The organism is Actinacidiphila bryophytorum (genome assembly GCF_016916835.1).
GTDB lineage: Bacteria > Actinomycetota > Actinomycetes > Streptomycetales > Streptomycetaceae > Actinacidiphila > Actinacidiphila bryophytorum.
The window spans coordinates 1-57671 of the sequence record NZ_JAFFIX010000033.1; the positions used below are offsets into that span (position 1 = coordinate 1).

Here is a 57671-nt window from a genome sequence, read left to right on the forward strand (position 1 = left end):
CCAGCCGGCCGGCAAGCCCGCAAGCCTGCCGGCCCGCTCAGCGGTCGGCGCCCACCGTGGTCGGAGCGTCGTATCCGGGGACCTTTGCCGCGCGGCCGAGGTCGATGTCGAGGGCTTCACGGCGGATGCGCTGGTCGACGTACAGCAGGGAGACGGCGCCCGCGCTGATAGGCAGGGTCAGGGTCGAGCTGATGACGCCCCCGACGGCCACGATGATGATCGTGGTCCAGCTGCTGTCGGCGCTCGCGGAGAACAGGCCGCTCGCGTCGTCACCGCTGACCGCGTCGGCGATCATGGCGAAGGGGAGCTGGATGACGACCGACGCCACGGCCGCGATGAGCAGCATCAGCAGCTGCACTCCCAGGACTCGCCACCACGACCCGTTGACGAGCTTCACCGAGCGCTTCAGCGCCGCCTTGACGCCCTGCTTCTCCAGCATGAGGGCCGGGGCGGTGAGGCTCCACAGGTTCCACTGCCAGATCGAGAAGACGACTCCGCAGATGAGGCCGAGCGAAGCGATCGACGCGCCCGCGGACTGTCCGCCTGCCAGGGCGATCAGCAGACCGGGGACCGCGGGCACCGCCAGGATCGCGCAGAGGGCGAGCGGCACCAGCAGGGCCAGGCCGACGAGTTGGCCCAGCCGCGGGCGGACGTCCTGCCACACGGACCGTACGGTGGTCGGCCGGCCGAGGACGGCGCGGCTGATGACGACGGTCAGCAGACCGGCGGTGAGGATCACGCCGACCATGCTCGTGAGGATGAGCAGCAGCGATCCCGCGACTGCACCGCTGAACGCGTGCAGGATGTCGTGGACGCTCGGGTCGGAGTTGCGGTTCAGGTCGTCGATCCGGGTGTCGTCGATGAGGAAGCCGCTGATCACCGCGTTGACACTCTCGGTCAGCAGGCCCACCACGAAGGCCAGCAGCATCGCGGCCCGCCAGTGCCGGCGCAGGGTGGAGACGGCGCCCTGGAGGATCTCTCCCACGTCCAGGGGACGCAGTGGGATCACTCCTGGCTGCGGGGCGGGCGGCTTGGTGGCGTAGGGCGGCTGAGGGCCGCCGTGGTGAGCCACCGCGGGACCCCAGCGCGGGCCGCCGTTCTGCGGTGCGGCGGGGGGCGTCGGCGGAGCCCACTGCTGCCCTACGCCCGCCGGCCGTCCCGTGCCCTGCGGTGTCGGCGCTGCGGGCGGGGCCTGCTCCTGCGGCGGGGCGGCGGGCGAGGCCGCGGGCTCCGAAGGCTTGGCGGCGGCGCGCGGGTCGAGGCCGGACGGCGTGTGCTGCCACGGCGCGGCCGGGGGCTGCTGCTGCGACCAGACGCCGCTCACCGGCGCATCCTGCGTGTTGTCGGCGGTGTTGTCGGCGGTGTCGCCGGGCGCACCGCCGGTCGTGCCGTCAGCTGGGTCGTCCGCTGCCGCAGGGGCTGCGGGGGGCGTGTCTTCGGGGCTGTCGCCGCCGTCCGGCTCCTGGGAGCCGGAGGATCCGGGCGAGGCCCAGCCCGGAGTGTTGGTCATCGGAGGCTGCCCTTTCGTATGTCCTGTCGGTACTCATCGCCATCGTGTCACGGGCTGCCGCACGTCGGGCCTGGCAGGGCAGACTGGTCGGATGGGTGATCACCTCGCGAAATCGGGTCATGGAACGGCTCCTGCGCTGCGCTGGGAGGACCCGCCGGACGGTCCTGTCCTCGTGCTGCTCGACCAGACACGGCTGCCCCAGGAGGAGGTGGAGCTGGTCTGCACCGACGTGCCCGCGCTCGTCCAGGCGATACGCACACTGGCGGTCCGCGGGGCACCGCTGCTCGGTCTCGCGGGGGCGTACGGGATCGCGCTGGCGGCGGCTCGCGGCTACGACGTGGACGACGCGGCCGCGGTGCTGGCGCATGCGCGGCCGACGGCGGTGAACCTCGGGTACGGGGTGCGGCGGGCGCTGGCGGCCTTCCGCGCCGCCGGTCCGGGGCAGGGGGCGGCGGCCGCGCTCGCCGAGGCCCGCCGCCTGCACGCCGAGGACGCGGCGGCGAGTACGGCGATGGCGGAGCACGGGGCGCGGCTGCTGGCGGAGCTGGCGCCTGGCGGCGGCTACCGGATCCTGACGCACTGCAACACCGGCGCTCTGGTGTCGGGCGGCGAGGGGACGGCGCTGGGCGTGGTCCTGGCTGCGCACCGTGCGGGTGAGCTGCGGCGGCTGTGGGTTGACGAGACCCGTCCGCTGCTGCAGGGCGCGCGGTTGACCGCGTGGGAGGCGGCGCGGGCAGGTATGCCGTACACGCTGCTCGCCGACAATGCCGCGGGGTCCCTCTTCACCGCGGGCGAGGTGGACGCGGTGCTGATCGGGGCGGACCGGATCGCGGCCGACGGGTCGACGGCGAACAAGGTGGGCAGCTATCCGCTGGCGGTGCTCGCCCGCTACCACCAGGTGCCTTTCGTGGTGGTGGCGCCGACGACGACGGTCGATCAGGCGACTCCCACCGGTGCGGCGATCGAGGTGGAGCAGCGGCCGGGGAGCGAGGTGACGGATCTGGCGCCGTCACCTCTGGGCACGCAGGCCTATAATCCGGCATTCGACGTCACACCGCCGGAACTGATCACCGCGATCGTCACGGAGAACGGTGTGGTGTCGCCCGTGACTGCCGAGAGCCTTGCGGCGGTGTGCGCACAGAACGACGTTCGGTGACGCTCCGTGGAGCGTTGCCGGGCTTGCCGTCACAAGTTATCCACAGGCTGCAACTGGGGGGCAGCGCAACCGCGTACAACCAGGGACAATAGTCGCATAGCGTGACCTTGATCACGAAAGGTCACCAGTATCGATATGCAAATGGGATGATGGTCGGTATGAAGGGACGTGTCCTGGTCGTCGACGACGACACTGCGCTGTCAGAGATGCTCGGCATCGTGCTGCGCGGAGAAGGTTTCGAGCCGTCGTTCTGCGCCGACGGCGACAAGGCGCTTGCCGCTTTCCGTGAGGCCAAGCCCGATCTGGTGCTGCTCGACCTGATGCTGCCCGGACGGGACGGCATCGACGTCTGCCGGCAGATCCGGGCCGAGTCGGGTGTGCCGATCGTGATGCTCACGGCGAAGAGCGACACCGTGGACGTGGTCGTGGGCCTGGAGTCCGGCGCGGACGACTACGTGATCAAGCCGTTCAAGCCCAAGGAGCTCGTGGCGCGGGTGCGGGCACGGCTGCGGCGGGCCGAGGAGCCCACGCCGGAGCAGCTGACCATAGGTGACCTGGTGATCGACGTCGCCGGCCACTCGGTCAAGCGCGACGGCCAGCCGATCGCCCTCACGCCGCTGGAGTTCGACCTGCTGGTCGCGCTCGCCCGCAAGCCGTGGCAGGTGTTCACCCGTGAGGTACTGCTCGAGCAGGTGTGGGGCTACCGGCATGCCGCGGACACCCGGTTGGTGAACGTGCATGTGCAGCGGCTGCGTTCCAAGGTCGAGCAGGACCCCGAGCGCCCGGAGATCGTCGTGACCGTCCGCGGTGTCGGTTACAAGGCGGGACCGGGCTGAGATGTGTGCGTCGTACGAGCGTGAGCGGCTGGAGAGCCGGCTTGCGGACCCGATGCGCGGTCTGCTGCCGGTGATCCGCTCGTGCGTGCGCTGGGCACGGCGTCCGCTGCAGCCGGGAGTCCGGCTGTGGCGGCGCAATCTCCAGCTGCGGGTGGTGGCCTTCACCCTGCTGATGTCGGTGGGCGTGGTGCTGCTGCTCGGCTTCGTCGTCATCGGGCAGGTGCGCAACGGCCTGCTCGACGCGAAGGAGAAGGCCGCGGAGAACCAGGCCACCGGCGGTTTCTCCATCGCGCAGAACCTGGCGGCCCAGGGCAGCCAGGCGCAGGACGCCACGGGCTCAGGGGCGACGCCGCCGGTCGACACGGGCAACTGGCTCAACAACCTGGCCGCCCAGTTCCAGAGCGGCGGCAAGGGCGTGTACTGGATAGCCACGCTCAGCCCCGGCGCCGACGCGGGCGCGGGTCCCGGTGAGGGCAGCACCAACGCCCGCGGTCCGCGCGGCACGAACCACGTGGACCCCGGGACGACCATCCCCAAGTCGCTGAGCGATGCCGTCGAGACGCACACCGGGGCGCTCAAGCAGTACACGATGCTCCGGATGGACGACGGGACGCCGCCGCGGCCCGCCCTCGCGGTCGGCAAGCGGCTGACGGACCCCAACGGCAACGCGTACCAGCTGTACTACCTCTTCCCCTTCGATCAGGAGGAGAAGACCCTCGGCCTGGTCAAGGGCACCCTGGCGACCGCCGGCATCTTCGTGGTGGTGCTGCTGGGAGCCATCGCCTGGCTGGTGACCCGGCAGGTGGTCACGCCCGTGCGGATGGCCGCGGGCATCGCCGAGCGGCTCGCCGCGGGCCGGCTGCAGGAGCGGATGCAGGTCACCGGCGAGGACGACATCGCCAGGCTCGGCGAGTCGTTCAACAAGATGGCGCAGAATCTGCAGGTCAAGATCCAGCAGCTGGAGGACCTGTCGAGGATGCAGCGCCGCTTCGTGTCGGACGTGTCGCACGAGCTGCGGACCCCGCTGACGACGGTGCGGATGGCGGCGGACGTCATCCACGACGGGCGTGCCGACTTCGATCCGGTGACGGCGCGTTCCGCCGAGCTGCTGCAGAACCAGCTGGACCGCTTCGAGTCGCTGCTGTCCGACCTGCTGGAGATCAGCAGGTTCGACGCGGGCGCGGCGGAGCTGTCGGCGGAGCCGATAGACCTGCGCGACGTCGTACGGCAGGTGGTCGACGCCGCCGAGCCGCTGGCCGAGCGCAAGGGCAGCCGGGTGGTGGTCCGCGGCGACGCGCAGCCGGTCATCGCCGAGGCCGACCCGCGCCGGGTCGAGCGGGTGCTGCGCAACCTCGTGGTCAACGCGATCGAGCACGGCGAGGGCCGTGACGTGGTCGTGCGGCTGGCGACGGCCGACGGTGCGGTCGCGGTCGCGGTCAGGGACTACGGTGTCGGGCTCAAACCGGGCGAGGCGACCCGGGTGTTCAACAGGTTCTGGCGGGCCGATCCGGCCAGGGCGCGCACCACGGGCGGCACCGGCCTCGGGCTGTCCATCGCGGTGGAGGACGCGCGGCTGCACGGCGGCTGGCTCCAGGCGTGGGGCGAGCCGGGCGGCGGGTCGCAGTTCCGTATGACGCTGCCGCGCACCGCCGGCGACAGCCTGCGCGGATCGCCGATCGCGCTGGAGCCCGACGACTCGCGTCGCAACCGCGCGCTGCTCACCGGGCGCCCGGCCGCGCCGGCGACGCCGACCGTGCCCGTGCCGCGGGCGGGCGGCACCGCCGAGGCCGTCGCCGCGGGCGGCGGGCACCCCATGGACACCGGGCGGCTGCGGCCGCCGCTGATACCGCCGATGCCCAGCGTCGCCCCTGCCCGTCCGGCGAAGGCCGATCCGGCGGCGCTGCCGGGCAACGGGGCACGCGTGGTGGAGCGCAGGGAATCAGCTCGGGAGGACGACGTCTGATGCGTGTGTTGGGGGGCCGGGCGCTGCGCTCGCTCAGGGGCGGCGCGCTGCCGCTGGGGGCGGCGCTGCTGCTGGCCGGGTGCGCGTCCATGCCGAGCAGCGGCGAGGTCCGCAAGGTCGACAACGGCCAGCAGGCGGACGCGGACGCGCAGGTGCGGGTCTTCGGCATCCCGCCGCACGCGGGCGAGACCCCCGCCGAGATCGTCAGCGGCTTCTTCGAGGCGACCACCAGCGGCGAACCGGACTTCGCCACCGCCAAGAAGTACCTGACCCCGACCTTCAAGAACCAGTGGGATCCACTGGCCAAGATCACCGTGCTGGCCAGCGGTCCGCAGAGCGACGGCGGCACCGACGCCGACACCGGTCCCGGCCCCAAGGGGGGGACGAGCACCGTGGTCGCGGTGTCGGGGATGACGGCGGCGAAGGTGGACGCCAAGCACGCCTACCAGCCCGCCGACGGCACCTTCCACACCTCCGTCCACCTGGTCAAGCAGGGCACTGAATGGCGTATCGACCGGCTGGACGACGGCCTGATCCTGTCGGCGTCCGACTTCCGCCGGATATACCACTCGGTGAACATGTACTACTTCGCCGACCTGGGCCCGGACGCACGGCGGTCCGGCGCCTCGCAGCAGACCCTGGTCGCCGACCCGGTGTATCTGCGCCAGCAGCAGACCGACTCGCTGACCTCGATCGTGTCCGCGCTGCTCGACGGCCCGACGAACTGGCTCGCGCCCGTGGTCGACACCGCGGTGCCGCCCCGCGCCCAGCTCTCCAGCAAGGGCACGGGACCGGGCGTCACGGTCGACGACTCGCAGCACCTGAGGGTGCGGCTGAGCAGCGCGGCCGACCGGCTGGGCCACGAGCAGTGCATGCGGCTGGCGGCGCAGCTCTTCGCGACCGTCCAGGGCCAGGCGTCGGCGAAGCTGGCGTCGGCCGAGGTGCAGCGCGACGACGGCGCCACCATCTGCTCGCTGCCCAGCAGCCAGGCGCTGGCTCCGACGAACCTCGTCGGCACCGGGGCGGGGCGGTACTTCATCGGGGCCGAGCAGCACCAGCTGTACGAGCTGGTGGGTGAGGGCACCTCCGCCAACCCGGTACGGGGGCCGTTCGGCTCCGACAAGGCGGACCTGGCGTCGGTCGCGGTGCGGCGGGACGAGCAGGTGGCCGCGGGCGTCAAGACCGACGGGCGGCACCTGGTCGTCGGCCCGCTGGTGGACGGCGCCACCTGGCAGGTGTCGCAGCTGGCCAGCACCGCGCAGGACCCGAAGAACGGGCTGAGCGCGCCGAGCTGGGACGGCTTGGACGACCTGTGGGTGGCCGACCGCAACCCGGCGGTCTCCCGGCTCTACGTGCTGCACAACGGCGTCGGTACGCCCACCCAGGTGGACGTGCCGATGCTGGACGGGCGGGTCGAGTCGCTGCGTGTCGCGTCCGACGGGGTGCGGATGGTGCTGGTCGTCGACCACGACGGGGTCAAGACGCTGCAGCTCGGCCTGATCCGGCGGGGCGGCACGGCGGACAAGCCGCAGTTCAGCGTGACGGACCTGCGTGATCTGACGCCGACAGGGGAGACGGTCAGCTCGGTGTCCTGGGCGGGGGCCAGCCGGCTGGTGGTGCTCGGCACCGACATCGGCGGCGGTGGGCAGCAGATCCAGTACGTGAGCACCGACGGTTCCGCGGCGCCCGCGCTGGAGAGCATCGGCGAGGCGGTGTCGGTCGCGGCGTCCGAGGATCCGAGCAGGCCGCTGCTGGCCTCCTACAACGGCAGCGTCTACTGGCTGCCCGACGACTCGAACTGGAAGAGGGCCAACCCCAAGGGCGGCAGCCCGGTCTACCCGGGCTGACCGTCCTCCCCGCCGGCCGCGCGGCCGGCGGGGAGGACGGACGGCCTTGTCAGGTGCCTGATCGGAGTTGTCCACAGCCCTCGAACGAGTGACTGGTAGCCGGTGGGCGGCAGCGGTCACAGTGGATGCATGCGGGGCTGGTGGCGGGAGATCGCCGGACTGGTGCTGCCGGTGGACTGCGCGGGCTGCGGGCGTCCGCGTACGGATCTGTGCGAGCGGTGCCGGGGACTGCTGGGCGGGGCGTCCTCGGTGCGGCGGGTGCGTCCGTCACCGGAGCCGGCGGGGCTGCCACCGGTCTACGCGGCGGGACGGTACGGCGACGAGGTGCGGGCCGTGCTGCTGGCACACAAGGAAAGGGGGGCGCTGGGCCTGGCCCGGCCGCTGGGAGACGCCCTTGCGGCGGCTGTAGGGGCGCTTGGCGTCGCCGGGACGGTGCTGCTGGTACCAGTGCCCTCCGCACGGCGGGCAGTGGCCCGGCGGGGCCATGACGCGACCGCACGGATGGCCCGCGCGGCGGCAGCTGTACTGCGCCGGCAGGGCACACCGGCCAGGGCGGTGACGGCGTTGCGCAGGCGCCGCCTGGTCGCCGACCAGGCAGGGCTCGACGCGGCCGGGCGGCTGGCGAACCTGTCGGGCGCCCTGGAGGCGGTGGGCGGTGCCACCGCACTGCTGGCGGCGGCACCGGTGGTCCTGGTCGACGACCTGATGACGACCGGGACGTCACTGAGCGTGGCGGCCTCGGTCGTCACGGTGGCGGGCGGGCGGGTGGCGGGAGCGGCGGTGGTTGCTGGGCCGGATGGCCCGGAGGTCCACTCCGATGCCCGTCTGCGCAGGTGACAACGGAGGGGATTCACCCGAACGGAGTGAGCGCGGCGCTGGGGATGCCGACTTCCGCACTCCGGGACTATGTTCGGGGGAGAGGGAAGGAAACACCGTGGGGTGTTGATCTTCCCAGTGGGGCAGGAGGAGGTGAAAGCCGCAGCTTCGCGGTTCCCGGCGAGGCCCGGGAGGCGGAGCGGCAGCCAACGCAGCGCCGGACGGGTCTGGCACCCGGGCCGGCCTCAGCAAAAGGGATCGCCGCCGGTCAGCCGGTGCGATCCGGGAACGGAGTTCTGCGTGGACATCGTCGTCAAGGGCCGCAAGACCGAGGTGCCCGAGCGGTTCCGGAAGCACGTGGCCGAGAAGCTGGACAAGATCCAGAAGCTCGACGGCAAGGTGATCAGCCTCGACGTCGAGGTGTCCAAGGAGCTCAACCCGCGGCAGGCGGAGCGTTCCGACCGGGTGGAGATCACGCTCAACACCCGTGGCCCTGTGGTCAGGGCGGAAGCAGCGGCCGCCGACCCGTATGCCGCGCTGGACGTGGCGGTGACCAAGCTGGAGGCGCGGCTCCGCAAGGCCGCGAGCAAGCGCCACACCCGCCGGGGGAACGGACGGATCCCGGCCGCCGACGTCGCCTCCGCGGTGCCGGACGCGGCCTACATCAACGCCGAGGGTGAGCCGGTCGGGGACGGCGACCCGTCGGGCGACGGAGTGCCGACCAAGCGGATCGGCCCGCTGGAAGTGCGCGGCGAAGGACCGCTGGTGGTCAGGGAGAAGACCCACGCGGCGGCACCGATGGCGCTCGACCAGGCGCTGTACGAGATGGAGCTGGTCGGGCACGACTTCTACCTCTTCGTGGACGTCGACACCAAGCAGCCCAGCGTGGTCTACCGGCGGCACGGCTACGACTACGGCGTGATCCACCTGAACGCCGACGAGGCGGGCACGCAGGCCCCGGCAGGCGCCGGCGGGGCGCTGCACCGCTGAACGACGGGACCGCCGGACGGCAGGGCCGGCGCTCCTGGTGCCCCGGGCAAGGCCTGGGGCACCAGCACGCCGGGACGTGAAATGCTGGACCGGAAGTGGTGAACTCTGGTCTGAGGGGGAGGATCTGATGCCCGACTTCGCGCACCGGGCTGTCGACGGGAGCGGACCCGGCCCCGACGAAGGACCGGACGACCAGGCCGGGCCGACGCCGGCCGAGCCCATCCGGGTGCTGGTGGTGGACGACCACGCGCTGTTCCGGCGCGGCCTGGAGATCGTGCTCGCCCAGGAGGAGGACATCCAGGTCGTCGGAGAGGCCGGGGACGGCGCCGAGGCGGTGGACAAGGCGGCCGACCTGCTGCCCGACATCGTGCTGATGGATGTGCGGATGCCGCGCCGCGGCGGGATCGAGGCCTGCACCTCCATCAAGGAGGTGGCCCCCAGCGCCAAGATCATCATGCTGACCATAAGCGACGAGGAAGCCGACCTCTACGAGGCGATCAAGGCCGGGGCGACCGGGTATCTGCTCAAGGAGATCTCCACCGACGAGGTGGCCACCGCGATCCGCGCGGTCGCGGACGGGCAGTCGCAGATCAGCCCGTCGATGGCGTCGAAGCTGCTGACCGAGTTCAAGTCGATGATCCAGCGCACCGACGAGCGGCGGCTGCTGCCCGCGCCCAAGCTCACCGACCGGGAGCTCGAAGTGCTCAAGCTGGTGGCCACCGGGCTGAACAACCGGGACATAGCCAAGCAGCTCTTCATCAGCGAGAACACGGTGAAGAACCATGTGCGCAACATCCTGGAGAAGCTGCAGCTGCACTCCAGGATGGAGGCCGTGGTCTACGCGATGCGGGAGAAGATCCTGGAGATCCGCTGAGGCGGCCGGCTGGGTCGGCTGCGTGGAGGCCCGGGAAGCGGGATCCTAGCGGCGGTCGTGGCTGCGCTTGACCGCCGTCACCAGCGGTTCGCGCAGCGTCTCGGGCAGGACCAGCTCCACCCGGGCCTCCACGCACCCGACCCAGCCGGCCGCCTCCGCGATGGCGTCGGCGGCGGGCTGCACGGCCTTCGGCCCGTCCAGCGTCACCTGCCGGGCGACCAGCGTCCTGCCCTCGCGGGCGGGGTCGACCCGGCCCACGAGCCGGCCGCCGGCCAGCAGCGGCATCGCGAAGTAGCCGTGGATGCGCTTGGGCTTGGGGGTGTAGGCCTCCAGGCGGTGGGTGAAGCCGAAGATCCGTTCGGTGCGCGGCCGGTCCCAGATCAGCGAGTCGAAGGGCGACAGCAGCGTCGTACGGTGCCGGCCGCGCGGCTCGCTCGCCAGGGCCTGCGGGTCGGCCCAGGCCGGCTTGCCCCAGCCCTCGACCTCGACCGGGACCAGGCCCGTGTCGGCGATGACCGCGGCGACCTGCTCGCCCTTGAGCCGGTGGTAGTCCGCCAGGTCGGCGCGGGTGGCGACCCCCATGGCGGCGCCGGCCTGGGCGACCAGACGGCGCACGCACTCGGCGTCGTCGATGTCGTCGTGCAGCAGGGTGTCGGGGACGGCGCGCTCGGCCAGGTCGTAGACCCGCTTCCAGCCGCGCCGCCGGGTGCAGACCACCTCACCGGTGTCCAGCAGCCACTCGACGGCGATCTTCGTCTCCGACCAGTCCCACCACGGGCCGCCGTTCTTCGCGCCGCCCAGCTCGGTGGACGTCAGCGGGCCGTCGGCGCGCAGCCGGTCGAGGACGGTGGCGCAGGACCGCTCGGCGTCGGCCAGCACGTGCCAGCGGTGGCCGCGCGCCCGCCTGGCCCGGCGGCGGAAGGCGAAGTGCGGCCACTCCTCGATGGGCAGGATGCAGGCGGCGTGCGACCAGTACTCGAAGGCGTGGTCCCCCGACCAGTACGACTGCTCGACCGCTTCCCTGCCCACCGCGCCCAGCCGGGCGTAGGGGATCAGCTCGTGCGAGCGGGCCAGCACCGAGATGGTGTCCAGTTGCACCGCGCCCAGCGAGCGCAGCACACCGCGGGTGCCGGCCCTGCGGTCGGGGGCGCCGATGAACCCCTGGGCGCGCAGGGCGATCCTGCGGGCCTGGTCGGCGGACAGGGAGAGCTGGGGCGGCGGCAGCGCGGTCATGGCCGCAAGCGTAGGACGCCCCACTGACAATTGGCCCTGACCTGCGAAGACCGTGCCGGGTACGATCGCGGCCGGCCTGATCGCGGCCGCCCGCCGCGATCAGGCCGACGGCTGCCCGGGCTGCTCCGGCCGCTCCGCCCCGTGCGGCTCGGCAGGCCGCTCGTAGGGCAGATACGCCGTCGCCGACGCGCGCCCCCAGTCCGAGGGGAGCAGGGCCGCGCGCCAGGTGTCGCGCCTGGTCCCGTTCTGCACGATCTTCGCGCGCATGGTGCCCTCCATCACGAAGCCGATGCTGAGGGCCACGGCCCGCGAGCCGACGTTGCCCGCCTCCGCGTACCACTCCATGCGCTCCACGCCGAGGGCGGAGAAGGCCCAGTCGCACACCGCCCGGCCGGCCTCCGCGGTGTAGCCGCGGCCGCGCTGCTCCTTGACCGTCCAGTAGCCCAGTTCCGCCTGCCGTTCCGGCGGGGACAGCTGCGCAAGCCTGACCAGGCCCATGGAGCTGACCAGGGCGCCGCTCTCCCGGGTGAAGACGCCGAAGTTGTAGAGGGTGTCGTCGCGCCAGCCCTCGGGTGAGATCCGCTCGACGAAGTCCGCCGCGTGCTCGCGTGTGTACGGAGAGGGCACGCTGGTCCAGCGCGGGATCTCGGGGTCCTGGCAGGCGGCGAGGACCGCGTCGATGTCGGAGGGCTGCAGCGGGCGCAGGAGCAGCCGCGCGGTGGTCAGGGTGACGGGTTCCATCGGCTCGGCGCACCTTCCGCACGGGGAACAGAGGGGGAACAGCGGGGGCGAAAGCCCCAGGGGCCGAGTATTGCGGAGCCGCTGAGGCTGCGGAAAACCGTTTTGCCGCCGCCGGGCCTCCCGGCCCACAGGTCTCCTCGCTTACGATGGCCGTTGCAGCAGGGCCGAGGCAGACAGAAAACCCCGCTGTGCCCCGCGCGGCAACCGCGCCAGGCCCGACCGGCAAGGAGCCAGCCTACGTGTCCGTCATCAACAAGCTCATGCGTGCAGGCGAAGGCAAGATCCTGCGCAAGCTGCACCGCATCGCGGACCAGGTCAATTCCATCGAAGAGGACTTCGAGAGCCTTTCCGATGCCGAGCTGCGGGCGCTCACCGACGAGTACAAAGAGCGGTACGAGAACGGTGAGACCCTCGACGACCTGCTGCCCGAGGCCTTCGCGACGGTCCGCGAGGCGGCCAGGCGCGTCCTGGGGCAGCGGCACTACGACGTCCAGCTGATGGGCGGCGCCGCGCTGCACCTGGGCTATGTGGCCGAGATGCGCACCGGCGAGGGCAAGACGCTGGTCGGCACGCTGCCGGCGTATCTGAACGCACTGTCCGGCAAGGGCGTGCACCTGATCACGGTCAACGACTACCTCGCCGAGCGCGACTCGGAGTGGATGGGCCGGGTGCACAAATTCCTCGGCCTCGAAGTCGGCTGCATCCTGGCCAACATGTCGCCCGCCGAGCGCCGTGTGCAGTACGCGTGCGACATCACGTACGGCACCAACAACGAGTTCGGCTTCGACTACCTGCGCGACAACATGGCCTGGTCGAAGGACGAACTGGTACAGCGCGGCCACAACTTCGCGATCGTCGACGAGGTCGACTCGATCCTGGTGGACGAGGCCCGTACGCCGCTGATCATCTCCGGTCCCGCGGACCAGGCCACCAAGTGGTACAGCGACTTCGCACGGCTGGTGCGCCGGCTCAACCGCGGCGAGGCGGGCAGCCTCGGCAAGGAGGAGACCGGCGACTACGACGTGGACGAGAAGAAGCGCACGGTCGCGATCCACGAGTCGGGCGTCACCAAGGTCGAGGACTGGCTGGGCATCGACAACCTCTACGAGTCGGTGAACACCCCGCTCGTCGGTTATCTGAACAACGCCATCAAGGCCAAGGAGCTGTACAAGAACGACAAGGACTACGTCGTCCTGGACGGCGAAGTCATGATCGTCGACGAGCACACCGGCCGTATCCTCGCCGGCCGCCGCTACAACGAGGGCATGCACCAGGCGATCGAGGCGAAGGAAGGGGTGGACATCAAGGACGAGAACCAGACGCTCGCCACGATCACCCTGCAGAACTTCTTCCGCCTGTACGACAAGCTCTCCGGCATGACCGGTACGGCCATGACCGAGGCCGCGGAATTCCACCAGATCTACAAGCTCGGCGTCGTCCCGATCCCGACGAACAGGCCGCTGGCCCGTATGGACAAGCCGGACCTGATCTACCGCACGGAAGAGGCGAAGTTCGCGGCGGTGGTCGAGGACATCGTCGAGAAGCACGAGAAGGGCCAGCCGGTGCTGGTCGGCACCGTGTCGGTGGAGAAGTCCGAGTACCTGTCGGCGCAGCTGTCCAAGCGCGGTGTGCCGCACGAGGTGCTCAACGCCAAGCAGCACGACCGTGAGGCGTCGATCGTCGCGCAGGCCGGGCGCAAGGGCGCGGTCACCGTCGCGACGAACATGGCGGGTCGCGGCACCGACATCAAGCTCGGCGGCAATCCCGACGACCTCGCGGAGGCGGAGCTGCGCCAGCGCGGCCTGGACCCGCTGGAGCACGTCGAGGAGTGGGCCGCGGCCCTTCCCGCGGCGCTGGAGCGCGCCGAGGAGGCGGTCAAGGCCGAGCACGAGGAGGTCGTCGACCTCGGCGGCCTGTACGTGCTGGGCACCGAGCGGCACGAGTCGCGCCGCATCGACAACCAGCTGCGCGGCCGCAGCGGCCGGCAGGGCGACCCGGGCGAGTCCCGCTTCTACCTGTCGCTGGGCGACGACCTGATGCGGCTGTTCAAGGCGCAGATGGTCGAGCGCGTGATGTCGATGGCCAACGTGCCCGACGACGTGCCGATCGAGAACAAGATGGTCACCCGCGCCATCGCTTCGGCACAGTCGCAGGTCGAGCAGCAGAACTTCGAGATCCGCAAGAACGTCCTGAAGTACGACGAGGTGCTCAACCGGCAGCGCGAGGTCATCTACGGCGAGCGTCGCCGCGTCCTGGAGGGCGAGGACCTGCACGAGCAGGTGCAGCACTTCATGGACGACACCATCGACGCGTACATCGACGCCGAGACCCGCGAGGGCTTCGCCGAGGACTGGGACCTGGACCGGCTGTGGGGCGCGTTCAAGCAGCTCTACCCGGCCAAGGCGACCATCGAGGAGCTGGAGGACGAGGCCGGCGACCGCGCGGGCATCACCGCCGAGTTCATCGCGGAGACCGTCAAGGACGACATCCACGAGCAGTACGCGGAGCGCGAGAAGCAGCTCACCGAGGACATCATGCGCGAGCTGGAGCGGCGCGTGGTGCTGTCGGTGCTGGACCGCAAGTGGCGTGAGCACCTCTACGAGATGGACTACCTCCAGGAGGGCATCGGGCTGCGCGCCATGGCGCAGCGCGACCCGCTGGTGGAGTACCAGCGCGAGGGCTTCGACATGTTCACGGCCATGATGGACGGCATCAAGGAGGAGTCCGTCGGCTACCTGTTCAACCTGGAGGTCCAGGTCGAGCAGCAGGTCGAGGAGGTGCCGGTGATGGCCGACGCCGACGTCCAGGACGCGGTGCCGTCGCTGGTCAAGGACCGCCCCGAGATCCGCGCCAAGGGTCTGGACGCGCCCAAGCGGGCCGACCGGCTGCACTTCTCCGCGCCGTCGGTCGACGGCGAGGGCGGTGTCGTCGAGGGCGACTTCGCCGGCGCCCCGGTGGACTCGGCCGTCGAGGACGAGGAGGTCGGCCAGACGCGCGCCGAGCGCCGCAAGGCCGCCAAGGGCGGACGCCGCCGCAAGAAGTAAGCAGCACAGGAAGCAGCAGCGCCGCCGCCCGTCGCAGGGCGGCAGGAGCACCGGCCGGGGGCCGGACCCGAACGGGTCCGGCCCCCGGCCGCGTCGTACCGCGCCCTCACCTGGCGGCCACCGCGGTGCAGTGCCAGCGCTCGGGGCCGTAGCCGGAGGTGGCCCGGGCGCCGCCGGACTCCAGGCGGAAGGCCAGCGCACGGAAGACGTCCCGGTCCAGGCACACCACGGCGCACACTTCGAGCGCCCCGCGGTAGGTGCGGTAGGCGTGGCAGCGGTACACGAAAGGGGTACGCCCGCGGTTGCCGCGGGGGCGCCAGTCGGCCCGCTGCGCGTGCAGCTCCCACAGCTGCTGGTACGCCTCGTCCCTGATCTTGCCCGCCAGCATCGTCAGTGGCTGCCGCCCGGTCAGCACGTCGAGCAGCCGGCCGGCGAACCAGTCGTGCGCCGACATCGGCAGGACGGCACCGGCCGGCGGCCGGCCCGGCTGCGGGCGGCCCGGGGGACGGAGCAGGTCACGGCGTCCCGGCGGCGCCGCACCAGCGCGGCCGGACCTGCGCGGCGGCGCGGGCGCGGGCGGCGGTACGCGCCCGGGAAGACGCCCGCGGCGGGGGTCGGGGGTGGGTCCCGAGGGGGCGGCGGGGGGTGGCTGCGGTGGCTGCACGAGGGGCTCCCCAAGATCGTTACTGGCTGGTAGTCAGTTTCTAGGGGCGGCCGCGGCCGGCAGGCAAACCTGGGCGGCGCTGTTCGAAGGCGCCGCGGAATTCACCTATCAGGATGGTTGCGCACGTATGCTTCACGCCATGCGCGTCTATATTCCGACGACCCTGGCGGGGCTGGCCGAGGCGTACAAGGCGGGCGAGGTGGGTCCCCTGCCGCTCGACGCCTTCGCGGTCACGCCGAGCCTGCGCGAGTGGTACCTGTCGGACGACATAGAGGAACTGGAGTACGCGGCGCTGAACCGGGCCGCCCAGGCGTCGCTGCGGCTGCTCGCGGTTCACCCGGAGGTGGCACGCCGGCGGACCGTCATCGCCGTGGACGTGGCCGACGCCGACGTCCGCTTCGACCCCGACCGCTCGCTCGACCCCTCCGCGCTCGGCGAGGTGCGGCTGTCCAAGCGGGTGCCGCTGTCCGACGCCGCGGCGGTCCACCTGGACTCCGACGACGCCGAGAGCGACGTCGCCGCCGCGGCCGGCGCGCTGGGCGCGGCGGACGCGGGCGACGACGACGCGCAGTTCACGGTGGACGGCGCCGAGGACCACGAGCTGCTGTGGTACGCGACCCAGGAGATCCCCAATCTGATCGGCTGATCACATGCTCGGCCGATCGGCGTACGGTCATACCGGACCCCGAGTTATCCACAGGCCGCAGAACGCCTTGACGCCCCACCCGAGTACGGTTCTTTCCATGAGCACGCATCTCGTGTGGGACTGGAACGGCACCCTTTTCCACGACATCGACGCAGTGATCGAGGCGACGAACGCCTCCTTCGCCGAACTCGGCCTGCCCCCGATCACCCTCGACCGCTACCGCGAGCTGTACTGCGTGCCTGTGCCCCGGTTCTACGAGCGGCTGATCGGCCGGCTGCCCTCGGACGATGAGTGGGAGGTCATGGACGCCACGTTCCACCGCCACTACTGGGCGCTCGCCGACGACTGCCGGCTGGCCGAAGGCGCCGCCGACCTGCTGGCCGCCCGCCGGGCCGCGGGGCTGACCCAGTCGCTGTGCTCACTGGCCCCGCACGAGCAGCTGGTGCCGATCGTGGCCGCCCACGGCATCACCGAGCACTTCGTACGGGTCGACGGCCGCACCGGGAACTCGACCGCGGGCAAGGCCGCCCAGATGGTCCGCCACCTGGAGTCCCTCGGCTGCCTCGACCCGCGCGAGGTCGTGGTGATCGGCGACGCACTCGACGACGCGGCCGCCGCCGCGCACGTGGGTGCGCACGCCGTGCTCTACACCGGCGGCTCCCACAGCAGGGTGGCCCTGGAGTCCGCAGGGGTGCCGGTGGTGGACAGTCTGGCCGAGGCGGTCGAGCAGGCCGAGCGAATAGCCTCCTGACGGATCGCCGCCGCTCGCCGCGGGCGCTCCCGGGCGGTTCCTGTCCATTCGGGCCAAAGGTGTCTGGTGCATTTGTACGAAGACGTCTCCTGACAGCCACCCCGAACGGAGCGATAGCCTGGACGTCGTGATCAACGTTGATCCGTTCTCCCGGGGCAGGTTCGTGCCGACGGGCACGGCGAACCCCTATTCCGGCATAGCGTCGTCCCGCAGCGGAAACCCCGCGTCGCGGTACGTCGTGCCATCCACCGACGTCACGCAATGGCGCGCGACAGGAGTCAGAGGACATGCAGACCAAGCTGGACGAAACCAAGGCCGAGCGGCTGGAACAGGCAGCGCGGGTCGGTGAGAACAGCCAGAAGGGGAAACTGCCGGGGCAGGGCCTCGACGCAGCGGCGATGACCGCGTTCCTCCAGCGGTACTACCTGCACAGCGCGCCGGAAGACCTGGTCGACCGTGATCCGGACGACATCTTCGGTGCCGCGCTGTCCCACTACCGGCTCGCCGAGGTACGCCCGCAGGGCACCGCGAACGTGCGGGTGCACACGCCGAGCGTGGAGGAGAACGGCTGGCAGTGCAGCCACACCGTCGTCGAGGTGGTCACCGACGACATGCCCTTCCTCGTGGACTCGGTGACCAACGCCCTGACGCAGGCCAACCGGGCGATCCACGTGGTGGTCCACCCGCAGTTCACCGTCCGCCGGGACGTCACGGGCAAGCTGCAGGAGGTCATGGCGACCGCCCCCGAGGACGCGGACGGCGTACTGCCGCACGACATGCTGGTGGAGTCCTGGATCCACGTGGAGATCGACCGGGAGACCGACCGGGCCGATCTGAAGGAGATCACCGCAGAGCTGCGCCGGGTGCTGTCCGACGTGCGGGAGTCCGTCGAGGACTGGACGAAGATGCGGCAGGCGGCGCAGTCCATCGCCGACGAGCTGGCCGCGGCCCCGCCGCCGCTGCCCGAGCAGGAGACCAGCGAGGCCCTGGAGCTGCTGCGCTGGCTCGACGGCGACCACTTCACCTACCTCGGCTACCGCGAGTACGAGCTGACCAGCCAGACCGCGGAGGACGGCAGCGCGGAGGACGTGCTGGTCGCGGTGCCCGGCACCGGGCTGGGCATCCTGCGCTCCGACCCGCAGCACCCGCACGCCGACAGCACCCACCCGGGGCACCCCAACTCCCCGTCCTTCAGCCGGCTGCCCGCCGACGCCCGCGCCAAGGCCAGGGAGCACAAACTGCTCATCCTGACCAAGGCCAACAGCCGGTCCACCGTCCACCGGCCGTCGTATCTGGACTACGTGGGGGTGAAGAAGTTCGACGCCGACGGCAACGTGATCGGCGAGCGGCGCTTCCTCGGGCTGTTCTCCTCGGCCGCCTACACCGAGTCGGTACGCCGGGTGCCGGTGGTGCGCCGCAAGGTCGAGGAGGTGCTGGAGGGCGCCGGCTTCTCCGCCGACAGCCACGACGGCCGCGACCTCCTGCAGATCCTGGAGACCTACCCGCGCGACGAGCTGTTCCAGACCCCGGTCGACGAGCTGCGGTCCATTGCCACCAGCGTGCTGTACCTGCAGGAGCGGCGCAAACTCCGGCTGTTCCTGCGGCAGGACGAGTACGGGCGCTACTTCTCCGCCCTGGTGTATCTGCCCAGGGACCGCTACACCACCGCGGTGCGGCTGCGGCTGACCAACATCCTGCAGGAGGAACTGGGCGGCCACAGCGCGGACTTCACCGCGTGGAACACCGAGTCGGTGCTGTCCAGGCTGCACTTCGTGATCCGCATCGACCCCGGCGGCTCGCTGCGGGAGCTGGACGACGCCGACGTCGAGCGGATCGAGGCGCGGCTGTCGGACGCCACCCGCTCGTGGTCCGACGGCTTCGGCGAGGCGCTGACCGCGGAGTGCGGCGAGGAGCGTGCCGCCGAACTGGTCCGCCGCTACGGGCAGGCCTTCCCCGACGGCTACCGCGCCGACTTCCCGCCGCGGGTGGCGGTCGCCGACCTCCAGCACTTCGAGGAGCTGGGCGCCGACGACTTCACCCTCAGCCTGTACGAGCCGGTCGGGGCGGCGCCCGAGGAGCGGCGGTTCAAGATCTACCGCACCGGGGCGCCGGTCTCGCTGTCCGCGGTGCTGCCGGTGCTGCAGCGGCTCGGCGTCGAGGTGGTGGACGAGCGGCCCTACGAGCTGCACAGGGCCGACCAGTCCCGGGTCTGGGTCTACGACTTCGGGCTGCGGCTCGACCCGGCGCTCGGCGACCTCGGCGACGACGCGCGCGAGCGCTTCCAGGAGGCCTTCTCGGCCACCTGGACCGACCGGGCGGAGAACGACGGGTTCAACTCCCTGGTGCTGCGGGCCGGTCTCGACTGGCGGCAGGCGATGGTGCTGCGCGCGTACGCCAAGTACCTGCGGCAGGCCGGGTCCACCTTCAGCCAGGACTACATGGAGGACACCCTCAGGACCAACGTCCACACCACCCGGCTGCTGGTCAACCTCTTCCAGGCCCGGCTCTCGCCCGACCACCAGCGGGCCGGCAGCGAGCTGACCGACGGCATCCTGGAGGAGCTGGACGGCGCGCTCGACCAGGTCGCGAGCCTGGACGAGGACCGCATCCTGCGGTCCTTCCTCAGCCTGATCAAGGCGACGCTGCGCACCAACTACTTCCAGCGCGCCGAGGACGGGCAGCCGCACCGCTACCTGTCGATGAAGTTCGACCCGCAGGCCATCCCCGAACTGCCCGCGCCCCGCCCGGCCTACGAGATCTGGGTGTACTCACCGCGGGTCGAGGGCGTGCACCTGCGCTTCGGCAAGGTCGCCCGCGGCGGGCTGCGCTGGTCCGACCGGCGCGAGGACTTCCGCACCGAGGTGCTCGGCCTGGTCAAGGCGCAGATGGTGAAGAACACGGTGATCGTGCCGGTCGGCGCGAAGGGCGGCTTCGTCGGCAAGCGGCTGCCCGACCCGGCCGCCGACCGCGACGCGTGGCTGGCCGAGGGCATCGACTGCTACAAGACCTTCATCTCCGGGCTGCTCGACATCACCGACAACCTGGTGGCCGGCGAGGTCGTACCGCCGCGCGACGTGGTCAGGCACGACGAGGACGACACCTACCTGGTGGTCGCCGCCGACAAGGGCACCGCGTCCTTCTCCGACATCGCCAACGAGGTCGCCGTCTCCTACGGCTTCTGGCTCGGCGACGCCTTCGCCTCCGGCGGCTCGGTCGGCTACGACCACAAGAAGATGGCCATCACCTCCTCCGGCGCCTGGGAGTCGGTGAAGCGGCACTTCCGCGAGATGGGCCACAACACCCAGGAAGAGGACTTCACCGTCGTCGGCATCGGCGACATGTCCGGTGACGTCTTCGGCAACGGGATGCTGCTGTCCGAGCACATCCGGCTGGTGGCGGCCTTCGACCACCGGCACATCTTCCTCGACCCCAAGCCGGACGCGGCGACCTCCTACGCCGAGCGGCGGCGGCTGTTCGAGCTGCCGCGCAGCAGCTGGGCCGACTACGACAGCTCGCTGATCTCCTCCGGCGGCGGCATCTACCCCAGGACCGCCAAGTCGATCCCGGTCAACGCACAGGTGCGGGCGGCCCTCGGCATCGCACCCGGCGCGGCCAAGATCACCCCGGCCGAGCTGATGAAGGCGATCCTGCAGGCCCCGGTGGACCTGCTGTGGAACGGCGGCATCGGCACTTACGTCAAGGCCTCGACCGAGTCGAACCTCGACGTCGGCGACAAGGCCAACGACCCGATCCGCATCGACGGCTCGCAGCTGCGGGTCAAGGTGGTGGGCGAGGGCGGCAACCTGGGCTTCACCCAGCTGGGCCGGATCGAGTTCGCCCGGTCCGGCGGACCTGAGGGCGAGGGCGGCCGCATCAACACCGACGCCATCGACAACAGCGCAGGGGTGGACGCCTCCGACCACGAGGTCAACATCAAGATCCTGCTCAACAGCGTCGTGGCCGAGGGCGACCTGACGGTCAAGCAGCGCAACACGCTGCTGGCCGAGATGACCCACGAGGTCGGAAATCTGGTGCTGCGCAACAACTACGCGCAGAATGTCGCGCTCGGCAACAGCATGGCCCAGTCCCACAGCCTGCTGCACGCCCACCAGCGCTTCATCCGGCGGCTGGTGCGCGACGGGCACCTGGACCGGGGGCTGGAGTTCCTGCCCACCGACCGGCAGATCCGCGAACGGCTCAACGCCGGACAGGGCCTGAGCCAGCCCGAGATGGCGGTGATCCTCGCCTACGCCAAGATCACCACCGCCGAGGAGCTGATCCACACCGGGCTGCCCGACGACCTGTACCTGCGCGGTCTGCTGCACGCGTACTTCCCCGTGCCGCTGCGCGAACGGTTCGCCCCGCAGATCCACGCCCACGCGCTGCACCGCGAGATCGTCACGACCGTGCTGGTCAACGACACGATCAACACCGGCGGCACGACTTTCCTGCACCGTTTCAGGGAGGAGATCGGCGCGACCACCGAGGAGATCGTCAGGGCGCACACCGCGGCCCGGGCGATCTTCGAGCTCGGCCCGATCTGGGACGAGGTCGAGTCGCTGGACAACACGGTGGACGCCGCCGTGCAGACCAGGATCCGGCTGCACTCGCGGCGGCTGGTCGAGCGCGCCACCCGCTGGCTGCTCAACAACCGCCTGCAGCCGCTGCAGATCGCCGAGACCATCGAGGACTTCTCGGCGGGCGTCGCCGCGGTCTGGGCGCAGCTGCCCAAGCTGCTGCGGGGCGCGGACCTGGAATGGTACGAGAGCCTGCACGACGAACTGACCGCGGGCGGGGTGCCGGAGGACCTGGCCATCAGGGTCGCCGGATTCTCCTCGGCCTTCCCGGCGCTGGACATCGTGGAGGTCGCGCACCGCAGCGGCAAGGAGCCGCTCGACGTCGCCGAGATCTACTTCGACCTCGCCGACCGGCTGCAGATCACCCAGCTGCTCGACCGGATCATCCTGCTGCCGAGGGAAGACCGCTGGCAGTCGATGGCCAGGGCCGCGATCCGCGAGGACCTCTTCGCGGCCCACGCGGCACTGACCGCCGACGTGCTGGCGGCCGGCGACGACCTGGCCACACCCGAGCAGCGCTACAACGCGTGGGAGGAGCAGAACGCCGGGCTGATCGGCCGGGCGCGCACGACGCTGGAGGAGATCCAGGGGGCGGAGGAGTTCGACCTGGCGAGCCTGTCGGTGGCGATGCGGACGTTCAGGACGCTGCTGCGCACCCACCGCTGAGCCGCTGAGCCCGCGGGCCTTGGGTCCTGCGGCACCGCACAGCGGTGCGGTGCCGCAGGACCGGGGTCAGGAGGTGCCGGCCGGGATCTTCCAGAGGGTCAGCGAGCCGGTGTAGACGGGGGTCTTGTAGTAGTTCTGGGTCGGCGTGGTCTGGGTGATCGTCCACATGGCGAGGTTGCCGGAGGAGGTCACCGTGCAGAGCCGGTCGCCGACCTTGAGCAGGGCGTCCGGACCGACCAGGTCCTTGGCGCCGACCTGGGTGGGCAGCGGGGCGGACTCGGCTGCGGCCTTGCAGTCGGCGGGCTCGTCGGTGGGGGACTTGCCCGCCGGGGTGTCGAAGGTCAGGTAGTCGTCGCCGTAGCTGAACTCGACCGAGCCGCCCTCCAGACTGTGCTGCGGATCGACCTTCGGCTGGTCCAGGTCCACGTCGGGGCCGGAGTCCAGGCTGTTCGGCGGCCGGACGGTGAGCGGGTGGTTCTGGAACACCACCTGGTAGGTGCCGGAGCCGGCGTCCTGCGGGGCGCCGGAGGTCGGCGTGCCGCTGTCCGGGGGAGCGCTGTCCGAAGGCTGCTGGGACGCGGAGGACGGCGGGGACGAGGCCGAAGGGGTGCCGGGGGAGCCGGACTTGGCGTCGTCGCCGTCCTTGCCGCCGTTGTGGGCGACGGCGTACGTCACCGTCACCGCGACGACCAGGACGAGGACACCGCCGGCGGCCGCCAGCACCTTGCGCATCCGGCCGCCGCGGGGCGCGGCTTGGGGCGGCGCCGGAGCGGGGTGCTGCGCGCCGCCCGGCGGCTGCCAGGACGTCGGCGGACCCGCGGGGTAGGCGGACGTCAGGGGCGAGGTGCCCTGCGTGCCGGGCTGGGCGCTCGGCGGCGGTGGGGCCGCCGCCCCGAAAGCGCCGGTCGGCGCCACCTCGGGCACCGTCACCGGTGCGCCGCCCGCGCCCTGCACCGGCGGCGGGGCCGCAGGACGCGGCGGTGCCGCCGGGGCGGCCGGTGCGGCAGGGGCACCCTCCGGCTCGGGCGGCAGCTTCGCCGCCTCCTCACGCCGTACGATCTCGGCGGCCACCGGCTCCGGCAGCCAGCCCGCGACGTCCCGCAGCCCGCGGCCCGCCGCGGCGGCGCACGACTCGGCCAGCTCCTGCGGCAGCGGACGGGCGTCCGGGTCGGCGGTGAGGCAGCGTTCCAGCAGCGCCCGCAGCGGTTCCGGGTACGGGCTCAGGTCCGGCGGGCGGATCGCGGTGTTCGCGATCTGCGCGGCCAGCGTGATCGCACCCGCCTCGCCGTACGGGTGCCGCCCGGTGGCGGCGACGGCCGCGATCAGGCCGAGCGAGAAGACGTCGGTGGCGGGGGTGAGGACCAGGCCGTTGGCGTGCTCGGGCGACATGAACTGCGGGGTGCCGATCAGACCGCCGCTGCGGGTCAGGGCGGTCGAGTCGGCGGCCCTGGCGATGCCGAAGTCGATGACCGAGGGGCCTGCGGCGCCGAGCAGGATGTTGCTCGGCTTGAGGTCGCGGTGGATCACCCCGGCCGCGTGCACCGCCCGCAGTGCCTCGGCGGCGCAGCCCATCAGCTGCAGCACGCTCGGCAGCGGCAGGGCTCCGTAGCGGGCCAGCGCCTCGTCCAGGGGCAGGCCCGGGACGTACGCGGTCGCCAGCCACGGCTGGGTGCCGGTGGTGTCGTGGTCCAGCACGGGCACGACGTAGTAGCCCTGCACGCGGCGGGCCGCCTGCACCTCCTGCTGGAAGCGGCGGCGGAATTCGTCGTCCTCGGCGTACTCGCGTCGGATGACTTTCACCGCGAGCGGCTGGCCGCCGCGGGTGTGGCTGAGGTAGACGCTGCCCATGCCGCCCTCGCCGATCCGGGCGCGGAGCCGGTAGCCGGCCACCTCGCGCGGGTCCTGCGGCTGGAGCGGGCTGAGCGGGCTGGTTCTTGGCTGGCCTGCGATTTGGGCACCCCCCGGGTTGTCGGAGCCGATCGTACTTTCTGAGGGTGCGTCTGGGGGTGCCACTTGCTGTCGCGTACGCGACTTCTCTTGGTGGGGAGTGCGCGCGCCGTTCCTCGCGCCCCTGAGGGGGTGCCACTTGCTGTGGCGGTGCGTCTTTCCCGACGTCCGTGGCTTGGCGCGCAGTTCCTCGCGCCCCTTCAGGTCCTGCCCCTTGCGGTGCGTTGCTTGCCTGCGGCTGCGTCGTGGTTGCGCGTGCAGTTCCTCGCGCCCCTGGGTGATTGCCACTTGCGGTGGGCTCGCACCTTTCGGTGCGTCGTGGCTTGTCGCGCAGTTCCTCGCGCCCCTGAGAAACGCTCACCCCAGCGCCCTATGGCTTGGCCTCTTTTGGCGGGGTGAGGTGGTAGAGGTGTTCGCCGGTTTGGGGGGAGGTGGCCGTCAGGGTGGCGGGGGCCGGGGGGAGGCGGGTCGGGGGGAGGAGGAGCCAGGTGGCGCCGTAGGTGTGGGCGATGGCCGCGCGGCGGGCCGGGGGGGTGGAGGGGGCGAAGTACGCGGTCGTGTCGGACCAGCGGCGGTCGCGGTCGGCGGCCGGGGTGGAGGGGTCGGGCCAGGTCGGGGCGACCAGGTAGAGGCCGTACGCGGGGAGCACGTGCATCGGGATGGACTCGTCGGTCAGGACGACGTCGCCGACCGGAACGCGGTCGGCGACCCAGCGGTAGTCCGGCCAGCGGGCCGGGTGCCGGGTGGCCACGGGCAGCCAGCTCTGCGGCACCACGGAGCCGATCTGCGCGGCCAGCGCGAAGCACAGGGCCACCGCGGCCGGCGGGACGAGGGCGGCGCGCAGCCGGGTCCAGGGCGGTGCGGCGGCCAGTTCGACCGCGAGGCCGAACTGCAGCGGCACCAGCAGCAGCGCGAAGACCCGCCCGTAGGTGTAGTGGCCGCTGAACCACCCGTACACGGCGATGGCGCCGTCCGCGGCGAACATCAGCACCAGCGGGTCCCGCAGCCGCGTTCTGGCGGCCCGCCAGGCCAGTGCGGGCACTCCGGCGAGGGCGAGGCCGTACCACTGCCAGGGGTGGGTGTAGAGCCTGCGGTGGACCTGGTCCACGGTGGTGTCGCCGGCCAGCGAGAAGACGTCGAAGTACGGCCAGGCCGCCGCGACCGCCACCGCCGCGGCGGCGGCCAGCGCCCACCGCCCGGCGACCCGCCGGGACCAGCCGTGCTGCCGGGCCGCGACGGTCGCCGCGATGCCGACGGCCGCAGCCAGCGCGGTGATCGGGTGGACGAGCAGCAGCACCCCGGCCGCCGCGCCGAGCCCCGCGTACTGCCAGGCGGTGCCGCCGCGCCGGGCGAGGCGGTCGGTCCAGGCCCACAGCAGGAAGGTCAGGCCGACGGCGAAGCAGCTGGGGTAGGAGGCGCCCCGGGTCAGCGACCAGACCCCGCAGAAGCCGCTCCACTCCTTGCCCTCGACGCCCCACAGCAGGGTGAAGGCCAGCAGCGCGTAGACCGGTGCTGCCCGCCGGGTGCTCAGCGTCCTGGCGTAGGCGCCGACGCCGGCGACGAGGACCGCCAGGTTCAGCGGGCCGCACCAGCGGACCATCTGCCACCCGGCGGCGCCGGTGGCCCGGGCGGCCAGGCCGAGCGCGACGATGTAGGGGGAGTAGTACGGGCTGTCGGTGCCCGGTTCCTTCAGCAGCGGGTTCGCCGGGTGCCAGGGGTGGTCCCTGACGCGCTGCACCGCGGAGGCGTGCTGTCCGAAGTCCGAGGCGATGGGGGTGTGCCAGGCGACGACGGCGAGCAGCAGCCAGAAGGCGGTGCCGGCGACGGTGTACGGCGTCGGCCGCCAGGCCGCGAGCGCGCGGGTCCCGGAGCGCAGTGCGACGCCGGTCGCGCCCGCCCTCGTACGGGTCCCGACGCCGGTCATGCGGTGGCCCCCGAGCGGGGCGGTTGTGACCGCTCGGCCTTGCGCGCGGGCCGGCCCGCGGCGCCCGCGCCCGGGGGCCGGTCGGCGGGGTGGGCCGCGGTCAGCAGCGGCACCGTCAGGAAGCCGAGCAGGACGGGCGCCGCCATGTAGCGGAACAGCCCGGCGGGCGTGGCGACCAGCACCGCGACCTGCAGCCCCGCCGTGGTCGCGGCGAGCGCGAGCGCGGCCCGCAGCGGGCGGCGCCGCACCAGCCGGAGCACGATGAGGTAGGTGGCCCAGCACCACAGCGACCCGGTCCACAGGAACCAGGTCAGCTCGCGGGTGCGGGCCGCGGTGTACGCCCACACGCCCGCCCGGTGCAGCGTCGCCGACGGCGGGTCGGTGCGCAGCGCGGGCAGGAAGCGGCTGTGCTCCATCAGCCCGCCGGGCCGGGAGTAGCCGAAGCGGTCGGCGGGGATGACGGGCGGCTGGACGAAGATGTCGGTGTCGGTACTGGGCAGCGCCCAGGCGATACGGCCCCGGCACAGGTGGGCCGACAGCATCAGGTCGGGGCGTTTGGCCAGCACGTGGCCCCAGACGTCCAGCAGCCTGCCGTTGAGCCGTTCCGCGGCCGGGCGGTCGAAGGGCGCGGCCATCAGCGGGTCGACCCAGGCGCAGTTGGCGCCGCCGGCCGACCAGTGGGACAGCGGGGCGACCTGCGACATGACGGCGAGGTCGGAGCGGCGGAAGTCGTGCGGGGCGCGGTGGTAGGCGACGGCGATGTCGGCGTAGTTGAAGGCGTAGTAGGAGCTGGTGCGCGGCTCCTGGATGCCGATCGCCGGGTAGACGCCGAAGTTGAGGCCGAGCGCGAGCGCGGTCGGCACCAGGGTCGCGGCGGCGGTCCTGCGCCACTGCCGCGGCATCGCGACGACCAGCACGATGCCCGCGGTGACCACGGCCGGGTAGGTGTTGTTGCGGAAGACCGACAGGCCGAGCATGCCGGCGGCCAGCAGCCACCAGTGCAGGACGGGACGCTGCCGGGCGGCGAGGTGGGCGCAGGCGCCGAAGGCCAGGACGGCGGCGATGGCGTAGGCGCTGTCCTTCCACACGAAGACGACGAAGGTGCCGGTGGAGGGGATCAGGACGACGGCCAGCGGGGCGGCCGCCGCCCACCGGCCGCGTACGCCGAGGGCGCGCAGCCCGTGGCACACGTACCCCAGGCACGCGGCCAGTGCGACGGTCTGCAGGAGGGTCAGGGCCGCGAGCCCGCCGGTGATCTGCAGCGACAGCCACACCAGGACGTCGTAGGCGACGGCGTGGTCGCTGCGCCAGTGGCCGGTGGTCACCTGCCAGACGTAGGTGATCGAGTCGAAGCTCATCAGGCCGGGGTAGAACGCCAGCCACCACAGCAGCAGTACGGCCTCGCAGAGCAGGCCCACCGCGACCGGCAGCCGCGCCCTGACGGGCACCCGGGCGGCGGCGCGGCGCAGCGCCGTCACCGGCGGAAGGGAACGGGCTCCGGCGAAGCGGCTGATGGCGGTCACCAGGTTTCCAACGCGGCCCGCCCGCAAAGGTTTCGCACCGCCCCACCGGCGGCCCCCGCACACCACCCGTTCGGCGGACCGCGCCGATCCGCGCGGTGACCGGCACCCGGCGGGCCGCGTTGGTCCTGAAGAACACTCCGTCCCACACGGCCAGGGCGAACACCCCGTCCCGTACGAGCCCCCCCGCGACGAGAAGGCAGGCATCCCATGCGCGAGACCGGCATCCCCGGGGCCTGGGTCCACGAGCCCGCCGTCTTCCCCGACGAACGCGGCCGCTTCCACGAGTGGTTCAGGGGCGCCGACTTCGCCGAGGCCACCGACCACCCGCTGGACCTGGCGCAGGCCAACTGCTCGGTGTCGCGGCGCGGCACCCTGCGCGGGGTGCACTTCGCCGACGTGCCGCCAGGGCAGGCCAAGTACGTCACCTGCGTGCGCGGGGCGGTGCTCGACGTCGTGGTGGACGTGCGGACCGGCTCGCCCGCCTACGGGCGGCACGAGGCGGTGCTGCTGGACGACAGCGCACACCGGGCGGTCTACCTGGCCGAGGGCCTCGGGCACGCCTTCCTGGCGCTGACCGACGACGCCACCGTCGTCTACCTGTGCTCGCGCGGGTACGCGCCGGGCCGCGAGCACGGGGTGCACCCGCTGGACCCGGCGCTGGGCATCGGCTGGCCCGCGGACTGCCCGCCGCTGCTGTCCGCGAAGGACGCGGCTGCCCCGACGCTGGCCGAGGCCGAACGGGCGGGGCTGCTGCCGCGGTACGCCGAATGCACCGCCTACTACGAGGAGTTGCGCAGCGCCGGGAAGGCCGCGGCCAGCGCCTGACGCCAGTCGCGGATCGGCTCGGCGCCCGCCGCGGCCCAACCGCCGTGGCCCAGCACGCTGTAGGCGGGCCGGGGCGCGGGCCGCGGCACCGCGGAGGTCCCCACCCGGCGCACCCGGTCAGGGTCGGCGCCGAGCAGCCAAAAGACCTCGCGGGCCAGGTCGTACCAGCTGGCCGCGCCCGCACTGGTGCCGTGGTAGATCCCGGCGGGGGCGCCGCCCGTGCCGAGCGCGACCAGTTTCTCCGCGAGGTCGGCGGTCCAGGTCGGCTGTCCGTACTGGTCGCCGACGACGTCCACGGTGTCGCGTTCCCGCTCCAGGCGGATCATCGTACGGACGAAGTTCGGCCCGCCCGCCCCGTACAGCCACGCGGTGCGCACCACGTAACCGTCGCCCGGCATCAGGTCGAGCACCGCCTGCTCGCCCGCCAGCTTGGTGCGGCCGTAGGCGGTCCGCGGCGCCGGGCGGTCGCTCTCGCGGTACGGGGCTGCCGCGTCGCCGGCGAAGACGTAGTCGGTGGACAGGTGCAGCAGCCGGGCGCCGTGCTTGGCGGCCAGCACCGCCAGATGCCGCGGCCCCTCGCCGTTGACCCGCAGCGCTTCGCCCTCGGCGCTCTCCGCCGCGTCCACGGCCGTCCAGGCCGCGCAGTTGACCACCACGGACGGGCGGTGGTCGTCGAGGACGGCGCGGACCGCGTCCTCGTCGGTCACGTCCATCGCCGCCCGGTCCACCCCCACGGCCGCCTCGCCGCGCTCGGCCAGGCGCAGCAGCAGGTCGCGGGCCAGCATCCCGCCGGCCCCGGTCACCAGCCACGTCATCGCTGCCCCACCACCCCGGCCGACGCGGACAGCAGCGGCTCCCACCAGTCGCGGTGCCGCCGGTACCAGTCCACGGTGGCGGCCAGGCCCGCCGCGAAGTCGACCCGCGGGGCGTAGCCCAGCTCGGCGCGGATCTTGCCGCAGTCCACCGAGTAGCGCAGGTCGTGGCCCTTGCGGTCGGGCACCTCGCGCACCAGGTCCCAGCCGGCGCCGCACGCGTCGAGCAGCAGCCCGGTCAGCTCGCGGTTGGACAGTTCGGTGCCGCCGCCGATGTTGTAGACCTCGCCCGCCCTGCCGCCCCGCCTGACCAGTTCGATGCCCTGGACGTGGTCGCTGACGTGCAGCCAGTCGCGTACGTGGCGGCCGTCGCCGTACAGCGGAACCGGGCGGCCCTCCATCAGCCGGGTCACGAACAGCGGGATGAGCTTCTCGGGGAACTGCCGCGGCCCGTAGTTGTTGGAGCAGCGGGTGATCCGCACGTCCAGGCCGTGGGTGCGGTGCTGGGCCAGCGCCAGCAGGTCCGCGGACGCCTTCGAGGCCGCGTAGGGGGAGTTGGGGCGCAGCGGGTCGGTCTCCGGCCAGGAGCCGGACCCGATCGACCCGTACACCTCGTCGGTCGAGACCAGCACGAAGACCGCGACGCGGTGGCGTACCGCGGCGTCCAGCAGGGTGTGGGTGCCGACGACGTTGGTGGTGACGAAGTCGGCCGCGCCCGCGATGGAGCGGTCCACGTGGGTCTCCGCGGCCAGGTGCACGACCTGGTCGTGGTCCGCCAGCAGCCGGTCCACCAGGGCGGCGTCCCGGACGTCGCCGTGCACGAAGGCCAGCCGCGGGTCGCTGCGCACCGGCTCCAGGTTCTCCGGGCGGCCGGCGTAGGTGAGCGCGTCCAGCACGGTCACCTCGACCGCCTCCGCGGTGTCCCCGGCCGTCGCGGACAGCAGGGCCTGCACATAGTGCGAGCCGATGAAACCGGCGCCGCCGGTCACCAGAATGCGAGTGGTCATGACGAGATCTGCACCTTGCTGTGGTCGCCGAGTACGAGCCGGTGGGCGGCGGGGGTCCGCGGTCCCGGCGTGACCTCGACCTTGCGGCCGATCAGCGACGCCTCGATGCGGCGCACCCCGAGGATGGACGAGCCCGGCAGCACGATGGAGAACTCGATCTCGCTGTCGCGCAGCACGCAGTCCGCGCCGATCGAGGTGAACGGGCCGACGTAGCAGCCCTCCACGACCGTGCCCGGGCCGATCATCGCCGGGCCGACGATGCGCGACCCGGTGATCCGCGCGCCCGCGCCGACACTGACCCGGCCCACCAGCTCGCTGGCCGCGTCGACCTCGCCGTGCACACCGCGCTCGACCGTCTCCAGCACCGAGCGGTTCACCTCCAGCATGTCCGCGACGTTGCCGGTGTCCTTCCAGTAGCCGTCGATCACCGTGGACCGCACGTCCCTGCGCTGGTCGATCAGCCACTGGATCGCGTCGGTGATCTCCAGCTCGCCGCGCCCCGACGGCTTGATCGCGCGCACCGCGTCGTGCACGGCCGCGGAGAAGAGGTACACGCCGACCAGCACCAGGTCGCCGCGCGGCACCGCGGGCTTCTCCTGCAGGCCCACCACCCGGCCGCTGCCGTCCAGTTCCGCCACGCCGAACTCCGAGGGGTTCGGGACCCGGGTCAGCAGCAGCTGGGCCGCCGGGCGGTGCGCACGGAAGGCGGCGACCTGGTCGCCGATGCCGCCGACGATGAAGTTGTCGCCCAGGTACATCACGAAGTCGTCGTCGCCCAGGAAGTCCCTGGCGATCAGCACCGCGTGCGCCAGGCCCAGCGGCTGCTCCTGGCGGATGTACGTGGCGCGCAGGCCGTGCGCGGAACCGTCGCCGACCGCCGCCATGATCTCGTCGGCGGTGTCGCCGACGACGATCCCCACGTCCTCGATGCCGCACTCGGCGATCGCCTCAAGGCCGTAGAAGAGCACCGGCTTGTTCGCGACCGGGACCAGCTGCTTGGCGGAGGTGTGGGTGATCGGGCGCAGCCGGGTGCCGTGGCCGCCGGCCAGGACCAGGGCCTTCACGCCTGCCGCCCGGCGGTGGCGGCGGGGGCCGCGGTGGTCTCCGGCGCGGCCCCGACCAGCACGAACTCGTTGTGCCTGAAGAGCCGTCCCGCTGCGCGGGGCAGCGGGAAGGAGTACGCCCTGCGGACCTGCAGGCCCGCCGCCCGCGCCTCCTCCTCAAGCTCGGCGAAGCCCACGAACCGCACATGGGTGGCGTCGCTGGCGAAGCCCGCCTCCTGCGGGGTGATCAGCACCGCCCGGCCGCCGGGCCGCACGTAGGGGAGGTACGTCGCCAGCAGCGCGGCCGCCTTCGCCGCGTCCAGGTGCTCCAGGACGTGCGCGCACAGCAGGCTGTCGAAGGAGCCCGGCGCACTGTCCGTCGCCGCGAACTCCTCCGGGGTGTACGCCGTCAGGCCGCGGGCGCGGGCCGCCGCGACCGAGTGCGCGTTGTGGTCCACGCCGACGCTGCCGGGCGCGCAGTGCCGCAGGTTGCGGCCCACACCGCAGCCCACGTCCAGCACCCTGCCCAGGCGCAGCCGGCGCAGGTTCCAGCGGTAGGGAGCCTGCGTGGGGAGCAGCCGCCGGGCCAGCAGACGGGCGGTGTAGTCGGGGGAGGCGGTGTCGGACATCGGGGCGCCTTTCACAGGTGTGTCGACTCTGAGCGTACGGATCAGGCGGGCGGCGAGCAGGGCGGCGGCGGTCCACGAACCCAGCGCGTACGCCGCCTCGACGCGGTGGGCGGGCGAGCCCGGCAGGGCGAGCGCGGCGGCGGTCACGGCCGCGCCCGCGCCCCAGGCCAGTGCCTGCCGGCGGTGGCCGCCGGTGGCGAGGGTGCCGTTGCCGAGCAGATACGCCACCAGGTAGCCGGTGGTGCCGAGGCCCAGCGCGGCGAAGTCCAGATGCCCGAGGACGGGAGGTGCCGCCAGCAGCCGCTGCGTCACCCACGGGCCGGCCAGCGCGGCCGGCACCGTGCACAGTGCGCCGAGCGCCGCCATCCCCCCGGCGCTGCGCCGCACCCCGCGGGCCACGCCCGCCCGGTCCCCGCGCTGCTGCCGCACGGTCAGCTCCCGCAGCAACCCCGCTTGCAGCGCGCCCACCGCGAACTGCGGCACCCGCACGAGTGTCAGAGCGCACAGCAGCGCGGTGACCAGCGCCGCGTCCCCCGGAGCGAGCCCCTTCACCCCGAGCACCGGAGCATTGGCCATCCCCTGCGCCAACACGGCCCCCCCGACAAGCCCCACCATCCCCCATCCGATCTCCCCGGGCACCCGGCCCCCCGCGTCCTGCGGGGTGGTACGGGGCAGGGCTGGGCCAGGTGTGGGTTGCGGTGGGTGGGGGCGGGTGAGGGAGGGGAAGGCTGCCGGGAGGGTGGGGAGGCAGGCCAGGAGGGGGGAGGTGGTCAGGAGGAGGGTGAAGGCGGTGGGGGAGTGGGTGTGGGTCAGGAGGAGGGCTGTGGCCGAGGTGAGGCGGAGGAGGCCGTCGAGGGTGAGTTGGGTGGCGTAGGCGGTGAAACGGGCGTGGCCGGCGAGCAGACCGCGCAGGGTGTGGGTGGCCGCGAGGGCGGTCAGGGCGCCGGCCAGGGGCCACAGGAGGGCGGAGTTGCCGTCGAGGGCGAGGCGGGTCAGGGGGCGGTGGGCCGCGGCCAGGAGAAGCAGGACGGCCGCGAGCAGGCCCGCGGCCACCGCCGTGCCGCGCCGCGCCAGCGGACCCGTGGGGGTGCCGGCGGCGACGCGGGCGGCGACGGTGCGGGTCAGCTCCTGCTCCAGCGGGAAGAACAGGCCGATGCCGACGGAGAAGGCCACCGCCCAGACCACGGAGAGCCCGGCCATGCCGGTGGTGTCCAGGCCGCGCCCGGCGAGCGCGAGGTGCCCGTACGCCCCGGCCGCGTTGACCGCCATGCCGGCCCCGACCAGGCCCGTACCCCGGGGTACCACCCCGCCGATCCTCACCCGCCGGCCTCCGGCGCGCGGGACACGGCGTGGTGGAGCAGCGCGGCCATGGGGCGCGGGGCGGGCGCGGCGCTGGGCAGCAGGGTCAGGGCGTGCAGGCGGGACGACCAGTGGTGGTGGGCGGCACGGGCGGCCCGCGGCCAGCCGTGGGCCGCCAGGCGTGCCGCGGTGCCGCGGAAGAAGCGGCGGGCCTCGTCGAAGCGCGCCCCGGTGACGGCCTGCGCGGCGGACGCGCTGACCGCGTGCCGCCGGTAGCGGAAGCAGACCTCGGGGTCGGTGGCCAGCTGCCCCCCGTCGAGCAGCAGCTCGACCACGACGGCGAGGTCCTGGATGACGCCGAGGTCGGCACGGAAGGGGTGCCGCCGCAGCGCCTCGGTGCGCCAGCACACGGAGGGGAAGTAGAGCCAGTTGCCGCGCAGCAGGCTGACCGCCAGGTCCTCGCCGCCGAGCAGCGCGGGCACCGTGCGGATGCCCGCGGGCGCGTACACCCACCGCTTGGCGGCGTCGACCAGCGACGAGCTGGGCCGCCCCGCGGCGTCGACGACCTGCACCCCGGGCTGCACCATGGCCGCCTCGGGGCTGCGCCGCAGGGCGCGCCGCACGGTCCGCAGGTAGCCGGGCAGCATGAGGTCGTCGCAGCCCATGAGCACCACGTGCGGCGCCTGCGCGAGGCGGACGCAGCGGTTGAAGTTCCCGGTCACGCCGAGGTTGTGCGGGTTGCGCAGGTAGCTCACCCGGGGGTCGCCCAGCGCGGCGAACCACTCGGGCACCCCGGGCTCGGTCCCGTCGTCCACCACCGTCAGGTGCCAGTCGTCGCCGTCCTGCGCCTGCACGCTGCGGACCGCGGCCTGCAACAGGGGCACGTCGCCGTAGTAGGGGACCATCACGTCGAAGGCGTGCGCGCTCACCTGGCGGCTCCCGCGGGCTCGGCGGGTTCGGGCACCCGGGTGGCGGACTCGGCGCGCTGCGGGGCGGGGACCCTGCGGGTCAGGGCGAGCAGCAGCACCAGCGCGGTCCTGGCGAGGTAGACCAGCGCCCGGGCGGACGACTGGCTGGGCACCCCGGTGGTGCGCGGGCGCATGGCGACGGCGACCTGCCGCACCTGGTAGCCGCGGCGCAGCGCCCCGACCATGCTCTCGACGGTGTCGCCCAGGTACTCGGCCGGGTACCAGCGGGCGAAGAAGGCGATCATGTCGCGGTTGCAGGCGCGAAATCCGGACGTGGAGTCGGTCAGCCGGGTGCCGGCCATCCCGGACAGCACCAGCGAGAGCAGCCGCATCGACCAGCGGCGCGGGCCGCGTACCCGGTAGTCGCCGACGCCCGCGAAGCGTGCGCCGACCACCAGGTCGGCGGTCTCCAGCGCGGCCAGCAGCGCGGGCACGTAGCCGGGGTCGTGCTGGCCGTCGGCGTCGACCTGCACGGCGGCGTCGTAGCCCTGGTCGAGGGCGTAGCGGTAGCCGGTGCGCATGGCGCCGCCGACGCCGAGGTTGTAGGGGAGCCGGGCGACCAGCGCGCCGGCCGCGCGGGCGGTCTGGGCGGTGCGGTCGGTGGAGCCGTCGTCGACGACGAGCACGTCGGCGGCGGGCACCGCGGCCCGCAGCTCGGCCAGGACCGCGGCCAGCCCCTCGGCCTCGTTCCACGCGGGCACGATCACCAGGACCCGCCGGGCGCCGGTACCGGCAGCGGCGCCCGAACCGGCAGCGGCGTCCGTGCCGGAGCCGGGCGTCATCCGGCGCCGCCCTCCGTGCGGCGGGCCGCCACCGCGGCGGGACGGTTCTGCTCCTCCAGGGCCGCCCGGATCAGGGCGATCTCCTCGGCGAGCGTCCTGGTCTCCTCCTCCAGGCGGCTGGACTCCCAGCTCAGGTGGAGGCACACGAGCAGCAGCAGCACGATCCCGGCGAAGAGCACCAGGCTGGCGCCGGAGACGATGCCCAGGCCCCGCGCCAGCGAGTCCAGCATCTGCGGGAAGAGTCCGAGCGGCACCACCGCGGACCCCACCGCGAGCCACAGCGCCGCGTACTTCTCGCGCAGCTGGTGCCGGCGCAGCAGCTCCAGAATGCAGCCCAGCAGGGCCAGTCCGGTGAGCGAGGTGATCACGGACAGGTGCACGGTGGCGGCCTCCTGGTGGTCCTGGGGGTCCTGCGGGTACGTCCTGCTGGGGGCGGCCCCGTTTCATCAGATGCGCGGTCCGCGCAGAATCAGGTCCGCCACGCGGGAGGCGGCGCGGCCGTCGTCCAGATGGCAGAAGGCGGCCCTGAAGGCGTCATATGCCGCCGTGTGCGCCCGTACCGCCGCCGCCGGGTCGCGCAGCGCGGCGGCGAGTTCCCCGGTGGTGGACAGCAGCGGCCCCGGTGCCTGCGCCTCGAAGTCGAAGGCGAAGCCGCGCAGGGTGTCCCGCATGTGGGCGAGGTCGGGGGTGTGCAGCAGGATCGGGCGGCCGGTCACCGCGAAGTCGGCGAGCAGCGAGGAGTAGTCGGTGACCAGGACGTCGGCGGCGAGCAGCAGTTCGGCCAGGTCCGGGTACGCGGACACGTCGCGTACGAAGCCGCCGGCCGGCACCGTGTCGGCGACCAGCGGGTGCGCGCGCACCAGCAGCACATGGGTGCCGCCGAGTTCCGCCTCAAGGGCGGCCAGGTCCGCGGCCAGGTGGAGCCGCTGGTGGGCGGCGTCGTACGCCTCGTCGTCGCGCACGGTCGGCGCGTACAGCACGACGGTGCGGCCGCCTGGCAGGCCGAGCCGGGCGCGTACGTCCTCGGCGACCTTGTCGCGGTCCTCGCCGCTGAGCAGGTCGGTGCGCGGCAGCCCGGTCTCGGCGACCTCGCCGTCGAAGGCCAGGGCGCGCCGCAGCACGGGGGTGCTCTGCGCGTTCGGCGAGAGCAGGACGGTCCACTGGCCGCCGAGCCGCGGCTGCGGCCACATGTGGGTGAGGTCGGCGCACAGGGTGCCCGCCAGGTCCTGGCCGAAGTTCTTGACGGGGGTGCCGTGCCAGGTCTGCACCACGTGCTGGCCGTCGCGGCGGCGGAAGAAGGCGGGCAGGTGGGTGTTGGTGACGATGTGCCGGCTGCGGGCCAGCGCCTCGTACCAGGCGTGGCTGCCGAGCACCACGGAGCGGGCGGCGGCCGGCACCGGGACGGTGCGGTCGGCGACCACCCACAGGTGGTCGAGGGCGGCGCCGCGCCGCACCAGCTCCTCGTGCACGGCACGCGGCGAGTCGTCGCAGCGGCGGCCGTCGAAGCTGCTGTAGAGGACGGTGCCGGTGAGCGGGCGGCGGGCGAGCACGGGGTAGCGGCGCTCGCGGAGCATGCGCTGCCGGTACGGGCCGCGGTCCGCGGCGGGGACGGCGGAGCCGGCGGCGACGAAGAGGTGGTCGTGGAAGCGGCGGTCCAGCCGCAGCGGGCGCGACCCGTCGCCGGTCCCGGCCTCCAGCGGCAGTCCGGCCATCGCCTGCGGCGCGACCCGGACGGGGGAGTCGGTGCCGCCGGCCCGCAGGTGCAGGTACCAGCGCCCTGCGTGCGGCAGCGCGCCGGCGTCCACGGCGGCGGAGAACCGCCCGCTGCCGCCTTCCACGACCACATCGGCTCCGGTCTCGGCCCCGTACGTGCCGTGCCGCAGCATCAGCCGTACGCCTTCGCCGCCGCCGGCGGCGTCGGCGGGGAGTTCACCGGAGACGAGCAGGGTGCCGTCGGGGGTGAAGGACACGGCCTCGGCGACGGCCTGCGGGGTGCGGTCGCGCAGCACGAGGTTGCCGGCGGCGGTGCCCTCGACGGACAGTTCGCGCGGGCGCGGCTCGCCGGTCCGCCCGTCGGGCGGCAGCGCATAGCGGCCCGGGGGGATGGCGCGGTCGAGGCTGAGGCGGGCGCAACCGCCGTCGGGGAAGACGGCCTCGGCGGTCCAGGTCGCCGTGGTCTCCGGGGCGACCTCCTTGGGCAGCCCGGTCATCGCGGGCCGCGCCCCGCCGAGCGCGTCGAGCGCCACGTCGGCGGTCAGCGCGGTCCAGCCGCCGGAAGCCTGACCTGCGCCCGAGCCGGAAGCCGGACCTGCGCCGGAGCCGGAGCCGGGACCGGAGCCCGGATCGGCACCCGATCGGGCGCCCGATCCCGCGCCCGACCCGGAGTCGGGGCGCGAGCCGCCCGTGTCACCCGAACCGCCGGAGGCGTTCGCGGGGGTCAGCGGGTGGTCCACGACGGCGCCGGTCGTCTGCTGGGTGAGGCGCAGGCCGACCGGCAGGGTGCGGTCGCGGACCGCGAGACCGAGCCGCAACAGCCCGTCGCCTGCGGCGTGGTGGCCGGTCAGCCGCCGGGTGACCGGCTCGACCGACAGGTGCAGGCGGCCGTCCTTGTACCAGGGCACCAGGCGGGTGTCGTCGTCCAGCGGGAAGGGCACGGGCGAGGAGCCGGCGCCCGCCTCCGCGGCGCGCAGCGCGGCCGGGCGGACCGCGGCGGCGCCGGCCACCACGATGCCGACCCGCCACTGCGCCGGCTTCCAGCCGCCGCCGGTGCGCAGCCGCGCCGGGTCGACGGTGATCTCGAAGCCCGACCAGTCGTAGCAGTGCCGCTCCTGGGTCTGCTCGTCGGTGACGTCGGCGGCCCGCACGGTGCGCACCGGCAGCAGCAGCCTGCGCCGCCCGCAGGTGGCGACCGCGGTCTTGAGGGAGGAGCGGCGGGTGCGGGCGTCGACGTTGCGGATGTAGGCGTAGCCCTTGAGCACGAGCTTGCCGTCGCGCCACTCCAGGTCGCGCAGCCGGGCGACGACCGGCAGGTCGCTGGCGCCGGTCGTGGTGGCGGCCCGGGACAGCGGCACCGGCGAGCCGTCGGGGCGTACGACGACGGCGCGTTTGCGCAGCGGCGGCCCTGCGAGGTCGAAGACCGTACGGCCGCCCTGGCGTTCGTGGCGGAGCACGTCGAGGAGGTCGTCGAGCCTGCCCTCCCGGATCAGCTCCCAGCGCAGCCGCAGCTCCACGGGCAGGCCCGGGTAGAGGGTGGGGTCGACGCGGCTGAGGTAGTCGCCGGCCCGGTCCATGAAGACCCGGTGGTATTCGGGTCCTGCCATCGGCAGGGCCTCGATGAAGTACAGCAGGTCGTCGGTGAGGACGGACCGGTCGTAGTCCCGCTTGTGGCTGCTCCAGCGGGTGTTGGCCGGGTCGGCGAGGAAGCGGGAGACCCCGTCGACGGCGGCGATCCGGTCGGTCACGCCCTTGACGTCGGTGCGCCGCCGGGTGATCGAGCCCTCCCTGATCCGCCAGTAGTACACGTGCTCGTGCAGCACGTCGACGGCGTCGGCGAGGAAGTGCGCCGGGATCGTCAGCGGCGTGTCCTCGTACAGCACCCCTTCGGGGAAGGCGAGTTCGTGCTTGTCCCAGAAGGTGCGGCGGAAGACCTTGTTCCAGGCCACCCGGTCGGACAGCAGGCCGAGGTCGCGGGTGATGTGGGTGCGGCTGACGGTCCTGGTCATGCCGCGGTGCTGCCAGGCCTGGCTGCGGCCGGCGGTCGTCAGCCGGTAGACGTTCCCGGTGGCGAAGTCCGAGCCGGACCGGTCGAGCAGCCCGGTGAGCTGCTCGTACGCGCGCGGCGGCAGCACGTCGTCGCTGTCGGCGAAGGTCAGGTAGGACGTTGCGGGGTCGGCGTTGCGCGCACCGGTGTTGCGGGCGTGGCCGAGGCCGCCGTTGTCCTGGGAGACCAGCCGGAAGCGCGGGTCGCCGGCGGCGAACGCGCGCGCGATGTCCGCACTGGCGTCCGTCGAACCGTCGTCCACCATCACCACGTCGAGTTCTGCCAGTGTCTGCGCGGCGATGGACCGCAGGCACTCCTCCAGGTACTGCTCGACGTTGTAGACGGGGACGACGACGGTCAGTCGGGGCGTCATGGGGGGACAACGCTCCTTTCGGGACGGCGGTGGCAGACCATGCCGTGTGTTCAACTCGCCGCGCCCGCAGCGGTCACCGAAGGTAGGCCGAACGAGCGACACGGCAGTGCAGATCGACACAGCGTGCGCGGCCAATTACCCTCGGACGTTATCCCGTGCCGGTAACCACCGATCTGTCCAGGATGGTCATGCCCCGTTTCAGCGTCGTCGTTCCCGCCCACCGGGCGCAGGGCTTTCTGCGCCCCTGCCTGGAGTCCGTACTCGGCCAAGCAGGACTCGACCGGTCCGGGGGCGATGTCGAGGTCATCGCCGTCGACGACGCCTCGCCCGACGCGTGCGGCGCGATCATCGACGACCTCGCCGCCGCCGACCCGCGCGTCGTGCCCGTGCACCTGGACCTCGCCGGCGGCACGGGGAAGGCCAGGGACGCGGGCGCCGCCCGCGCCACCGGCGACTACCTGCTCTTCCTCGACGCCGACGACCTCATGGCACCGGGCACCCTCGCGGCCCTCGACGCCAGGCTCGGCCGTACCGGCGACCCCGACGTGCTGCTCTTCGACCACGAGCGCTTCACCGTGTGGGAGAACGTCCAGGAAAGCGGCGACGGCGACTTCCTGGCCGCCGCGGGAACCCGCGTCTTCACCGCCGCCGACCTGCCCGACTGCCTGGCCTGCTACCCGGCCGCCTGGAACCGGGCGGTCCGCAGGGACCACTGGACCTCCCACGGCTTCGCCTTCGGCGACGCCCCCTACGCCGATGTCGCCGTCGCCACCCGGCTGCTCACCGCCGCCGCCCGCATCGCCTGCCTCGACCGGGTGTGCGTGCGCTGGCGCAAACGCCGCTCCGGCAGCCTCACCACCACCCGCGGCGCCCACCACCTGGCCGTACTCGACCGCTACGAGGAGCTGTTCGCCGACCCGGCCCTGCCGGGGGAGGCCGGGCGGGCCGCGCTGTACGGGCAGATGGCCGCGCTGCTGATGGCCGTCGGCGAGGACCGGCTCACCCCCGACGCGGCACCCGACTTCGTCCGCAGGGCCGGCCGGCTGCTCACCGACCACCGCCCCGCCGGCTGGACCGCACCGGAACCCAAGGAGGCCCGCTGGGTCAGGGCCGCCGGCACCGGCTCCTACGGCCGCTACCGCGCGGCCCTGGGCGGACGGGCGCTGGCCATGCAGGTCGTCAAGAAGGCCAGGGCACGCAAGAACGGCCTGGCCCGCTCCCTCTACCAGCGCTACTACCGGCTCCGGCTGCGCCGCCCCGTCGACCGCAACCTGGTGCTCTACGCGGCCTACTGGAACCGCGGGGTCTCCTGCAACCCGGCCGCGATCTACCGCAAGGCCGCCGAGATCGCACCGCACCTGCACGGCGTGTGGGTCGTCAACAAGCGCGACCGGGACGCGCTGCCGCCCGGCACCGACCACGTCGTCGTCAACTCCCGGCGCTACTGGGACGTCCTGGCCAGGGCCGGCTACCTCGTCAACAACGCGAACTTCACCGGGAACGTCACCAAGCGCCCCGAGCAGACGTATGTGCAGACCCACCACGGCACACCGCTCAAGCACATGGGCATGGACCTGCGGGCCAGGCCCGCCGTCGGCAAGGGCATGAGCTTCGGGCGGCTCCTGGACCACGCCGACCAGTGGGACTACTCGCTCGTCCCCAACCAGCACTCAGCCGAGGTCTTCGACCGGGTCTACCCCAGCGGCTACCGCACCCTGCCCAGCGGCTACCCGCGCAACGACGTCTTCTACACCTCGGGCCCGGACGACGTCCGCCGCGCCCGCCAGGCCCTCGGGCTCGCCCTCGGCACCACGGCGATCCTCTACGCCCCCACCCACCGCGACTACCAGCGCGATTTCGTCCTCCCGCTGGACCTGGAGCGGCTCGCCCGCGAACTCGGACCCGGGTACACGCTGCTCGTGCGGGCGCACTACTTCTACGGGCAGAGCCCGCAGCTCGAAGAGCTGCATCAGGCAGGCACGATCGTGGACGTGTCCGCCCACCCCTGCGTGGAGGACCTGTGCCTCGCCTCCGACGCGCTGGTCACCGACTTCTCGTCGCTGATGTTCGACTACGCCAACCTCGACCGGCCGATCGTCGTCCACGCCGCCGACTGGGCGGCCTACCGGGCGGCCCGGGGCGTCTACTTCGACCTGCTCTCCGGCCGGCCCGGCGAGACGCCCGGGGCTGTCGCCGTCGACGAGACGTCCCTGGCCGAGGTCTTCCGCGACGGCGAGTGGAACTCACCGGCCGCCGCCGCGTTGCGGGCCGCCTTCCGTACGCGGTTCTGTTCCTACGACGACGGGCTCGCGGCGGAACGGGTGGTCCGTCGCGTCTTCCTGGGGGAGGAGGGCCTCCTCCCCTACCGCCCCCTCCCCGACCGCCATCCGGCGCCGTCCCCGGCCACCCTCACCACCCCCGCCCCGACCCCGGCGGTCCCGGCACCCTGAGGTGACTGCCACTTGCCGTGGCGTTGCTTTCTTCCCGCCCGTCCGGGCGGGGCGCGCAGTTCCCCGCGCCCCTCAAAAACGCTCACCCTGCGAGAAGAGGGCACCTATCAGGGGCGCGGGGAACTGCGCGACCAGCTACCCACGCACCGAAAGGTGCAGGCTCACAGCAAGTGGCACCCCCCTCAGGGAAGAGGACGCGCGGCCGGGCGGGGCGGGAGATGGTGCGGCGGAGCTGCTGGGTGGCGGTCGGGGAGGGGGACGACGGAGGGCAACCCCCCGTCCTCCCGGAGGAACACGCGGCGGACCACCCGTTCCGCCGCGTGCCCGTCGTCGTAGGGGCAGAAGCGCGCCCGGAAGGCCGCGCGGAGCTGGGCGGCGCGCGGCCCGGACCAGGACCCCGTCGCCAGGATGTCGGTCAGCTCCTCCTGGGTGCGGGCCACCAGGCCCGGCGGGTGCGCGGTCACGTCGAAGTACACGCCCCGGGTGGCCCGGTAGGTGTCCCAGTCGGCGACGTGCAGCACGACGGGCCGGTCGAGCCCGGCGTAGTCGAACATCAGTGACGAGTAGTCGGTGACCAGCCCGTCGGAGGCGAGGCACAGCTCCTCGACGCTGGGGTGCGCGGAGACGTCGATGATGCGCGGGTGCACCGGTCCCGCCCCCGGCGGGTAGAGGTAGTGCGTGCGCAGCAGCAGCACCACACCGGGACCCAGCTCCTCCGCGAGCCGCGGCAGGTCGAGCGCGGGCAGGTACCCGCTCTGGTAGTCGCGGTGGGTGGGCGCGTACAGCAGTGCCGTCGCGGTGCGCGGGACGCCGAGGCCGTCCCGTAGCGCCAGCACGTCCTCGGGGGTGGCCCGGTGGAAGACGTCGGTGCGCGGCTGGCCGTATTCGAGGCAGGTGAAGGCGGAGGGGTAGGCGCGCTCCCAGACCAGGCTGGAGTGCCGGCTGGCGGAGACGCTGTAGTCCCAGCGGTCGACGTGCCGCAGCATCCGTTCGAAGTCCATGCCGTGTGCGGCGGCGGGGTGTTGCATCAGGTCGACGCCCATGTGCTTGAGCGGGGTGCCGTGGTGGGTCTGCACGTTGGTCTGGCCGGGCCGCTTGGCGTAGCGGTGGTGGAAGTTGACGTTGCTGACCAGGTAGGAGGCGCGGGCCATGGCCTTCCAGTAGCCGGCGGACCCGGGCTGCAGCCGGGTGACGCCGGACGGCAGGGTGTGCGCGTACTCCTCGGTGGTGACCCATGCGGTCCGCATGTGCGGGGCGAGTTCGCGCAGGGTGCCCTCGATGGCGGCGGGGTTGCAGGCGTAACCGCGGTCCCAGTAGGCGGAGAAGACCGCGAGGTCGGGGTCGAGCGGCCGGCGCCGCTGGAGCAGGTAGTAGGCGTGCAGGGCGGCGTCCCGCAGCCGTCCGCCGGCCGCCCTGGCCCGCCGTGCGGTACGCAGCCGCAGCCGGTGCAGGCCGCCGAGTGCCTGGAAGGTGCGCCGGGCGCCGAGCGCGACGAGCAGGTAGCGCACCCCGCTGCGCCGGCCCAGCGCGAAGCCGAAGCCGTCGGGGCGCAGCTTGCGGTACTGAGCCCGGCAGCGTCTGAAGTACTCGGGGCGGGAGGAGCGGGGCAGCCGGTCGGGCAGGTTGAAGACGGTGGTGAGGTGGTCGAGCATCCGGCGGAAGAGGACGGTGCGCCAGCGTTCCAGGTCGGGTCGGCTGTCGAGGAAGGCGAACAGCAGGTCGTACTGCCGGAAGATCTCGAAGTGCCGGCGGCTGGTGGTGTGCAGGATGCCCCGCTTGCGGCGCTGCCGGTAGTGCACGCACACCTGGTCGAGCAGGGCGATCGTCTCCGCGGCCATCAGCAGCGGGTACGTCCACGGGGTGTCCTCGTAGTAGCCGGCCGGGAAGGCGACCCCGACCTTGGCCAGGAAGTCCCGCCGGTAGGCCTTGTTCCAGGCGACCATGATCAGCCGCAGCAGCCCGGGGTGTTCGTCGAGGGAGAAGACCTCGGGGCCGGTCTGTGCGAGCAGCGCGCTGAACTGGTTGCGCTCGGCCTCGCCGTTCCAGTACGTGCGGTCGTAGTCGAAGATCAGCAGGTCGGGCTGGCCCGTCGCGTCGATCCTGGCCGCGACGGACGCCAGTGCGCCGGGGGCGTAGGTGTCGTCGCTGTCGAGGAAGAGCACGTAGTCGCCGGTGGCCCGGGCCAGCCCCGCGTTGCGGGCCATGCCCAGGCCCACGTTCTCCGCGAGGTGCAGGACGCTCACCCGGCGGTCGCGGGCCGCGTAGGCGTCGGCGATCTCGCCGCTGCCGTCGGGCGAGCAGTCGTCCACCACGATCAGCTCGAAGTCGCCGAAGGACTGGCCGAGCACGGAGTCCAGGCAGGCGTGCAGGTACGCCTGCACGTGGTAGACGGGCACGATGACGCTGAAGCGGGGCACAGCAGCACATCCAGGTTCGGCCGGGGACACAGGACACTACGACCACATCCGCGGTAAATGCGGTGTGTGACGCTATATATCCTGCGAACGCGCGGCCGCCCCGCTGGTTACGCCTGGTGGCGGAGCGCGGCACGAAGCCTTACGAAGCCTTTGGACACGAACGGCGGCAGCACGTTGAGCGCCAGCCGGCGCATCGGTGAGCGCCGGCGGACCGCGGGCGCCGGCTGCTCCGTCCGGGGGGCGGGTGCGGGCTGCACGGCGGCGGCCGGCGGCGGCTCCTCGCGGCGGTGCCGGGACTGCGGGTGGGCCGGCGGCACCGTCTTGGTGCCCTTGACCCGCACCAGGCGGTCGCCCGCCACGTCCTCGACGCCGTGCCACAGGTCGTCGCGGCCGGCCAGGAACTCCAGCAGCTGCTCGCGCACCGGCGCCGGGTCGCCCCATGTGCCGTACAGCTTGGTGCCGGTCACGCACACCGGGTTGAGGCCGCCGGTGGCGACCGCCTCCCAGACCGCGGCGGCCACCCCCGGGCAGTGCTCGGAGCGGTAGTCGTCGAGGGCGACGATGCCGTGCGGGTGCAGCAGCGAGCGGGTGTCCTCGATGTCGCCGCGTACGTGCTCGTACAGGTGCGAGCCGTCGATGTGGGCGAAGCGGCAGCTGGCGGCCTGCACCCGGTCCCGAACCAGGGACGACAGGCCCTGGACCACCTCGGGCAGCTCGTCGTGGAAGGACAGGTAATTCGACTCGAACGAGCGACGGGTGAGCGTCGGGTAGGAGTACCGCATCTCCGCGGAGTTCGCGTCGTCCTGCGCCGGGGAATCGAACAGGTCGCAGACCGTGAAGGTGTCGCCCTCGCGCAGGTAGCTGCCCATGAAGATCGCGCTCTTGCCCATGTAGGCGCCGATCTCCAGCAGGTCGCCCGGCTCTGTCAGGTCGTTCTGGCGGGTCAGGAACCAGTCGAAGAGCACCTGGTCGGCGGGGAAGAACCAGCCCTTGACCTCGTCGAGCGAGGTCGGCTCGGGAAGCTCCTCGCCGGCCGGATCCGATGCGGTGGAGGTGAGCGTCATGGGGATCCGTTCGAAGGGTGGGAGCCGCCGGACGGAGCGGCTCCCGGTTGCGGGGGGCGTCAGTGTAAACGCCCCCCGCGGCCGGAATTGTCCGCTGCGTCACCCCCGCGTGGCGCGGCCCCGCACCTACTTCACGGCGCCCGCCATCACCCCGGACACGAACTGCCGCTGGAAGGCGAAGAAGACCGCCAGCGGGATCACCATCGACACGAAGGCGCCGGGCGCCAGGATGTCGATGTTGTTGCCGAACTGCCTGACCTGCTGCTGCAGGGCCACCGTGACGGGCTGCGAGTTGCTGTCGGCGAAGATCAGCGCGACCAGCATGTCGTTCCACACCCACAGGAACTGGAAGATGCCCAGCGACGCGATCGCCGGCCCGCCCAGCGGCATCACCACCCGGGTGAACAGCCGCAGCTCGCCCGCGCCGTCCAGCCGGGCGGCCTCCAGCAGCTCGCGCGGGATCTCCGCGAAGAAGTTCCGCAGCAGGAAGATCGCGAAGGGCAGCCCGAAGGCGGTGTGGAAGAGCACCACCCCGGAGATGTCACCGAAGATCCCGATGTCGCCGAAGAGCTTCGCCACCGGGATGAGCGCCACCTGCACCGGCACGACCAGCATCGCCACCACGGCGATGAACCACCAGTCGCGGCCGGGGAAGTCCATCCAGGCGAAGGCGTAGCCGGCCAGCGCCCCGATCACCACCACCAGCAGCGTCGCGGGGATGGTGATCAGCGCGGTGTTCACCAGCGAGTCGGTGATGGCGTGGTTGTCCAGCAGGGTGCGGTAGTTGGTGACCGTCAGCTGCGAGGGCGAGGTGAAGACCTTCCACCAGCCGCTCGACGAGATGTCCACCGGGGTCCGCAGGCTGGACAGCAGCAGGCCCACCGTCGGCAGCAGCCAGAACAGGCCCACCACCAGCAGCACGACCCGCACCAGTCCGCCGCCGGCCAGCGCCGCCAGCCGCGAGCCCAGGCTCTCCCTGGGCCGTACCGCCGCCGGCCGGTCCGCGCTCTGCTGCGGCACCGCAGGCCCCGCGGTCGCGTCCGCGCTCATCGCCGTCCCTCCCTGCGCAGCCGCCGGATGTTGAAGATCATGACCGGCAGCACCAGCAGCAGCAGGATCACACCGATCGCACTGCCGACGCCCTGGTCGTCACCGCCGCCGAACGACGACAGGTACAGCTGCAGCGCCAGCACGTTGGCGTTCTGCTGGGAGCTGCTCGGCGCGATGATGTAGACCAGGTCGAAGATCTTCAGCACGTTGATCATCAGCGTGACGGTGACCACCACCAGCACCGGCGCGAGCAGCGGCACGGTGATCCGGCGGAAGACCTGCCACTCGTTGGCCCCGTCCACCCGGGCCTGCTCCATCAGCTCCCGCGGCACCCCGGCCAGGCCCGCCGCGATCAGCACCATCGCGAAACCGGCCCACATCCAGATGTACGACGCGATGATCGACGGCGTCACCAGGCTCGGGCCGAGCCAGTTGATGCCCTCGTACTTGCCGGAGAAGTTCGAGGCGGGCAGCCGCAGCTGGGCGCCGACCGCCGCCGCGGGCAGCTTGTACGTGCCGTCCTTGCCGGACTTCGCCGACGCGACGACCTTGCCGTCCTTGACCGCCTGCACCTTCACACCCGACAGCGCCTTCTCGCCCGGGTCGATCACCCCGGGCTTGCCGGTGCCGCCCGGCCGGAAGTCCAGCCACACCGTGCCGGTCACCACCCCCGGCTGCGGGGACGCCGGCCTGGCGTCCTGCGCGCCCGCCGGCACCTTGTTCTGCGGGATGCCCACCAGCGGCAGGTCGGCGGGAGTGCCCGCGGCCGCCGCGGACTTCGAGGTGAAGGAGCCGCCCGCGCTCGGCGCCAGATCGCTGTTGGGCCGCGGCCTGGCCCCCGGGTAGGCGGCGTTGTCGGTGAAGGTGTCGTGCACCGCCACCACCACCGCGTTCGCCACACCCTGCGAGGGGTCCTGCTCGTAGACCAGCCGGAAGATGATCCCGGCGGCCAGCATCGAGATCGCCATCGGCATGAAGACGATCAGCTTGAACACCGTGCCCCAGCGCACCTTCTCGGTGAGCACCGCGAACACCAGGCCCAGCGCGGTCGCCACGGTCGGCGCGACCACCACCCAGACCACGTTGTTGCGGACCGCGGTGAGGATGCCGTGGTCGCTGAAGACCGTCCCGAAGTTCTTCAGCCCGATGAAGGCGCTGCCGTCCGCGTCGTACAGGCTGCGCTTGATGGTGTAGACGATCGGATACGCCACCAGCGCGCCCAGCAGCACCAGCGCGGGCAGCAGGAACACCGCGGCCACCCACGGCCGGGTGCCCATCACACTGCGACGGGGACCGGATCCCTTGCCGGGACCCGGCGGGGGCGCGGCGGCGGCGGACGAACCGCCGCCCCCCGCCCCCGCGGTGGCACCAGCCACCTGTGCCGGGGCCACGTGCCTCAGCTCCCGTACGCCTTGGCGGCGTCCGCCTCCAGCTTCGCCTGCGCACCCGCCACGTCGGAGGGCTTGACGAGGAAGTCCTGGAGGTCCTTCCACTCGCCCTCGCCCTTCGTACCGCCGAAGGCGGCCGGCGCCTGGTCCGACATGTCGAACCGGAAGTCGTCACCCGCGGCGATCAGCGACTTGGCGATGTTGCGCTGCACGTCGTCCGGGTACGCCGCCAGGTCCAGCGACTTGTTCGGCGACAGGTAACCGCCGCCCTGCGCCCAGATCTTGGCCGCGTCCGTCGACGCGATGAAGGTCAGCAGCGCCTGCGCGCCCGGCCCGTCCTTGAGCGCCACGCCCACGTCACCGCCGCTGACCACCGGCGCCTTGCCGGTGCCGACCGCGGGGAAGGGGAACTCCTTGGCGTCCGTGCCGACCTTCGCCTTGGTGTTGGCCGAGATGAACGCCGAGACGAAGTCCGCCTCGTAGACCATCGCCGCGGCAGGCGGGTTGCCGGTGAAGGTCTGCACCACCGACTTCGGGAAGTCGGTGCCCAGCGCGCCCTTCGGGCCGCCCGCGAGGAGGTCCTTGTTGCCGAACAGCTGGCCCAGCGTGGTCAGCGCGTCCTTCACCGAGGGGTCGGTCCACTTGATCTTGTGCGCGGCCAGCTGGTCGTACTTGGCCGGCCCGGCCTGCGACAGGTAGATGTTCTCGAACCAGTCCGTCAGCGTCCAGCCGTCCGCGCCGCCCACCGACACCGGCGGCGTACCCGACTCGAAGACGGTCTCGGCGGTCTTCAGGAAGTCCGCCCACGTCTTCGGCTCCGTCGCCCCCGCGTTGCTGAACGCCGCGGTGTTGTACCAGATCATCGACTTGTTCGAGACCTTGGCGTAGACGCCGTACTGCTTGCCCTTCCACGCGCCCAACTGCTGCCAGCCCGTGGAGAAGTTCTTGCTCAACTGGGCCTGGGCTTCGGGACCCAGCGGCTTGAGCCAGCCCTTGTCGGCGAACTGGTGCAGAACCCCGTTCTGCGCCAGGAACGCCACGTCCGGCGGGGCGCCGCCCTGGATCTTCGTGCCGAGGAAGGTCGACTGGCTGTCGCCCGTCGGCACGAACGTGGTCTTCGCACCGGTGCGCTTGTCGAACTCGTCCAGCACCTTCTGGAAGTTCTTCTGCTCAGGCCCCGTCCACACCGCGGCCACTTCCAGCTTCTGGCCGTGCAGGTCGGGCAGTTGCAGGGCGTCACCGCCGCCGGACGCCGACGACGCAGTCGTCGGCGCGCTGCTCTTCTTGTCCCCGTCGTCACTGCCGCCCCCGCCGCACGCTGCGGCGGTCAGCGCCAGGGCTGACGCCGATACGACGGCGAGCGCTATGCGCGTAGTCCGCGTCCTCGCAGTTAACCTCAGCATCTCGCATCCCCTCCATCCCGTGGCGTCCTGTCCTACGCCGCTCCCCTCCCCCCCGGCAACCCCAAGCGCACGCAGCCCTCCGCAATGTGACCCCGTCGTGATCTTGCCCCAAACCTGCGGTTCGCTTGCCTGTCGGGGTACGTGGCGGGTTGCGCACGCAATCCCCCGCGCCCCTTCGGTGGTTGCCACTTGCTGTGGCGTTGCTTCTCCCCGTCCGTCCGGGCCGGGCGCGCAGTTCCCCGCGCCCCTGAAAAACGCTCACCCTGCGCGCAGAGGGCACCCCTCAGGGGGCGCTGGGGTACCCCAGGCGAACCTCGGGGGCGGAACTGCGCGCGCAACCACGACGGCGGGAGAGGCGGGCAACCCCCCAGGGGTGCGGGGAACTGCGCGCCCAGCCCGGACGGTGGGGAAGGCGACCGCTCGCCGCAGGTGGCGCCCACCGAAGGGGTGCGGGGAACTGCGCGCCCAGCCCACGTGCACCGACAGGTGAAAGCGCACCGCAAGTGGCAATCACCCGGCGCCCCGCAGGGGTAGAGGGCGGGTCAGAGCGAACTGACCTCATTGGCACGCTCAAGCGCGCTGGCCAGAAGCGCGAGATCCGTCGGCCCGTTCCCGAGTTCACGGACCTGCCGCCGGGCCGGCGGATCCCCCATCCGCTCCCATTCGAGGCCCACCACGGTGGGCCGAAGCGTCGCCGTCCGCGGAATCCGCCCGCTGACCCGCCCGGCCTGGAAGGCCGTCACCGCCCCACCGGGGCGCCGCAGGTAGCCGCGGCCGGGCACGGCCTCGTCGAGGCCGGCCGGGTCCTCGACGTGCACGAGCAGCGCCGCGGACTCGGTGTCGGGCATCCGCAGCGCCACCCGCAGCGGCGCCCGCTCGTCCGCGTCGGTGCCCGCGGTCCGCTCGGGCCGCCCGGTGGCGGTGACGAGGTGGACGCCGAGCCGTTCGCCGTCGCGGGCGACCGCCTCGACCGCCCGGACGACGCTGCCGGCCGCGGGCCGCCCGGGGGCGCCGAGGGCCGGCGCGACGAGCGCGTCGAAGTCGTCGACGAGGACGACGAGCCGGGGCAGTGCGGGCGCCTCCGGCGCCTCGGGCACTTCCGTACCGGCGGGCCGCCCGCCCTGGTGCGGCACGCTCGCGGTGACGAGCCGCTCCGCGTGCCACGTGGCGAACGCCTTCCCGCCGAGGACCTGTTCGCGCCGTTTGAGTTCCGCGGTCAGCGCCTGCGCGAACTCCCGCATGCGGACGGGGTCGGAGGCGACCAGGTGGGTGCTGACGTGCGGCAGGTCGGCGCAGCCGGCGAGGCCCTCGCCGCGCTCCTGCCCTGCGCCGTCGAGCAGGATCAGCGCGAGGCGCTCGGGCCGCTCGCCGGCGGCCAGCGCCGCCGCGACGGACCGCAGCAGCTCGGTCTTGCCGGCGCCCTGCGCGCCGCCGACGACCATGTGCGGCCCTTCGGCGACCAGGTCGACGGCGACCCGGCCGCCCGTTCCCGCGCCCGCGCCGGACCCGAGCACGGCCACCGCGCAGGGCGACGCGGGAGGTGCGGCGGCCCAGCGGGCGGCGATCTTCGCCGGGGTGGCGAGCGCCAGGTCCAGTTCGTCCAGCAGCCGTACGGACGCGGGCAGGGCGTGCCGGGAGCCGGCACCGGGTGCGTCCGCGTCGGCCTCGCGCAGCGGCGCCAGCGCCCGGGCGAAGTGCTCGGCCCAGGCGGCGGACACCGCGTCCAGCACGACCTCGTCGGCGCCGCCCTCCTCCGCACGGCCCGCCGCGGCGGACTGCCCCGCCGGCTCGACCCGCAGTGTCGTGGTGACGTCACCGGACAGCCGGGCGACCACCCCGGTGTCGACGGCGGGGTGCTCGCCCGGCTCGGTCAGGCACAGTACGTGGACGCCGACGGCGGGGCCGGCCGCGGCTATCCGCGCGACGGTGCCGCGCAGCGCGGCAGACCCGGGGTCGCCGTCGACCACCAGCAGGGCGTACGGCCCCTGGTGCCCGCCGGCCGCGGGGCCTTCCTCGATCCTGCGCAGCAGTTCCGCGGTGCGGGCCTGGGCCTGGTCGTGGTCGAAGGCCAGCAGCAGCCGGCAGTCCTGACCGCGGGAGGGGCGTACGTGCGGCAGCCAGTTCAGCCATGACCACTCCTCGGCCCGCTGGTCCGCGGGCCTGGTGCGGTCGGCGCTGAGCAGCACCACTTCGAGGGCGGTGGGGGAGTGCAGGGCGCACAGCTGGGCGAGCACGGCGCGGGCGAGGCCGGCCAGCCGGGGCCGCGGCCCGGCCAGGGTCAGTGCGGCGGTGCGCGGGTCGCGCAGGTCGACGGTGAAGGGCACCCCTGCCAGCCGCCGGGTGCCGGACTCCGAGGGCAGGTCGGCGGTGCCGAGCCGCACGGTCAGCGCGTCGGGGTGCTCGGGGGCGCGCTCCCACAGTCGCCTGCCGGGGCCGAGCGCGGTGAGCAGCACGGCCGCCGGGTCGGGCCAGCGCTCGCGCAGCGCGTCGGCCTCGCCGCCGACGTACGCGTCGTCGCCGTCGCCGTCGCCGCGGCCCGGGCCGCCGAGCCGCCGCCTGGCCCAGGCTCCTATCGAGCCGACGACGCCGCTGCGCCCGCCGCCGCCCGTGCCGGGCCGCCTGGCCTGCCCGGTGTCCCGTCGGCCGCCGGCGCCACCGCCGAGGGTGTCGGCCACGGCTCCCTTGCGGGGGCCGCGCCTGCCGGTGCCGCCGTCGGGCGGTATGGGTGCCCCTTCGGCCGGGGGCACGGCCGCACCGCCACCGCCGAGGGTGTCGGCCAGGGCGCCTTTGCGCGGGCTGCGCCTGCCGGTGCCGTCGTCCGGATGCCCGGGCACGACCGGCGTGCCGGTCGCCCCCTCGGCCAACTGCGCGCCGGCACCGGAGCCGTCGGCCGAAGCAGCCCGGCGACCGGAGTCGGGGTGCCCGGTGGCCGCGTCATGCCCCGCCGCCGGGTGTCCCGGCTCGTCCGCGCCGCCGGCCCTGCCGCGCGCCTCAGGCCCGCCGCCCGCCCCGGGTGCGTCGGGGCGGCCGCCTGCGCCGGCGGCGCTGCCGTCAGCTGTCAGGTGCTCTCCGTGCTCCCTCCGCGGACTGCCGCCGGCCGAGGCGCCGGCGTCGGCCGCCGCGCCGTCCCGGGGCGCGGGGATCGTCGCGGGGGTGTGCTGCGGGCGGGCGGGCGAGGGGGCGTCGCGCAGGGACACCCGCAGGTGCCCGTCGGCGTCGGGCACGGCAAGGAGGGTGGGCGCCGCGGGGGAGCCGGCCGGCTCCAGGCGCAGCGTCGACTCACCCAGGTGGAGCAACGCCCCCGGGGGCAGCGGCACCGGCTGCGGGCCGACCGCCCGCCCGCTCAGCGCCGTACCGTTCGTGGAGCCCAGGTCGGCGACGGTGAGGCCGCCGTCGGGGCCGAAGGCGACCTCGCAGTGCAGCCGGGAGACGTCCGGGTCGTCCAGCGGCACGTCGGCGTCGGCCGACCGCCCGATCGTGGCCCGGCCGCCGGGCAGCAGGTGGACGCCGCCCGCGTCGGGGCCGCCGACGACCAGCAGCCGCGCCACGTCCGCGGCGGGGCTGCCGTACTCGCCGAAGCTGCCGTACTGCCCGTGGTCGTGCGGCCCCGCGGGTGCGTTCAGCGCCAGGACGGCGCCGTCGACCAGCGGCGGCACCCCCAGCACCGCGGTGGGCGGCACGCGGTCCCGGCCGACGTAGAGCGCGACGGAGGACCCGGCGGAGCGGCCCGGCTGCCCCGATCCCGCGGCCGAGGCGAGGGCGCCGGCCACCGAGCCCAGCACGGTGCCCGCGGGCGCGGTCACGAGCACGTCGCTGCCGCGTGCTGCCCGGCCGCTGCGCGGCCCGAGGACGGTCAGCCGGATCTGCATCTCGTCCGCGGTCCCTTCTTCCCGGGCGCGCGGCGGGAAGGCCCTCCCCGACGCGCACGAGCGCGTTGACACTGACACCTGCGACGGCTGCGGACAGCCGCCACGACCTCCGCCCGCGCACCGGTCTGGACCGAGATCCGGCGGCGCGCAGGCACGGACGGCGGGGCCGCCCCCGCTGCCCCCACCGGACCGTACGGGTGCATCCTCCCACCCGCCACCGACATCATGACGCCGGTACCACCCCCGGTGATCTTGCCAGGGCGCGTACCGCGCCGCTCAGCGCCTTCCCGCGGCCCGCGGGTCCGATGCGGCGGGGCCGGAAGTGACCGATTCCTGCGGTTCCGCGACCGCTTCCGTGCCCCTTCCCTGCCCCTTCCCTGCCCGTTCCCTGCCCTGTTCCCGCGATGCCCCGACCGTACGGCGTCCGCTCCGCGGCGCAAACCGGCGGAAGCTGTTCCGCTTGCGACCGCGCAACCACATGCCCCTTCCCGGCGTCCTACCCGGGAATCCCGGCGCCGCCGCCCGGCCACGGCCCGCCGCGCGGCACTACGCTTGGCCGGAATCGGGCACCGGACGGCAGCCCGGTCACTACGGAGCAGGGAGCGCAAGAGTGCGGCCGGTAGGCAGCAAATACCTCCTGGAGGAGCCGCTCGGACGCGGCGCCACCGGCACCGTCTGGCGTGCCCAGGTGCGCGACGAGGCGGGCAGCACGGTCGCCGTCAAGGTGCTCAAGGAGGAGCTGGCCGGCGACCCGGACGTGGTGATGCGCTTCCTGCGGGAGCGCTCGGTGCTGCTGCGGCTGCGCCACCCGCACATCGTGCGGGTCCGCGACCTGGTCGTCGAGGGCGACCTGCTGGCCCTGGTCATGGACCTTGTCGACGGCCCCGACCTGCACCGCTACCTGCGCGAGAACGGCCCTTTCACGCCGGTCGCCGCCGCCCTGCTGACCGCGGCCGTCGCCGACGCGCTCGCCGCCAGCCACGCCGACGGCGTCGTTCACCGCGACCTGAAGCCCGCCAACGTGCTGCTCGCCACCCTCACGGGTGAGGACGGCGACGAGCGGATGCACCCGATGCTCACCGACTTCGGCATCGCGCGCCTCGCGGACTCGCCGGGCGTGACCCGTACCCACGAGTTCGTCGGCACACCCGCCTACGTGGCACCGGAGTCCGCACAGGGCCGCCCGCAGACCTCCGCGGTCGACATCTACGGCGCCGGCATCCTGCTGTACGAGCTGGTCACCGGCCGGGTGCCCTTCCAGGGCGAGAACGCCATCGAGGTGCTGCAGGCGCACCTGAACCAGCAGCCGCGCCGCCCCAGCACCGTCCCAGAACCGCTGTGGACGGTCATCGAGCGCTGCCTGCGCAAGGAGCCCGCGCAGCGGCCCAGCGCCGACAGCCTGGCCCGCGCGCTGCGGGTGGTCGCGGCGGGCGTCGGCGTGCACGCCACTCCCGCGGCGGCCGAGGCCGCGCTCGGGGTGGGCGCGCTGCTCGCCCCCGACGAGACCCCGACCCTGGTGCCGGGCACCGGCCAGGGCGCCGCTCAGGGCGCGGGCGGCGGCAGCGGCGACGCCGACCCCACGCAGGTGCTGCCGCACGGGCAGAGCGGCGGCTCCTACGACCCGAACGCGGCGACCAGTGTGCTGCCCTCGGAGGGCGCGAACCGGCCCGCCGCCGACGGCACCCGCGTCCTGCCGCCCGTGCCCGGCGGGCAGCCGGGCGGCCAGCAGAGCGGGCAGCAGGGTCCGCACCCGTGGGAGTCCCAGCTCAGCGCCGCCCGGCAGCGCAACGACCAGACCGAGGCGCGCTACCTGCCGCCCGAGATGGACCCGCTCTTCCGCCGCCCGCGCCGCCAGCCGGGCCAGCCCGCCCAGCCCGAGGGCCAGGGCCGGCCGGGCTACGGCTACCCGCAGCAGCAGTACCCGCAGCAGCAGCGCCAGCAGGGCGGCGGCCAGGGCTACGGCTATCCCCAGCAGCAGTCGGGACCCCCGCAGCAGCCGCGCTACCAGCAGCCGCCGCAGCAGCCCGCGCAGCAACAGCCCCGCTACCAGCAGCCGCAGCCGCAGCGCTACGAGCCGCAGCAGCGCCCGCCGGCCGCCCCCGAGCCGCCCCGGCAGCACGAGCCGCGGCGGCGCAGCGCCAACCCGGTCAAGATCCCGGGCCTGGGCTGCCTCAAGGGCTGCCTGACGGTGATCCTGGTGATGGTCGTGCTGTTCGTCATCGTCTGGTACACCACCCCGCTGCCCCACTGGGTCGACAGCACCCGCAACCTGTGGGACGCGACGTCGAGTTGGGCGCACTCGGCGTGGGACAAGCTCTCCTCGATCACCGGCGACTCCGGCGGCGGCCAGGGCGACAACACCCCCAACCCGCTCAACACCCCCGACCTGAACGGCATCACGGGGCAGAACGGACTCGGCGGACTCAACGGGCTGAACGGGAACGGCTGACCGCCGCCGCGCACGCACTCGTACACCCATGTCGGCGCCCACCTTGGGGATTTGTCGACTTCCGAAGGGTGATTTCTCGTGCAGAACGCCTACTCACCGGTCCCGCGTACCCCGAACGGCTCCGCTTCCGCGTAGCTTTGTCGGCAACGCTTGGTCGCCCACGCGACGGACCGCCGGAGGAGTCGGAGCAAGCCTTGGCCAGGAAGATCGGCAGCCGCTACACCGCCCACCAGGTGCTCGGGCGGGGATCCGCGGGCACGGTGTGGCTCGGTGACGGCCCCGAGGGACCGGTCGCCATCAAGCTGCTGCGCGAGGACCTGGCCTCCGACCAGGACCTGGTCGGCCGCTTCGTCCAGGAGCGCACCGCGCTGCTCTCCCTCGACGACCCGCACATCGTCGGCATCCGCGACCTGGTCGTCGACGGCACCGACCTCGCCCTGGTCATGGACCTGGTCCGCGGCACCGACCTGCGCTCCCGGCTCGAACGCGAACGGCGGCTCGCCCCCGAGGCCGCCGTCGCCATCGCCGCCGACGTCGCCGACGGGCTCGCCGCCGCCCACGCCGCCGGCGTCGTCCACCGCGACGTCAAGCCCGAGAACGTGCTGCTCGACTCCGCCGCCCCCGCGGGACCCGGCGGCGCACCGCCCGCCCTGCTCACCGACTTCGGCATCGCCCGCCTGGTCGACTCACCCCGCCGCACCCGCGCCACCCGCATCATCGGCACCCCCGACTACCTGGCCCCCGAGATCATCGAAGGCCTCCCGCCGCGCGCCTCCGTCGACATCTACGCGCTGGCCACCGTCCTGTACGAGCTGCTCGGCGGCTTCACCCCCTTCGGCGGCGGCCACCCCGGCGCGGTCCTGCGCCGGCATGTGACCGAGGCCGTGGAACCGCTGCCAGGACTGCCCGCCGACCTCGACCGCATCCTCACCGCATGCCTGGCCAAGGCCCCCGCCTCCCGGCTCACCGCAGGCGAGCTGGCCGCCCGGCTGCGCGACCTGCTGCCGCAGCTCGCCGGACTGCCCGCGCTGGACATCGCCGCACCCGGCGAGACCGGTGAGCAGGGCGGTTACGCCGACAGCGCCGCCGAACCGCCGCCCGCCGCCGTGCCGCCCGCCCCGCCCGCACCCCCCGGCGGCGACCGCAGGCGCGGGGCCGTACCGCTGGTGCGTGGCGCCGCCCCCGACTCCAGCCGGGACACCCACACCAGCATCAAACTGCCCACCGCCGAGGAACTGGCCGGCTTCGGCGCCTCCTCCCGCGGCACGGGCAAAGGCCGCGCCTCCGCCCCCGGGCGCCCCGCCAGCCCCCGGCACCGCGCCGTCTCCGACGCCGTGCGGCAGCGCCGTATCCGCTTCGCCGCCGCGGCAGCCGCCGCCCTCGCCGTCGCCGGGATCGGCGGCTGGAGCATCGCCTCGGCCGGCGGCTCCGGCTCCGCCGGCACCGGCACCTCGCGCGACGACACCCCGCCCACCACGGACCCCGCCGCGAGCACCCGCCACGCCACCACGCCCACCGCCCCCACCGCGGCCGCCGACGCACCGCAGAGCCGCACCGGGCAGGCCATCGCGCTGCCGCAGTGGTCCGCCTTCCAGGGCGTGCCCGCCGCCGGCGTCCCCCTGGTCGGCGGCCCGCGCGCCCTCGTCGCGGGCGGCGCCACGTACGTCTTCGCCCGCGGCCAGGACAAGAACATCTGGTACGTGGTCCGCGACGGCTCCGGCTACGGCCCCTGGCACAAGCTCAGCGGCATAAACGTCGCCGACGACCCCGCCGCGGTCTCCGCAAGGCCCGGCCGCATCGACCTGTTCGCCCTCGGCACCGACGGCCTGCTCTACCGCAGGACCATGACCGGCGCCCACTGGAACTCCTGGTCCCAGGTCGACGAGCGCACCCACTTCGACGCCGCCCCCGCCGCCGCCTCCTCCGAACCCGGCAGGATCGACCTGGTCGGCCGGGTCGGCGGCGACCTGGTGACCGCCTCCCTGGTCGGCAGCCGCTGGAACGCCTGGGCCGTCGTCCCCACCGCGGGCCGCATCACCGCCGCCCCCGCCCTGGTCTCCCGCGCCCGCGGCACCCTCGACGCCTTCGTCGTCCGCAAGGCCGACGGCGCCGTGCTCCAGCTCCCCTACTCCGGCGGCGCCTGGCGCCCCTCCACCGTCGTCCAGGGCCTCGACGCCACCGCCCGGCCCGACGCCGTCGCCGCCGGAGGCCGGCTCTACGCCTTCGCGCCCGGCGCCCAGGCCGCCGTCGCCCCCGACGCCGACTGGTCCACCGCCCCGCTCCCGGGCACACCCACCGCCCTGGGCGCCGCCGCGGCCACACCGCACACGCTGGAGATATTCACCCGCACCCCGTCCGGCACCCTCAGCCGGGCC

The 57671-nt window shown here is 73.3% G+C and carries 36 protein-coding genes and 1 pseudogene (1 of these 37 running past the window's edge); 16 read left to right on the forward strand and 21 right to left on the reverse strand.

Translation table 11 applies throughout. The features are described 5' to 3' along the window. Positions 1-37: 37 nt before the first annotated feature. The gene (locus JT723_RS31745) at positions 38-1510 is read right to left on the reverse strand and encodes a DUF7847 domain-containing protein (protein ID WP_205048325.1); all 1473 of its coding nucleotides are present in this window, start codon (positions 1508-1510) and stop codon (positions 38-40) included. A gap of 91 nt (positions 1511-1601) precedes the next feature. Here JT723_RS31745 and mtnA point away from each other — a divergent pair, with 91 nt between their 5' ends. The 7 genes from mtnA to JT723_RS31780 all read left to right on the forward strand — a co-directional run bounded on the left by mtnA (position 1602) and on the right by JT723_RS31780 (position 9992). After that, positions 1602-2666: an S-methyl-5-thioribose-1-phosphate isomerase gene (gene mtnA / locus JT723_RS31750; RefSeq protein ID WP_205048326.1), complete on the forward strand. Its 1065-nt coding sequence runs from the start codon at positions 1602-1604 to the stop codon at positions 2664-2666. A gap of 146 nt (positions 2667-2812) precedes the next feature. Beyond that, on the forward strand, positions 2813-3502 hold the full coding sequence (mtrA, locus tag JT723_RS31755) for an MtrAB system response regulator MtrA (protein WP_106966605.1): 690 nt from the start codon (positions 2813-2815) through the stop codon (positions 3500-3502). 52 nt (positions 3503-3554) lie between these two features. Continuing rightward, entirely contained in the window at positions 3555-5465 is a 1911-nt protein-coding gene (mtrB, locus tag JT723_RS31760; protein ID WP_240166507.1) for an MtrAB system histidine kinase MtrB, read from the forward strand. Further along, positions 5465-7312 carry an LpqB family beta-propeller domain-containing protein gene (locus JT723_RS31765; protein WP_205048328.1) on the forward strand — a complete coding sequence of 616 codons (1848 nt, stop codon included), beginning with the start codon at positions 5465-5467 and terminating at the stop codon, positions 7310-7312. Before mtrB ends, JT723_RS31765 begins: the two co-directional genes overlap by 1 nt. A 129-nt stretch (positions 7313-7441) precedes the next feature. Further along, a complete protein-coding gene (locus JT723_RS31770; protein WP_205048329.1) occupies positions 7442-8149 on the forward strand; it encodes a ComF family protein in 708 nt (235 codons plus the stop codon). A gap of 279 nt (positions 8150-8428) precedes the next feature. Next, positions 8429-9118: a ribosome hibernation-promoting factor, HPF/YfiA family gene (gene hpf, locus JT723_RS31775; RefSeq protein ID WP_205048330.1), complete on the forward strand. Its 690-nt coding sequence runs from the start codon at positions 8429-8431 to the stop codon at positions 9116-9118. Positions 9119-9245: 127 nt separating this feature from the next. Further along, complete coding sequence (locus JT723_RS31780) at positions 9246-9992, forward strand: response regulator (protein ID WP_205048331.1); 747 nt, start codon at positions 9246-9248, stop codon at positions 9990-9992. 45 nt (positions 9993-10037) lie between these two features. Here JT723_RS31780 and JT723_RS31785 read toward each other — a convergent pair whose 3' ends face one another. Together JT723_RS31785 and JT723_RS31790 are read right to left on the reverse strand one after the other, a co-directional pair. After that, on the reverse strand, positions 10038-11225 hold the full coding sequence (locus JT723_RS31785) for a winged helix-turn-helix domain-containing protein (RefSeq protein WP_205048332.1): 1188 nt from the start codon (positions 11223-11225) through the stop codon (positions 10038-10040). Between the two features lie 99 nt (positions 11226-11324). Further along, complete coding sequence (locus JT723_RS31790) at positions 11325-11966, reverse strand: GNAT family N-acetyltransferase (RefSeq protein ID WP_205048333.1); 642 nt, start codon at positions 11964-11966, stop codon at positions 11325-11327. A 239-nt stretch (positions 11967-12205) separates the two neighbouring features. Here JT723_RS31790 and secA point away from each other — a divergent pair, with 239 nt between their 5' ends. Continuing rightward, entirely contained in the window at positions 12206-15010 is a 2805-nt protein-coding gene (secA, locus tag JT723_RS31795; protein ID WP_205048334.1) for a preprotein translocase subunit SecA, read from the forward strand. A gap of 106 nt (positions 15011-15116) precedes the next feature. On the opposite strand, the gene JT723_RS31800 is transcribed toward secA, so the two are convergent. After that, positions 15117-15464: an Rv3235 family protein gene (locus JT723_RS31800; RefSeq protein WP_205048335.1), complete on the reverse strand. Its 348-nt coding sequence runs from the start codon at positions 15462-15464 to the stop codon at positions 15117-15119. A gap of 349 nt (positions 15465-15813) precedes the next feature. On the opposite strand from JT723_RS31800, the gene JT723_RS31805 reads away from it, so the two are divergent. The 3 genes from JT723_RS31805 to JT723_RS31815 all read left to right on the forward strand — a co-directional run bounded on the left by JT723_RS31805 (position 15814) and on the right by JT723_RS31815 (position 22314). Then, on the forward strand, positions 15814-16320 hold the full coding sequence (locus JT723_RS31805) for a DUF6912 family protein (RefSeq protein ID WP_205048336.1): 507 nt from the start codon (positions 15814-15816) through the stop codon (positions 16318-16320). Positions 16321-16417: 97 nt separating this feature from the next. Further along, positions 16418-17071: an HAD family hydrolase gene (locus tag JT723_RS31810; protein ID WP_205048337.1), complete on the forward strand. Its 654-nt coding sequence runs from the start codon at positions 16418-16420 to the stop codon at positions 17069-17071. A 287-nt stretch (positions 17072-17358) separates the two neighbouring features. Further along, the gene (locus JT723_RS31815) at positions 17359-22314 is read left to right on the forward strand and encodes an NAD-glutamate dehydrogenase (protein ID WP_205048338.1); all 4956 of its coding nucleotides are present in this window, start codon (positions 17359-17361) and stop codon (positions 22312-22314) included. A gap of 66 nt (positions 22315-22380) precedes the next feature. Here JT723_RS31815 and JT723_RS31820 read toward each other — a convergent pair whose 3' ends face one another. The 3 genes from JT723_RS31820 to JT723_RS31830 all read right to left on the reverse strand — a co-directional run bounded on the left by JT723_RS31820 (position 22381) and on the right by JT723_RS31830 (position 27708). After that, positions 22381-24204, reverse strand: coding sequence for a serine/threonine-protein kinase (locus JT723_RS31820; protein ID WP_251512677.1), 1824 nt, complete (start codon positions 24202-24204; stop codon positions 22381-22383). 427 nt (positions 24205-24631) lie between these two features. After that, entirely contained in the window at positions 24632-26185 is a 1554-nt protein-coding gene (locus JT723_RS31825; protein ID WP_205048339.1) for a hypothetical protein, read from the reverse strand. Beyond that, a complete protein-coding gene (locus JT723_RS31830; RefSeq protein ID WP_205048340.1) occupies positions 26182-27708 on the reverse strand; it encodes a DUF6020 family protein in 1527 nt (508 codons plus the stop codon). Before JT723_RS31830 ends, JT723_RS31825 begins: the two co-directional genes overlap by 4 nt. Positions 27709-27915: 207 nt before the next feature. Between JT723_RS31830 and JT723_RS31835 the strand changes: the two genes are divergently transcribed. Further along, entirely contained in the window at positions 27916-28533 is a 618-nt protein-coding gene (locus JT723_RS31835) for a dTDP-4-dehydrorhamnose 3,5-epimerase family protein (protein ID WP_205048341.1), read from the forward strand. Here the strand turns inward: JT723_RS31835 and rfbD are convergent. From rfbD to JT723_RS31875, 8 genes are all read right to left on the reverse strand, one after another. Continuing rightward, positions 28488-29348 carry a dTDP-4-dehydrorhamnose reductase gene (gene rfbD / locus JT723_RS31840; protein WP_205048342.1) on the reverse strand — a complete coding sequence of 287 codons (861 nt, stop codon included), beginning with the start codon at positions 29346-29348 and terminating at the stop codon, positions 28488-28490. The two genes, JT723_RS31835 and rfbD, sit on opposite strands and share 46 nt — an antisense overlap. After that, positions 29345-30352: a dTDP-glucose 4,6-dehydratase gene (rfbB, locus tag JT723_RS31845; RefSeq protein ID WP_205048343.1), complete on the reverse strand. Its 1008-nt coding sequence runs from the start codon at positions 30350-30352 to the stop codon at positions 29345-29347. Before rfbB ends, rfbD begins: the two co-directional genes overlap by 4 nt. Then, on the reverse strand, positions 30349-31416 hold the full coding sequence (locus JT723_RS31850) for a glucose-1-phosphate thymidylyltransferase (protein WP_205048344.1): 1068 nt from the start codon (positions 31414-31416) through the stop codon (positions 30349-30351). Before JT723_RS31850 ends, rfbB begins: the two co-directional genes overlap by 4 nt. Next, positions 31413-33329, reverse strand: coding sequence for a class I SAM-dependent methyltransferase (locus JT723_RS36325; RefSeq protein ID WP_251512679.1), 1917 nt, complete (start codon positions 33327-33329; stop codon positions 31413-31415). Before JT723_RS36325 ends, JT723_RS31850 begins: the two co-directional genes overlap by 4 nt. An 11-nt stretch (positions 33330-33340) precedes the next feature. Further along, a complete protein-coding gene (locus JT723_RS31860; RefSeq protein ID WP_251512680.1) occupies positions 33341-34252 on the reverse strand; it encodes a glycosyltransferase family 2 protein in 912 nt (303 codons plus the stop codon). Then, positions 34249-35073: a glycosyltransferase family 2 protein gene (locus tag JT723_RS31865; protein WP_205048345.1), complete on the reverse strand. Its 825-nt coding sequence runs from the start codon at positions 35071-35073 to the stop codon at positions 34249-34251. Before JT723_RS31865 ends, JT723_RS31860 begins: the two co-directional genes overlap by 4 nt. Further along, positions 35070-35453 carry a DUF2304 domain-containing protein gene (locus JT723_RS31870; protein WP_205048346.1) on the reverse strand — a complete coding sequence of 128 codons (384 nt, stop codon included), beginning with the start codon at positions 35451-35453 and terminating at the stop codon, positions 35070-35072. Before JT723_RS31870 ends, JT723_RS31865 begins: the two co-directional genes overlap by 4 nt. Positions 35454-35519: 66 nt before the next feature. Then, complete coding sequence (locus tag JT723_RS31875; protein ID WP_205048347.1) at positions 35520-39206, reverse strand: bifunctional glycosyltransferase/CDP-glycerol:glycerophosphate glycerophosphotransferase; 3687 nt, start codon at positions 39204-39206, stop codon at positions 35520-35522. A gap of 188 nt (positions 39207-39394) precedes the next feature. Between JT723_RS31875 and JT723_RS31880 the strand changes: the two genes are divergently transcribed. Next, positions 39395-41656 carry a bifunctional glycosyltransferase/CDP-glycerol:glycerophosphate glycerophosphotransferase gene (locus JT723_RS31880; RefSeq protein WP_205048348.1) on the forward strand — a complete coding sequence of 754 codons (2262 nt, stop codon included), beginning with the start codon at positions 39395-39397 and terminating at the stop codon, positions 41654-41656. A gap of 182 nt (positions 41657-41838) precedes the next feature. Here the strand turns inward: JT723_RS31880 and JT723_RS31885 are convergent, their stop codons facing one another. The 6 genes from JT723_RS31885 to JT723_RS31910 all read right to left on the reverse strand — a co-directional run bounded on the left by JT723_RS31885 (position 41839) and on the right by JT723_RS31910 (position 52847). Beyond that, complete coding sequence (locus JT723_RS31885; protein WP_205048349.1) at positions 41839-44073, reverse strand: bifunctional glycosyltransferase/CDP-glycerol:glycerophosphate glycerophosphotransferase; 2235 nt, start codon at positions 44071-44073, stop codon at positions 41839-41841. A gap of 107 nt (positions 44074-44180) precedes the next feature. Further along, positions 44181-45137 (reverse strand): class I SAM-dependent methyltransferase, encoded by a 957-nt coding sequence (locus JT723_RS31890; protein WP_205048350.1) that lies wholly within the window; start codon positions 45135-45137, stop codon positions 44181-44183. 126 nt (positions 45138-45263) lie between these two features. Next, positions 45264-46187, reverse strand: a complete 924-nt coding sequence (locus JT723_RS31895; protein WP_205048351.1) for a carbohydrate ABC transporter permease — start codon at positions 46185-46187, stop codon at positions 45264-45266. Next, the gene (locus JT723_RS31900; RefSeq protein WP_205048352.1) at positions 46184-47464 is read right to left on the reverse strand and encodes a carbohydrate ABC transporter permease; all 1281 of its coding nucleotides are present in this window, start codon (positions 47462-47464) and stop codon (positions 46184-46186) included. Before JT723_RS31900 ends, JT723_RS31895 begins: the two co-directional genes overlap by 4 nt. Before the next feature lie 119 nt (positions 47465-47583). Then, complete coding sequence (locus JT723_RS31905; RefSeq protein ID WP_205048353.1) at positions 47584-48978, reverse strand: ABC transporter substrate-binding protein; 1395 nt, start codon at positions 48976-48978, stop codon at positions 47584-47586. Between the two features lie 542 nt (positions 48979-49520). Further along, the gene (locus JT723_RS31910) at positions 49521-52847 is read right to left on the reverse strand and encodes an FtsK/SpoIIIE domain-containing protein (protein ID WP_205048354.1); all 3327 of its coding nucleotides are present in this window, start codon (positions 52845-52847) and stop codon (positions 49521-49523) included. Between the two features lie 610 nt (positions 52848-53457). On the opposite strand from JT723_RS31910, the gene JT723_RS31915 reads away from it, so the two are divergent. From JT723_RS31915 to JT723_RS36630, 3 genes and pseudogenes are all read left to right on the forward strand, one after another. Next, entirely contained in the window at positions 53458-55296 is a 1839-nt protein-coding gene (locus tag JT723_RS31915) for a serine/threonine-protein kinase (RefSeq protein WP_205048355.1), read from the forward strand. A gap of 194 nt (positions 55297-55490) precedes the next feature. Continuing rightward, a pseudogene (locus JT723_RS35590) lies at positions 55491-56765 on the forward strand (serine/threonine-protein kinase); the annotation flags it as partial. 102 nt (positions 56766-56867) lie between these two features. Continuing rightward, positions 56868-57671 carry the 5' portion of a DUF8189 domain-containing protein gene (locus JT723_RS36630; protein ID WP_504819072.1) on the forward strand. Its footprint extends 15 nt past the window's final position, so only the first 804 of its 819 coding nucleotides appear in the window; the start codon lies at positions 56868-56870; its stop codon lies off the right edge, out of view.

Bases quoted from the DNA above. Each gene is read 5' to 3' on its own strand.
- JT723_RS31745 (WP_205048325.1), bottom strand. From the start codon at position 1,510: ATGACCAACACTCCGGGCTGGGCCTCGCCCGGATCCTCCGGCTCCCAG.
- mtnA (WP_205048326.1), top strand. From the start codon at position 1,602: ATGGGTGATCACCTCGCGAAATCGGGTCATGGAACGGCTCCTGCGCTG.
- mtrA (WP_106966605.1), top strand. From the start codon at position 2,813: ATGATGGTCGGTATGAAGGGACGTGTCCTGGTCGTCGACGACGACACT.
- mtrB (WP_240166507.1), top strand. From the start codon at position 3,555: ATGCGCGGTCTGCTGCCGGTGATCCGCTCGTGCGTGCGCTGGGCACGG.
- JT723_RS31765 (WP_205048328.1), top strand. From the start codon at position 5,465: ATGCGTGTGTTGGGGGGCCGGGCGCTGCGCTCGCTCAGGGGCGGCGCG.
- JT723_RS31770 (WP_205048329.1), top strand. From the start codon at position 7,442: ATGCGGGGCTGGTGGCGGGAGATCGCCGGACTGGTGCTGCCGGTGGAC.
- JT723_RS31780 (WP_205048331.1), top strand. From the start codon at position 9,246: ATGCCCGACTTCGCGCACCGGGCTGTCGACGGGAGCGGACCCGGCCCC.
- JT723_RS31785 (WP_205048332.1), bottom strand. From the start codon at position 11,225: ATGACCGCGCTGCCGCCGCCCCAGCTCTCCCTGTCCGCCGACCAGGCC.
- JT723_RS31790 (WP_205048333.1), bottom strand. From the start codon at position 11,966: ATGGAACCCGTCACCCTGACCACCGCGCGGCTGCTCCTGCGCCCGCTG.
- JT723_RS31800 (WP_205048335.1), bottom strand. From the start codon at position 15,464: ATGTCGGCGCACGACTGGTTCGCCGGCCGGCTGCTCGACGTGCTGACC.
- JT723_RS31805 (WP_205048336.1), top strand. From the start codon at position 15,814: ATGCGCGTCTATATTCCGACGACCCTGGCGGGGCTGGCCGAGGCGTAC.
- JT723_RS31810 (WP_205048337.1), top strand. From the start codon at position 16,418: ATGAGCACGCATCTCGTGTGGGACTGGAACGGCACCCTTTTCCACGAC.
- JT723_RS31815 (WP_205048338.1), top strand. From the start codon at position 17,359: ATGCAGACCAAGCTGGACGAAACCAAGGCCGAGCGGCTGGAACAGGCA.
- JT723_RS31825 (WP_205048339.1), bottom strand. From the start codon at position 26,185: ATGACCGGCGTCGGGACCCGTACGAGGGCGGGCGCGACCGGCGTCGCA.
- JT723_RS31835 (WP_205048341.1), top strand. From the start codon at position 27,916: ATGCGCGAGACCGGCATCCCCGGGGCCTGGGTCCACGAGCCCGCCGTC.
- rfbD (WP_205048342.1), bottom strand. From the start codon at position 29,348: ATGACGTGGCTGGTGACCGGGGCCGGCGGGATGCTGGCCCGCGACCTG.
- rfbB (WP_205048343.1), bottom strand. From the start codon at position 30,352: ATGACCACTCGCATTCTGGTGACCGGCGGCGCCGGTTTCATCGGCTCG.
- JT723_RS31865 (WP_205048345.1), bottom strand. From the start codon at position 35,073: ATGACGCCCGGCTCCGGCACGGACGCCGCTGCCGGTTCGGGCGCCGCT.
- JT723_RS31875 (WP_205048347.1), bottom strand. From the start codon at position 39,206: ATGACGCCCCGACTGACCGTCGTCGTCCCCGTCTACAACGTCGAGCAG.
- JT723_RS31880 (WP_205048348.1), top strand. From the start codon at position 39,395: ATGCCCCGTTTCAGCGTCGTCGTTCCCGCCCACCGGGCGCAGGGCTTT.
- JT723_RS31890 (WP_205048350.1), bottom strand. From the start codon at position 45,137: ATGACGCTCACCTCCACCGCATCGGATCCGGCCGGCGAGGAGCTTCCC.
- JT723_RS31895 (WP_205048351.1), bottom strand. From the start codon at position 46,187: ATGAGCGCGGACGCGACCGCGGGGCCTGCGGTGCCGCAGCAGAGCGCG.
- JT723_RS31900 (WP_205048352.1), bottom strand. From the start codon at position 47,464: ATGGGCACCCGGCCGTGGGTGGCCGCGGTGTTCCTGCTGCCCGCGCTG.
- JT723_RS31905 (WP_205048353.1), bottom strand. From the start codon at position 48,978: ATGCTGAGGTTAACTGCGAGGACGCGGACTACGCGCATAGCGCTCGCC.
- JT723_RS31910 (WP_205048354.1), bottom strand. From the start codon at position 52,847: ATGCAGATCCGGCTGACCGTCCTCGGGCCGCGCAGCGGCCGGGCAGCA.